At 46.8% G+C, this 57,671-nt stretch carries 51 protein-coding genes and 1 riboswitch (1 of these 52 running past the window's edge); of the genes, 49 read left to right on the top strand and 2 right to left on the bottom strand.

The window, feature by feature from the left end:
- The 19 genes from JET16_RS30980 to JET16_RS24915 all read left to right on the top strand — a co-directional run.
- Positions 1–34: the 3' end of a sugar nucleotide-binding protein gene (locus JET16_RS30980; protein ID WP_199621719.1), read on the top strand. Its footprint begins 206 nt before the window's first position; 34 of the gene's 240 nt are visible here — the last part of the coding sequence; its start codon lies off the left edge, out of view; its stop codon occupies positions 32–34.
- A complete protein-coding gene (locus tag JET16_RS25000; RefSeq protein WP_199621717.1) occupies positions 31–1,194 on the top strand; it encodes a glycosyltransferase family 4 protein in 1,164 nt (387 codons plus the stop codon). Before JET16_RS30980 ends, JET16_RS25000 begins: the two co-directional genes overlap by 4 nt.
- A gap of 86 nt (positions 1,195–1,280) precedes the next feature.
- Positions 1,281–1,997 (top strand): sulfotransferase family protein, encoded by a 717-nt coding sequence (locus tag JET16_RS24995; protein WP_199621715.1) that lies wholly within the window; start codon positions 1,281–1,283, stop codon positions 1,995–1,997.
- 19 nt (positions 1,998–2,016) lie between these two features.
- Positions 2,017–2,487 (top strand): DUF4214 domain-containing protein, encoded by a 471-nt coding sequence (locus JET16_RS24990; RefSeq protein ID WP_199621713.1) that lies wholly within the window; start codon positions 2,017–2,019, stop codon positions 2,485–2,487.
- Positions 2,488–2,571: 84 nt separating this feature from the next.
- Positions 2,572–3,504 carry a GDP-L-fucose synthase family protein gene (locus JET16_RS24985; protein ID WP_199621710.1) on the top strand — a complete coding sequence of 311 codons (933 nt, stop codon included), beginning with the start codon at positions 2,572–2,574 and terminating at the stop codon, positions 3,502–3,504.
- Between the two features lie 47 nt (positions 3,505–3,551).
- A complete protein-coding gene (locus JET16_RS24980; RefSeq protein WP_199621707.1) occupies positions 3,552–4,679 on the top strand; it encodes a glycosyltransferase family 4 protein in 1,128 nt (375 codons plus the stop codon).
- Between the two features lie 77 nt (positions 4,680–4,756).
- Positions 4,757–5,662, top strand: coding sequence for a glycosyltransferase family 2 protein (locus JET16_RS24975; protein ID WP_199621704.1), 906 nt, complete (start codon positions 4,757–4,759; stop codon positions 5,660–5,662).
- Positions 5,653–6,891 carry a glycosyltransferase family 4 protein gene (locus JET16_RS24970; RefSeq protein WP_199621702.1) on the top strand — a complete coding sequence of 413 codons (1,239 nt, stop codon included), beginning with the start codon at positions 5,653–5,655 and terminating at the stop codon, positions 6,889–6,891. Before JET16_RS24975 ends, JET16_RS24970 begins: the two co-directional genes overlap by 10 nt.
- A 228-nt stretch (positions 6,892–7,119) precedes the next feature.
- Positions 7,120–7,983, top strand: coding sequence for a hypothetical protein (locus tag JET16_RS24965; RefSeq protein WP_199621700.1), 864 nt, complete (start codon positions 7,120–7,122; stop codon positions 7,981–7,983).
- Between the two features lie 251 nt (positions 7,984–8,234).
- Complete coding sequence (rfbG, locus tag JET16_RS24960; RefSeq protein WP_199621698.1) at positions 8,235–9,362, top strand: CDP-glucose 4,6-dehydratase; 1,128 nt, start codon at positions 8,235–8,237, stop codon at positions 9,360–9,362.
- 2 nt (positions 9,363–9,364) lie between these two features.
- Positions 9,365–10,135 carry a glucose-1-phosphate cytidylyltransferase gene (gene rfbF, locus JET16_RS24955; RefSeq protein ID WP_199621696.1) on the top strand — a complete coding sequence of 257 codons (771 nt, stop codon included), beginning with the start codon at positions 9,365–9,367 and terminating at the stop codon, positions 10,133–10,135.
- A 43-nt stretch (positions 10,136–10,178) separates the two neighbouring features.
- Positions 10,179–10,769: an FkbM family methyltransferase gene (locus JET16_RS24950; RefSeq protein WP_199621694.1), complete on the top strand. Its 591-nt coding sequence runs from the start codon at positions 10,179–10,181 to the stop codon at positions 10,767–10,769.
- Positions 10,770–10,811: 42 nt separating this feature from the next.
- A complete protein-coding gene (locus JET16_RS24945) occupies positions 10,812–11,705 on the top strand; it encodes an NAD-dependent epimerase/dehydratase family protein (RefSeq protein ID WP_199621692.1) in 894 nt (297 codons plus the stop codon).
- A gap of 623 nt (positions 11,706–12,328) precedes the next feature.
- Complete coding sequence (locus JET16_RS24940) at positions 12,329–12,922, top strand: class I SAM-dependent methyltransferase (RefSeq protein ID WP_199621689.1); 594 nt, start codon at positions 12,329–12,331, stop codon at positions 12,920–12,922.
- Between the two features lie 173 nt (positions 12,923–13,095).
- Entirely contained in the window at positions 13,096–15,090 is a 1,995-nt protein-coding gene (locus JET16_RS24935) for a glycosyltransferase (RefSeq protein ID WP_199621686.1), read from the top strand.
- Complete coding sequence (locus JET16_RS24930; RefSeq protein WP_199621683.1) at positions 15,083–16,096, top strand: glycosyltransferase family 2 protein; 1,014 nt, start codon at positions 15,083–15,085, stop codon at positions 16,094–16,096. Before JET16_RS24935 ends, JET16_RS24930 begins: the two co-directional genes overlap by 8 nt.
- Positions 16,093–17,148, top strand: coding sequence for a glycosyltransferase family 4 protein (locus JET16_RS24925; protein ID WP_199621680.1), 1,056 nt, complete (start codon positions 16,093–16,095; stop codon positions 17,146–17,148). The genes JET16_RS24930 and JET16_RS24925 overlap by 4 nt, the downstream gene beginning before the upstream one ends.
- A gap of 4 nt (positions 17,149–17,152) precedes the next feature.
- Complete coding sequence (locus JET16_RS24920; RefSeq protein ID WP_199621677.1) at positions 17,153–18,592, top strand: glycosyltransferase family 4 protein; 1,440 nt, start codon at positions 17,153–17,155, stop codon at positions 18,590–18,592.
- A 12-nt stretch (positions 18,593–18,604) separates the two neighbouring features.
- The gene (locus JET16_RS24915; RefSeq protein WP_199621674.1) at positions 18,605–19,396 is read left to right on the top strand and encodes a carboxypeptidase-like regulatory domain-containing protein; all 792 of its coding nucleotides are present in this window, start codon (positions 18,605–18,607) and stop codon (positions 19,394–19,396) included.
- A gap of 38 nt (positions 19,397–19,434) precedes the next feature.
- Here the strand turns inward: JET16_RS24915 and JET16_RS24910 are convergent, their stop codons facing one another.
- Positions 19,435–20,646, bottom strand: a complete 1,212-nt coding sequence (locus tag JET16_RS24910; protein ID WP_199621671.1) for a glycosyltransferase family 4 protein — start codon at positions 20,644–20,646, stop codon at positions 19,435–19,437.
- A 244-nt stretch (positions 20,647–20,890) separates the two neighbouring features.
- Between JET16_RS24910 and JET16_RS24905 the strand changes: the two genes are divergently transcribed.
- The 17 genes from JET16_RS24905 to JET16_RS24825 all read left to right on the top strand — a co-directional run bounded on the left by JET16_RS24905 (position 20,891) and on the right by JET16_RS24825 (position 38,806).
- Entirely contained in the window at positions 20,891–21,817 is a 927-nt protein-coding gene (locus JET16_RS24905) for an NAD-dependent epimerase/dehydratase family protein (protein WP_199621668.1), read from the top strand.
- 28 nt (positions 21,818–21,845) lie between these two features.
- A complete protein-coding gene (locus JET16_RS24900) occupies positions 21,846–22,859 on the top strand; it encodes a sugar phosphate nucleotidyltransferase (RefSeq protein WP_199621665.1) in 1,014 nt (337 codons plus the stop codon).
- A 94-nt stretch (positions 22,860–22,953) separates the two neighbouring features.
- The gene (locus JET16_RS24895; protein ID WP_199621662.1) at positions 22,954–24,045 is read left to right on the top strand and encodes a GntR family transcriptional regulator; all 1,092 of its coding nucleotides are present in this window, start codon (positions 22,954–22,956) and stop codon (positions 24,043–24,045) included.
- Positions 24,046–24,487: 442 nt separating this feature from the next.
- Positions 24,488–24,928 (top strand): hypothetical protein, encoded by a 441-nt coding sequence (locus JET16_RS24890; protein ID WP_199621660.1) that lies wholly within the window; start codon positions 24,488–24,490, stop codon positions 24,926–24,928.
- A gap of 281 nt (positions 24,929–25,209) precedes the next feature.
- Entirely contained in the window at positions 25,210–26,898 is a 1,689-nt protein-coding gene (locus tag JET16_RS24885; protein ID WP_199621658.1) for an SWIM zinc finger family protein, read from the top strand.
- Between the two features lie 25 nt (positions 26,899–26,923).
- On the top strand, positions 26,924–27,700 hold the full coding sequence (locus tag JET16_RS24880) for an RQC-minor-1 family DNA-binding protein (RefSeq protein ID WP_199621656.1): 777 nt from the start codon (positions 26,924–26,926) through the stop codon (positions 27,698–27,700).
- Between the two features lie 134 nt (positions 27,701–27,834).
- Positions 27,835–28,530, top strand: a complete 696-nt coding sequence (araD, locus tag JET16_RS24875) for an L-ribulose-5-phosphate 4-epimerase (protein ID WP_199621654.1) — start codon at positions 27,835–27,837, stop codon at positions 28,528–28,530.
- Positions 28,531–28,574: 44 nt separating this feature from the next.
- Entirely contained in the window at positions 28,575–30,053 is a 1,479-nt protein-coding gene (gene araA / locus JET16_RS24870) for an L-arabinose isomerase (RefSeq protein ID WP_199621652.1), read from the top strand.
- 94 nt (positions 30,054–30,147) lie between these two features.
- Positions 30,148–31,140, top strand: coding sequence for an aldose 1-epimerase (locus tag JET16_RS24865; RefSeq protein ID WP_199621650.1), 993 nt, complete (start codon positions 30,148–30,150; stop codon positions 31,138–31,140).
- 26 nt (positions 31,141–31,166) lie between these two features.
- Positions 31,167–32,333 (top strand): sn-glycerol-1-phosphate dehydrogenase, encoded by a 1,167-nt coding sequence (locus tag JET16_RS24860; protein ID WP_325176776.1) that lies wholly within the window; start codon positions 31,167–31,169, stop codon positions 32,331–32,333.
- Between the two features lie 41 nt (positions 32,334–32,374).
- Positions 32,375–33,973, top strand: coding sequence for a xylulokinase (locus JET16_RS24855; RefSeq protein ID WP_199621648.1), 1,599 nt, complete (start codon positions 32,375–32,377; stop codon positions 33,971–33,973).
- Between the two features lie 210 nt (positions 33,974–34,183).
- Positions 34,184–34,366 carry a hypothetical protein gene (locus JET16_RS24850; RefSeq protein WP_199621645.1) on the top strand — a complete coding sequence of 61 codons (183 nt, stop codon included), beginning with the start codon at positions 34,184–34,186 and terminating at the stop codon, positions 34,364–34,366.
- The gene (locus JET16_RS24845) at positions 34,351–34,644 is read left to right on the top strand and encodes a type II toxin-antitoxin system RelE/ParE family toxin (RefSeq protein WP_199621642.1); all 294 of its coding nucleotides are present in this window, start codon (positions 34,351–34,353) and stop codon (positions 34,642–34,644) included. Before JET16_RS24850 ends, JET16_RS24845 begins: the two co-directional genes overlap by 16 nt.
- A gap of 128 nt (positions 34,645–34,772) precedes the next feature.
- Positions 34,773–35,105, top strand: a complete 333-nt coding sequence (locus tag JET16_RS31185) for a VOC family protein (RefSeq protein WP_199621756.1) — start codon at positions 34,773–34,775, stop codon at positions 35,103–35,105.
- A gap of 45 nt (positions 35,106–35,150) precedes the next feature.
- Entirely contained in the window at positions 35,151–35,675 is a 525-nt protein-coding gene (locus JET16_RS24835; protein ID WP_199621638.1) for a YfiT family bacillithiol transferase, read from the top strand.
- Positions 35,676–35,789: 114 nt separating this feature from the next.
- Positions 35,790–35,871: riboswitch (cyclic di-GMP riboswitch) on the top strand.
- Positions 35,872–35,967: 96 nt separating this feature from the next.
- Positions 35,968–37,068 carry an ABC transporter substrate-binding protein gene (locus JET16_RS24830; protein WP_199621636.1) on the top strand — a complete coding sequence of 367 codons (1,101 nt, stop codon included), beginning with the start codon at positions 35,968–35,970 and terminating at the stop codon, positions 37,066–37,068.
- Positions 37,061–38,806 carry a diguanylate cyclase gene (locus tag JET16_RS24825; protein ID WP_199621634.1) on the top strand — a complete coding sequence of 582 codons (1,746 nt, stop codon included), beginning with the start codon at positions 37,061–37,063 and terminating at the stop codon, positions 38,804–38,806. Before JET16_RS24830 ends, JET16_RS24825 begins: the two co-directional genes overlap by 8 nt.
- A 76-nt stretch (positions 38,807–38,882) precedes the next feature.
- Here JET16_RS24825 and JET16_RS24820 read toward each other — a convergent pair whose 3' ends face one another.
- A complete protein-coding gene (locus JET16_RS24820) occupies positions 38,883–40,163 on the bottom strand; it encodes a glycoside hydrolase family 27 protein (protein WP_199621632.1) in 1,281 nt (426 codons plus the stop codon).
- A 255-nt stretch (positions 40,164–40,418) separates the two neighbouring features.
- Between JET16_RS24820 and JET16_RS24815 the strand changes: the two genes are divergently transcribed.
- From JET16_RS24815 to arfA, 13 genes are all read left to right on the top strand, one after another.
- Positions 40,419–41,393, top strand: coding sequence for a glycoside hydrolase family 43 protein (locus tag JET16_RS24815; protein WP_199621630.1), 975 nt, complete (start codon positions 40,419–40,421; stop codon positions 41,391–41,393).
- Between the two features lie 193 nt (positions 41,394–41,586).
- Entirely contained in the window at positions 41,587–43,080 is a 1,494-nt protein-coding gene (locus tag JET16_RS24810) for an alpha-N-arabinofuranosidase (RefSeq protein ID WP_199621628.1), read from the top strand.
- 5 nt (positions 43,081–43,085) lie between these two features.
- On the top strand, positions 43,086–43,355 hold the full coding sequence (locus JET16_RS30325) for a DUF6171 family protein (protein WP_233532223.1): 270 nt from the start codon (positions 43,086–43,088) through the stop codon (positions 43,353–43,355).
- Between the two features lie 108 nt (positions 43,356–43,463).
- Positions 43,464–44,882: an ABC transporter substrate-binding protein gene (locus tag JET16_RS24805; RefSeq protein WP_199621626.1), complete on the top strand. Its 1,419-nt coding sequence runs from the start codon at positions 43,464–43,466 to the stop codon at positions 44,880–44,882.
- A 100-nt stretch (positions 44,883–44,982) separates the two neighbouring features.
- A complete protein-coding gene (locus tag JET16_RS24800; RefSeq protein ID WP_199621623.1) occupies positions 44,983–47,973 on the top strand; it encodes an extracellular solute-binding protein in 2,991 nt (996 codons plus the stop codon).
- Positions 47,966–48,925 (top strand): carbohydrate ABC transporter permease, encoded by a 960-nt coding sequence (locus tag JET16_RS24795; protein WP_199621620.1) that lies wholly within the window; start codon positions 47,966–47,968, stop codon positions 48,923–48,925. Before JET16_RS24800 ends, JET16_RS24795 begins: the two co-directional genes overlap by 8 nt.
- 3 nt (positions 48,926–48,928) lie before the next feature.
- Entirely contained in the window at positions 48,929–49,792 is an 864-nt protein-coding gene (locus JET16_RS24790; RefSeq protein ID WP_199621618.1) for a carbohydrate ABC transporter permease, read from the top strand.
- 12 nt (positions 49,793–49,804) lie between these two features.
- Entirely contained in the window at positions 49,805–51,289 is a 1,485-nt protein-coding gene (locus JET16_RS24785; RefSeq protein WP_199621616.1) for an SMP-30/gluconolactonase/LRE family protein, read from the top strand.
- Entirely contained in the window at positions 51,286–51,900 is a 615-nt protein-coding gene (locus tag JET16_RS24780) for a Yip1 family protein (RefSeq protein ID WP_199621614.1), read from the top strand. Before JET16_RS24785 ends, JET16_RS24780 begins: the two co-directional genes overlap by 4 nt.
- 9 nt (positions 51,901–51,909) lie before the next feature.
- On the top strand, positions 51,910–54,255 hold the full coding sequence (locus JET16_RS24775) for a DUF5696 domain-containing protein (protein WP_199621612.1): 2,346 nt from the start codon (positions 51,910–51,912) through the stop codon (positions 54,253–54,255).
- A gap of 2 nt (positions 54,256–54,257) precedes the next feature.
- Positions 54,258–55,136 (top strand): carbohydrate ABC transporter permease, encoded by an 879-nt coding sequence (locus tag JET16_RS24770; RefSeq protein ID WP_199621611.1) that lies wholly within the window; start codon positions 54,258–54,260, stop codon positions 55,134–55,136.
- A gap of 5 nt (positions 55,137–55,141) precedes the next feature.
- Entirely contained in the window at positions 55,142–56,065 is a 924-nt protein-coding gene (locus tag JET16_RS24765; protein ID WP_199621610.1) for a carbohydrate ABC transporter permease, read from the top strand.
- A 31-nt stretch (positions 56,066–56,096) separates the two neighbouring features.
- Positions 56,097–57,608 (top strand): arabinosylfuranosidase ArfA, encoded by a 1,512-nt coding sequence (arfA, locus tag JET16_RS24760; protein ID WP_199621608.1) that lies wholly within the window; start codon positions 56,097–56,099, stop codon positions 57,606–57,608.
- Positions 57,609–57,671 lie beyond the last annotated feature (63 nt).

Here is a 57,671-nt window from a genome sequence, read left to right as displayed (position 1 = left end):
CTTCATAGGTGAAGTAAGGGGTACTTGTATATGACTAAAAATAAACGGACGGTGATGCTGATTGGTCATCATACACACCCAGAGATCGTAACGGGGGCAGAAAAAGCTTTGTTATTGTTTGGTTCAGCCTGTCTCGATCTGAAGCTCACGGTAATTTGGATAAGTCCCGGCCCCGGCTTGTCTTATAACAGGGCTGCACAAATGGGAATGGATGCCCATATTATCCCGTTCCCGTTATTATGGAGTCTTATTTATGAACCCAATCGGTTGAATGAGGAAATTGATTTACTGAAGGAAAGTGCGGAAGGAAGTTTGCTTGATCAAGCAATAGCCGGATATTCTCCGGATTTGATCGTAACGAATAGCGCAATTAACGGATTGCCCATATTTATTAGACAAATAAGAAATATTCCCGTTTGGTGGTATATTCATGAAACCATACCACAGTATCAAGGGATCGAGTCTTTGCTCACACTGATTCATTCCCACGCCGATCTGATTCTTGTACCGTCCGCAAGTGTCGCCCGCTCTATCTCCCCGGTAAATTTTGAATTGGCCCCAATTGAGCTTCTTCCCTATGGTGTGGATATCCCTGCCCAAAAACTTGTTGCTAAGGAAAGAAAATCAATTCGTATTAATTATGGTTGGTCCGATAAACATATCGTAATCGGTTGGTTTGGCTCTATCTACTACGGCAAAGGCTTAATCGAGTTAATTAAAGCTTGTTCATTTCTTCAAGCAGGCGATAACCCGATTGTTATATTGGCGGCCGGGAATGCAGGGGATTATAGATATTTCCAAATGTGTATGAATGAAGCGAAACAATTGAAATCAGCTGAGTTCCGATATCTCGGGGTACTCTCAAATATTTCGGAAGTGCTTCCTGCAGTAGATTTGGTTGCAGTTACGAGTCTCATTGAAGAAGCGTTGCCTAATGTGGCGCTGGAGGCGATGGCATTTGGAAAATGCATAGTCGCCTATAATTCCGGCGGTTTACAAGAAATCGTTATCGACAGGGAAACAGGTGTGTTAGTAAACAAAGAGGATACTAAATCGCTTGCCAAGATGATCGATCAGCTGGCAAACGATCCAGTGAAACTCAAAAATATGGGGAAGAAGGCTCGAGCGCGAGTGGTACAACAATATCGTTACGATTTATTCAAGAAAAAGATAGAAAAAATGATCAACAAATGAAGATAGAATTTGCCCATACCGTAAGAGACATTTCCACATAGAATAACTTAATCATGCCAAATTAAAACTAGTTTGAGGGTGGGAGTATGAAAGATACAACGTTGGTATATTTGCATGTTCCTAAAACAGCGGGAACAGGTATGCGCATCATTTTAATGAATCAATATCAGGAGAGTATGAAACAAGTTTATACCCTCGAACAGTATGAAAAGTGGCACAGTGCGTCCCAACATCAGAGTTTCAGATGTATTTATATACATCTACCTCTATACAAGCCTTTTTATGGTCGATGTGAATATGCTTCGATCCTAAGAGATCCGGTCGATGCGGTTATATCTTTTTTTTACTATTTACTCTTAGTCCCAAATAATCATCTGAAGATTCATTCTATGTCATTGAGGGAGTTTCTTCTTTCCCACCCGGACACTTTATGTCGTCTAGTGAATTACCAGACTAGGTATATCGCCAATCATTCCAAATCGCATATGGCAATCAAAAATATCGAAAAATATTTTCCAATAATAGGTACATTGGAAAAGCTGCATGAAACAATTTACCTTCTGAGCAAGAGGTATGGATGGAGAAATGTAAGTGTGCTGCCCTATGCAAATAAGAATCTCAAACGCCCCGCAAAAGAAGCTGTACCTGAAGAACTCATTGAACGTCTTGAAATGATCACAGATGAAGATCGGATTCTGTATAAATACGTGCAGCAAAGACTCGATAAAACGTTGGCTTCGTTAACACGCGCTGAACTTAGAAAAATCGATATATTCAAAGAAACCGGCTATCTCGAAGGGTAAGCAGGAAGGGGTTAATCATATGACGTTACGTATTATGGAATTACTCAAGTCTTCATATCATAGACCGATACCGTATTTTGTTTGGGATATTTATAATCTGTTGTTGGATCGGCGTCCTGATTCAGGAGGTTACTTAAACTTCTCAAGATTGATGCATGATGGTAAGTTATCGAAGCAAGCGTTCATTTGTGAGGTTTTGAAAAGCGACGAGTTTAGACAAAAATATCTTGTTAAGAGCACCAATAACATGAAACAAGGCTCTTGCTCTGCAATGATCTTTGCCTTACTTCAACTTTCGGGGGAGCATTATTGCCGGGAGTTATATCGTCAAATTTTATTGAGGGAACCATCCGCTGAAGAAGTGGCAAATCATCTGAACTTCTTAAAAAGCGGTACTACGCGTTTAGCAATGCTGACTATTTTTGTAGGTTCAGAGGAAGCAAGGCGGCTCTTGGATCAAGCTCGTTTTTCTTATGATGAAAGACTATAGGGTTAGCAAACTATCACATTGAATACTTTTCGTGCATAGAATTAATAAAGATATTCAAGATGGAGAATTGGAGGGGACAACCAAATGAATCCAGACCTAAGAATTGTAGTAACAGGTGGAGCGGGATTTTTAGGATCCTTTGTTGTAGCCAAGCTAAAAGAGCGGGGATATAAACAAGTATTTGTTCCAAGAAGTTTTGATTACGATTTGCGAACACTACCAGGGATTGTCGGAATGCTAAATAATACCAGGCCGGATATCGTTATCCATCTGGCGGCTGTAGTTGCAGGAATAGGTGGTAACATGGACAATCCAGGTGTGTATTTTTATGACAATTTGATTATGGGTACTCAATTGATTGAACAATCGCGGCTGTTTAAGGTGAAAAAATTTGTTTCCATCGGTACTATTTGCTCTTATCCAAAGTTCACCCCTGTGCCGTTTAAAGAGCAAGATCTCTGGACGGGGTATCCTGAAGAAACCAATGCCCCATATGGTCTTGCCAAAAAAATGATGATTGTACAATCGATTGCCTATCGAAAGCAATATGGTTTTAATTCAATTAATTTACTCCCCGTAAATTTGTATGGTCCACGAGATAACTTTGATCCCAAAACATCACATGTTATACCGGCTATTATAAAGAAATGTATGCTAGCAATAGATAAAAAGCAAAATACTATTGAAGTTTGGGGTTCAGGAGAGGCAACTCGGGAATTTTTATATGTTGAAGATGCGGCCGAAGGGATAGTATTGGCTACTGAACTTTATGATAAAAGCGAACCCGTGAACTTGGGGACAGGGAAGGAAATATCTATTAAAGATTTGGTACACAAGATTGCGGAGATGACAGGTTTCACCGGTCAAATAATTTGGAACCGAAGCAAACCGGATGGTCAACCAAGACGTTGTGTCGATACAACAAAAGCATATGAAGAATTTGATTTTAATGCGAAAACCAACCTCGACGAAGGATTAAAAAAAACTATTGATTGGTATAAAGCACAGTTTAATTAACAGTTAGGAACCCAGTGCGATACTCTAAATCGGGTGGGGGTTAAAAGATGCGAGTTGCAGTCGATGTAGTTCCGATCAGATCGGATGGCGTGGTTGGGGGAGCCCATCACTTCGTCATGGAACTTCTTAAGGGGCTTTTTAACAAAAATCGTAAGGATCGATTTTATCTATTAACAGCAAGTGGGAATCATGAGTATTTTGCACAATTTGAGAGTCACAGCATAAAGAGAATTTGTGTCGATTCGGTTCCAATAAGAATAAATCGATCCAAATCGATGTTATCGAAATATAATATCGATGTCTTGTTTTGTCCGATGAGTGCCATAACTTACGCTGAACCCGGAATTCCCTCCGTAAGTATCATATATGATATTCAGCACGAATATTATCCTCAGTTTTTTACGTTGTCGGAACTTAGTCATCGTAAACGGTTTTACCAAGAACTGTGTGAAAAAGCGGATGCGGTTATTTGTATATCCAAATTCACAAAAGATTCAATACTTGAGAAGTTTCAAATTTCCCGTGAAAGAATCAATGTTGTTCACATTGGTATTCAAGAAAGATTCAATATTGATTCTCTTGAACATGCTATGTCGATACTTAAGCGACATTCACTTGCTAACAAGGTGTATGGATTTTATCCTGCTAATTTCTGGCCGCATAAAAATCATCGTATGTTGTTAGTTGCCTTTTCAATGTTGCTTGACAAGTTTCCTGACCTGAAATTACATTTGGTATTTACTGGTAGTTTATGGAATGAAAAGTCAGTTATTAATGATGCTATACGTCAAATGAAGCTGCAAGATAGAGTCCATTATCTAGGATATTTATCGGACGCGGAGCTGTCGGTCGTTTTGTCAGGGGCATCATTTGTTATTTTTCCAAGTTTGTTTGAAGGATTTGGAATACCGATTGCTGAGGCCATGACTTTTGGCAAACCGGTATTATGCAGTAATACGACAAGTCTTCCGGAAGTAGCCGGAGAAGCTGCTTTATATTTTGATCCACGGAAACCAGACTCAATCATGCAATCAATTGAAAAGATACTAAATGATAGAGATTTGCAAATAGTAATGGTAGGAAAAGGGTTTAAACAAGTTCAGATTTTTAATCGAGATAAAATGATAGACTCGTATTACGAAGTGTTAGAAAAGGTTGCCAAACGACGCAACTGAATATGTGATACCCGGGAAATACGGAACAGGATACTGGAAAGTTAATATATCACATTTTAATGGTTAGGAGTTCAATAATGGATAACTATAAAATAACTGTTATAACCCCCTCCTATAATCAGGAAAGATTTATCAGAAGAACGATAAACAGTGTGCTTAAACAAGGAGTTGAAAATCTCGAATATTTGGTATTCGACGGGGGGAGTTCCGACGGTACTATTAATATATTAAAAAGTTTCGATGGAGCTATATCATACGAATCGCAAAAAGATGGAGGCCAGGCCAATGCGGTTAACAAGGGTCTGAAACGGTCGAGAGGCGAAATTATTGGTTGGTTAAACTCGGATGATGTGTATTATCCCAATGCGATTCGCTCGGTATTGGAAGTGTTCGATAAATATCCGGAAATTGAAGTGATTTATGGTGAAGCGGATCATATAGATGAACATGACAGGTTCCTAGAAGCATATTATACCGAGGATTGGAATTATGAGAGATTAAAAGAAGTTTGCTTCATTTGTCAGCCTGCTGTTTTTTTTCGGAAATCAGTGATAGAAAAATACGGATTACTGGATGAAACATTAAATTATTGTATGGACTATGAATTTTGGTTGCGGATTGGAAAGTACAATCCATTCTTTTTTTTAAAACAAAAATTAGCCGGATCTCGCCTGCATAGTGAAACAAAAACACTTAAAGATCGCCGATTAGCGCATGAAGAAATTGTTCAGATGCAAAAGAGGAAATTAGGGAAAGTTTACCCGACATGGATTTATGCTCTGGCTCACGTGATTACGGAGGAGTCAGGGTTTACACGAGAAACTCCGAAAAAAAACCGTGCTTTCGTGATACATCTAGTAAAACAATCCGTGAAACTGTTTTTCAAACACGAGAAGAGTATTCCGTTAAAAGAACTTCTGAAAATGATAAGATGGGTAGTTGAATCCTGGAAGTCATTAAGGAGGTCTAAGCGTTGCGAATAGGATTTGATATAAGCCAGACTGCAGAGAAGAAGGCAGGATGTGGTTTTTTCGCCGATCAGATTATCACTAATCTTATTGAGATCGATAAAGAAAATCAATACTTGTTGTACCCTGTGTTTTACGGATATAGGCATCCAAATTTTAAGCAATCATTTCAAAGTAAACAAAAAAATGTTCAGATGTTATTTCATGACCTTTCCTGGGAACAGGCCAACGAGTTATGGAACAACAACAACATACAAAGGGATCATCTTCTGGGTTTTCCCGATATTGTACACTCAAACAATTATAGTTGCCCAAATGATGTAAAAGCGAAGAAAATTGTAACCATCTATGACACGACGTACCTTGACTATCCGGATTTTACCACGGAAGAGAATCGTTTGACTTGTTTTGACGGAGCATTTGAATCGAGTATTTATGCAGACCATATTATCACAATTTCTAATTTTTCGAAAAACTCCATCTTGAAGTATTTCCCTTATTATCCTGAAGAAAGGGTTTCGGTTGTTTATTTGGGGAGTCGGCCAAGTTTATCTATCTCTTTGAATCAACATAAAATCAGAAAAATTAAAAACAAGCTGGGGATTTCTAATGAATTTTGGTTAGGTGTAGGTACTATTGAACCGAGAAAAAACTATCGTTTACTATTAGAAGCATTTGCAAAATTGGTTCATAATGCAGGAGAAACCAGAGACCTTTATATTGCTGGCGATAGAGGCTGGCTGGAGAATGACATTGATCGAATGGTAAATATTTTAGGGTTAGAGAAAAGAGTACGTTTTTTAGGATATGTAACCGACGAGGAGTTGGCGGTTCTTTATTCATCCTGCTATGCATTCATTTATCCTTCTCATTTTGAGGGTTTTGGACTTCCAGTGCTAGAAGCGATAAGTTGTGGGGCGCCTGTAGTTACCAGTCGAACATCCAGTTTACCTGAGATTGCAGGAGAAGGAGCGTTATTTATAAACCCTCGTGAGGTCGACAGCTTAGTTGAGGCGATGACAAGGCTATTATCTCATCCTGGGCTTAGAGAAACGTTAAAAACAGCAGCTTTAAAACAATCTCGGAAATTTTCCTGGAAAAACACTACAGAACAAATTCTTGATATATATCATCAAGTTATGGAAAATAAACCATGGTTTTCAAATGATTACACTGCACGGCCACTGGAACATTCCAATGTTACGGCCAAAGGGAATCAGAAGAACCGTAAGAATTCTTCTTAAGTGATGTCTTTCGAGCCATCGCGCCAATCATCGGGCGGCTACGCTTAGACAAATACCGTTCCTTCTCGTCATAGAGGACATACTGATGGTATAAGACATTGAGATGATAGAAAAATCCGAGGGGTATTTCACATACAGTTTACGGCAAGCGAAGGTTAGCAACCCGAACTCGGATGTTATCTTGATAGGAAAAACCATCAGTTTAATAGAGAGCGAAGGTGAATCCTGATGCACATGCCTATTATTTTCATTCATCGGGGCGATGACGATTATTTGACATACAGTTTACGACAAGCGAAGCAAAGTAATCCGTACTCAGACATTATCTTGATAGGTAAAGCCGTTAATAAAAAGTACTGCTCGGGAACGGCTACCCATGTGATGCTGGATGATTACATGGAAAGTGCCAAGGAATTTTCTAAAGTCTACCAGCATGCTAGTTCCAACTCATATGAATACAACCTGTTTTGTTTTCAAAGGTGGTTTGTGTTACGAGATTATATGAGAAAACAGGGGATACAAAAATGTTGTTATATTGATTCAGATGTAATGCTGTATACCGATGTGAACAAACCGGAATTCAGTCAGTTTACATTTGAATTTTCATGGACAACTATTGTGGGCCTTTGCACACTCGACAATTTTTGTGCGCTAATTACAAACTATTTCGAAAACAATGCGCTATTCAAGCAGCTAGTACAATACACACATCAGATAGGTCAGGTTTACGGAGGGCGACCTCATGTATCGGATATGGTTTTGTGTGCGTTATTTCGCGACCAAACTTCAATCAGTGTTACGAATGGAGGAGTTTTTAACAATTCCTTTTTCGACGGAAACATTAATCAGCCGTTAAGGATCCCGCCCGATTACGTCGAAATCGAAAAATTGGATGGCAAGAAAAAAGTGTTTTTTGATAACGGTGGCTTTTACTGTAAATTTAAGTGCAACTTTATAAAGGTCAATTCCCTACATTTTCAAGGACAAGGAATAAAGAAGTACATGAAGTATTTCTTTATTCCTACTATTGGTTTCGGAAGAGAAAGGTTGTATTTTGATTACTCTAAATCCATGTGGCTCCCTGTCTTATAATTAACTCTGGCATTTTATTCAGGATGATCGAGAGAGTAGACCATTTTCGTTGATTGATAGATCATCTGCTTCTGATAGTTCATATAATGATTCATGCCAATAGAAATCGGACAGAAATTTCATCCGATGGCATTCCGGGCGCCCGGACGGACGGCAGAGGCGATGTTAAGTACTCAAAATACTATGTGGCGGGGGAGTGAAGATGAATTGAATACAAGTCAAGCGAAACCGTCTAATGGAGCATCTGGAACATGATTATGAAATCGTTCTGGGAAAATAAAAAAATATTCATTACAGGACATACCGGTTTTAAAGGTTCTTGGCTCTGTCTGTTTCTTGTTTCTTTGGGAGCGGATGTTACAGGCTATTCCTTGCCGTCTCCTACGAAACCCAGTCTCTATGAACTATGCCAGATTGATTCCATTGTGCACTCCGTCTTAGGAGATGTCCGATCAAAAGAGAAACTGCAACAGGCTTTGATAGACGCCCAACCAGATATCGTGATACACATGGCTGCACAGCCGCTGGTAAGGGTCTCTTATCAGATGCCGGTAGAATCTTATGAAATCAATGTAATGGGCACAGTTCATCTTCTGGAAGCGGTTCGTAATGCGGTATCGAATGGAATACCAATCAAGGCCGTCATAAACGTAACTTCCGATAAATGTTACGAAAATAAAGAATGGGTATGGGGCTATCGCGAGCAGGACGAATTGGGTGGATACGATCCCTATTCCAGCAGCAAGGCGTGCTCGGAATTGGTGATGGCGGCCTATCGCAATTCCTACTTTCACACGAATGAATTCTACAAACATGGAGTGGGACTCGCAACTGCCCGAGCAGGAAACGTAATCGGTGGAGGAGATTGGGCGGCTGATCGTCTGGTTCCCGATTTCATCCGGGCATTGCTCCGGGGTGAGAAATTAATAATTCGCAATCCGGGCTCGATCCGACCTTGGCAGCACGTCCTTGAACCGTTGGGAGGGTACCTTTTGCTCGCTCAAAAACTTTATGAGGACGGGAGACGATTTTCGCAGAGCTGGAACTTTGGTCCAAACGATGATGATGCGAAGTCGGTCGAGTGGATTGTTCGAAGGCTGTGCGAGAAATGGGGTGAAAATGCGGCATACGAGATCGCATCGGAGCAGAGTAGGCATGAGGCTCATTATTTGAAGTTAGATTGTTCAAAAGCAAAAAGTGAGCTCGGCTGGCGGCCAACATGGGATATCGATCAAACATTGGATCGAATTATTGAATGGATCCAGGTATTTCGAAAAAGAGAGGATGTTCGGGCGTTCTGTTTAGCTCAAATCGAACAATACTACCTTGCAGGAGTAAATTGCTCAATGAACGAGAATAGTGAGAGGAGGTGGAATTGAGAATGAAGGTTGTGATTCTTGCAGGAGGGTATGGAACCCGGATCAGTGAAGAGTCGCATCTGAGGCCGAAACCGTTAATCGAGATCGGTGATAAACCGATGATTTGCCACATTATGTCCATATACTCCTATTACGGGTATAACGATTTCATTATTTGCCTGGGTTATAAAGGGTATTTGATCAAAGAATACTTTGCCCATTATTTCCTGTATCAATCCGATGTGACATTTGATTTTCGGGATAATAACAGGATGATCATCCATAATCGTTGCGCAGAACCGTGGAAGGTTACTCTAGTGGATACTGGAATAGACACGATGACGGGAGGAAGAATAAAACGGATACAGCCGTTTATAGGAAAGGAACCGTTTATGCTTACGTACGGCGATGGGGTATCCAGCATCAACATTCAGGAACTGATAGCCTTCCATCGTTCCCATGGAAAATTCTCGACGGTGACGACAACCCAGCCACCAGGCAGATTTGGCTCATTAAAAATTTCTGGTGATAACAAGGTTACCGGGTTTCAGGAAAAACCTAAAGGAGATGGCGGTTGGATTAATGCCGGTTTCTTCGTGATGGAGCCAGAAGTGTTCAACTATATTGACGGTGAGCAAACCGAATTGGAAAAAGAGCCGTTAGAACGACTGGCTGGCGACGATCAACTGATGGCGTACAAACATACCGGCTTCTGGCAACCAATGGATACGTTACGCGATAAGAAATATCTGGAGGAGCTATGGAATTCCGGGAAAGCGGAATGGAAAAAATGATAATTGTGAAAATAAAATACTAGGTATGGGAGGCTCGCTTGAGATGAAGCTTACTCCAGAAAGTAAAGAAGTGTATGAAAATCTTCACCCCGGAGACATTGCCATCGATTGTGGTGCAAATACGGGGTGGGTCACTTTAAGAATGGCAGAGCGGGGTGCAACGGTTTATGCTTTTGAACCCAATCCGCATATGTTTGATTTTTTGAGGATTAGATTTTTTGATAATCCAAAAGTATATTGCAGAAACCAAGGGGTCTGGGACAGAAACGGGAAAATGCGTTTATATCTGTATCCTGGATCAGATACTGATCCAATAAGTCATGCCTATGCCTCCTCGATTTTTGGTAACAACCCAATAATAGATCCTAATCTTTACGTTGATATTGAAGTGATAGATTTAACTGAATTTATCAGTCATCTTAAGAGTAGAATAAAACTGTTAAAAATTGACATTGAAGGGGCGGAATTTGAGCTTCTGGAAAAAATAATCGATCTGGATATGTATAACATTATCGATAAAATCGTTGTGGAGACCCATGAGTGGCTCATTCCAGACTCGCAGCAAAAACTTGACAACATTAAAAGAAAAATTCAGGACAAAGGAATTCATAATATTGATTTGAACTGGATATAGGTTCTGCACTCGAATCGGATTGGTTCGAAAGGTGAAATTTATATGAATGTACTGGTAACCGGCGCGACAGGTTTTCTGGGAAGTCATATGGTGAAAGAGTTAGTAAAGGAAGGTCATCACGTTATTATCTTTAAACGAAGCTCCTCGAACTGCAGGAGGATTGCACAAGTTTTACCATACCTCTGTGTTTATAATCTTGACAAAACCGGCATCGATGTACCATTCCAAGAGATCGGAGAAATTCATGCCGTCATCCATACGGCAACTTGCTACGGACGTGATAACGAGAGTATGGCGGAAATAGCGGCTGCCAACATCTCATTTCCTCTTCAATTGCTGGAAACGGCTGTTGCCTATGGAACAAAGACCTTTTTCAATACCGATACTTTTTCCAATACCGGTTCCTTAATATCCAATTACTTGCCGGGCTACCATTTAAGTAAAAAACATTTCCTTGAATGGGGGAGGTACTTTTCCGAAACGAAAGGCATTCGGTTTATTAACATGAAGCTTGAACACCTGTATGGACCTTTAGATTCAGAGCAAAAATTCATTCCCAAAGTAATTAATAGTTGCTTGAATAACGAGCCGGAACTATTATTGTCGCCCGGCGAGCAAAAACGTGATTTCATATATTTGGACGATGCGATCTCTGCCTATCTAGTGCTGCTTGACAAGACTCCTGAACAAACAAGTTCGTTTTACGAGTACCAGGTGGGCACTGGCGTGTCGACATCAATTCGCGATTTAGTGGAACTTATACATCGAGTAACACGATCCAGAACTTTACTCAAGTTCGGTGCGATTCCATACCGGGACAATGAAATCATGTTTTCACAAGCAGTTATTGATCCATTAGTTGCTTTGGGCTGGGTAAGCAAGGTGGGGCTTGAAGCCGGAATTGAAACACTTATACAAATAGCTAAAGGAAGCTAAAGAAAGTTGGAAATGCTCCCGAGAGTCATCGCCACAGGTTCGGGAGCATTTTCCTTTCTTCAAACAACAATATCCTTAGAAGGAATTAGGCTTATTCTCCGAAGCTTACTTTGTAGCGGAAAACTCTTTGCAGAAAGCGTTGATCAACAATCATATCCTTTACGATAATCGAATCGAATACATACAAAAAGACGAATTTCAAGCCAACGCTCTTAAGAAATTCCGTGATACATTACCATATCCCCTAATGTCATGAATAGAAATGAATCTCCCTTTTGAATCGGATAGTAACTAGTATATAGGACGCAAGTTCGAAAAGGGTTTTGCGAAATCTTGGGCGAGATTCATCCTAACTTCTTTTACTTAGATATTTACTCTATTGTTTGTTTTATATTTTCTTTTCCAAATAATAGGCATTGTTATTATTTCAATCTCTCTATGTTCCGAATACTATAATACTATAATACTATCTCTCAATTATCTTGAAAGTTCGTCAAATAAAGTCCGAAGTATAAATGACATCGACTATACTTCGGAAGGTATGTCGGCAATTGATAGTACACTATGAAGGTAGCGATAATAACAATAGTAGAAATAAAAACATTAAATGGAGGTATAATATTATGAGCATAATAGCAAGGGAACTTTTTTTTCAAATTTTCGAGAGCGGCGAAATCGAGGGTAAACTTCCTTTCTTTATGGGGATCGATATACAACCGCTAGTTGCATTCTCTCGGACTTTCCATCCTAAAACAGTAATTGAAATAGGCATTCAGCGTGGAGAAACGGCAAAATGTATCTTAGAGAATAGTCCTTGGATTGAAAAATATATAGGAATAGATTTATTGCCTGGAGCTCGAACTTCATTACCTTTCCAGCAAGGGGAAATACCTGCGATAGCCGGAGAATATGTTAAGAATGATCCTCGGGTTGAACTTATTTTGAAACCTAATGGTTCAAGGGATTTATCACCGGAAGATCTTCCTGCAGCAGATTTAATTTTAATCGATGGTGATCATTCTTATGAGGGGGTATTATTTGATACTCTTTTAGCCCGAATAATAATACGAAAAGGAGGCATTATTTGTTGGCACGATTATGGGAATTCCCACGTACCTGGTGTGACGAAATTAATTAATGAGTTAAATATAAAAGAGGGTAATCGTATTTGTCTTATCCAACCCGGCTTATTCGGCTTATGTTTTCAATTTGCATAAAAAGTTTTTTTGATAAATTATTTATGAATTCTAACGCTTAGTTTTTTTCAACTAGGCCTCTTTTCATTGTTATCGTTATTTTATTCCTACTGTTCATTTAGTATAAGCCTTAGTGGTTGGAGTTGCATATGCTATAAAGGTATTCAACAGAAAGGTACGACGGGGTGAGAATCATGGATACCAGAGAACGGCTAAATGAGCAAATGAAATCATTTATGAAATTAAAATTAAACATATTTCTTCAAAATCATGCCGCAATGATTCGATTACCTATATTTGACAAGCCCGACGTCTCCATCATATTGGTGCTTTATAATAAAGCGGAATATACGTTGCTGTGTCTTGAAACTATCAAAGCATATGCGGATGTTCCATATGAAATAATTATAGTGGATAACGCGTCAGCCGATGAAACATCCAGCTTGCTTTCGAAAATACAAAATGCCGTAATCGTGCGGAACAATGAAAATTCAGGTTACTTAGAAGGCTGCAACCAAGGAGCAGAACTTGCTCGCGGGAAATGGCTGTTGTTTTTAAATAATGATACCCAGATTACTCCCTCTCTGTTGTCGATACTCAAACATACCGCTGAAAATACGGCAAATTGCGCGGCAGTCGGAGGGAAGTTGATCTATCCCGACGGGAAATTGCAGGAGGCCGGAAGCATAATCTGGAACGATGGTACATCCATCGGATACGGAAGAGGAGATGATCCGTTTAAACCGGAATTTTCATATCGGAGGGAAGCGGATTATTGTTCCGGCGCTTGTTTACTGGTCAATAAAGAGATTTTTTATAATGTCGGCATGTTTGATCAAATGTATCACCCGGGCTATTATGAAGAAACCGATTTAAGTATGAAAATACGTGAACAGGGCTATAAAGTGATTTATCAACCTGCAGCGGTTGTCATTCACTATGAATTCGGAAGCAGTTCGGTAATTGAAGCTCTTACCTATCAGAACAGAAATAGAGAGTTATTTTTTAGGCGGTGGGAAAACCGCATGAATGATTTTAACTCGCCCTCTTCGGGCATTCAAGCTAGAGTACCAAGACGCCAGGAAGTATGCAAAATCCTCGTTATTGATGACCGGATTCCGATTCCGCAAATGGGTTGCGGCTATCCGAGAAGTTTCAAGTTATTGGAAGGGCTGGCCAAGTCCGGTTGTGCCGTTACGTTATTTCCTCTGCAATTTCCGGAGAAAGCAGAACCGTATACTTATCTCTTGCAACAACAAGGGATTGAGGTGCTGTACAGCGTAGACAATGAAAAATTGAATTTACACAAGCACCTGTCGGAACGAAACAATTATTACGATTTGGTTATGATTAGCCGGTTGCACAATATCAGGGAAGCTGCGCATATTGTAAAGAACACGACTATCAACCAAAAAATTATTTATGATGCGGAAGCGGTATTTTCTTACAGGGACATCCTGAAACAGGAAATTATCGGCAATCCGCTTCCGGAACAAACTGTACAAGACATGATTCGGCAAGAGATCGATTTGATGAAACAGGCTGACAAGGTCGTTACCGTATCCGAACGGGAAAAAAGGTTTATTGAAAGCTATGGAATACAGAACGTCAATATTGTAAGTCACCATCTGGGGGTTCGATCCACTCCCAAAACATTCGAACGTCGTCGGGATTTGCTGTATGTCGGAAGCTTTACTCCAAATTCCCCCAATGAGGATGCGGCGATTTATTTTACGAGAGAAGTCTATCCGTTGGTTTTCAAAGAATTAGGGATAAAGCTGTGGATTGTCGGAATAAATATGCTGGAGTCGGTTAAATCATTGGCAACGGATCATATCAATGTGACCGGAATCGTTCCGGATCTATGGAATTATTATAATGATTGCAGAGTATTTGTTGTGCCGACACGATACGCTTCCGGAATTCCGTTAAAGCTGTTGGAATGTATGTCTCATGGGGTACCCTCCGTTGTGACCCCATTAATAGCCGAGCAATTGGGATTGGACGAGGAAACGGTACTCGTTGGCAACGATCCGCGGGATATGGCGGAAAAAATCATAAGATGCTACACGGACAAAACAACTTGGCAGCGGCTTAGAAGAAATGGGCTAAAATTTGTCGAAAAAGAATATAATTCCAAAGTGTTTCAGCAACAGATTCTGCAGTTGAAAGAGTTCCCGAGTGACTGACGAATTGTGCAAAAAGGGGGTGTCTTTTATCAAAGCGGCGGATGTATCCATTATTCTGCCGACCTACAACGGCATAACGTATATCGGAGAAGTGCTGCATGCAGTATTCAGTCAAAAAACAAGCTTTTCCTATGAAATGATTGTCATTGATTCTGGCTCAACAGATGGAACGGTTGAGGTGATCAAACAATATCCCGTACGGCTGTATCATATTGATAAGAAACAATTCGGCCACGGTAAAACGCGGAATTTTGGAGCGGAATTGGCACAGGGGCAATACCTTGTATATATTACACAGGATGCCACACCTGCGGATGATTGTTGGTTGGAGGAATTGATCGAAGGTTTTCAACTCGATCCCATGGTCGGCTGCGTATACGGGAAACAAATTGCGAGACCTGAATGCGACCCGATCACAAGAAGGCACTTGGTACAACATTTTGAAGCTTTCTCCAAAACAGACGCCCCCCTTGTACAATATTTAGAAAATACGCCTGACGGATGGGAAAAATTTCGTGAAAAGCCGTATTGGTACGGTTTTAACTCGAATGTCAATTCCGCATTGAAGAAAGAGGTTTGGCAAAAGATCAAATTCAGAGAGGCACTGTACACAGAGGATCAACTGATCGGGAGAGACATCATCGTCAACGGATGGAAAAAGGTGTACGCGCCAAAAGCGGCGGTCATCCACTCCCATCATTACCCTTCGATGATACAATACTTCAGACGATTCTTTGATGAATTGCGGGGCATGGAAATGGCATTCGGTTATAAAGAAGAAGTATCGCTGCTGACATTGATTCCTGAATGTTTGGCAATGACGGTAAATGATGCACGCTACATTTTCAAAGAAACGGACGATCCGTTGCGGAAAAAAATATACTGGGTATATTTTCGCTGGTGGTTCAATTTCTATCGGAAATTAGGCGCCTATTTCGGTCGAAGACATAGAAGAATACCATATTTTATCCGGAAATTGTTTTCCTTGGAGAGGAATCCGGGATGAGAATCGCAATCGCCACTGTCCGGGTTCCGTTCGAATACGGAGGCGCTGAATTTCTAGCGGAAAATTTGAAAAACCAGCTGATCGAGAGAGGCCATGAACCGGATATTGTGACCATACCGTTTAAATGGAACACCGCTGAAAGTTTGACGAACAGCATTCGAATGGCAAAAATGGTTGAATTATCAGAATCCAAGGGGAAGCGAATTGAACTGGTGATTGCCTTAAAATTTCCGATGTATTACGCAAATCATGAAAATAAAGTGCTGTGGCTGCTGCATCAGCATCGGGAAGCTTACGAATTATGGGGGACCGGATTTCATGGGATGGATACGCTGAAGAATGGCGGCCGTTTACGGAAATTGATCATGAACGATGACTCGAAATACATTCCCGAGTGCAGAAAGGTCTATACAATTTCAAAGACGGTCTCGGGAAGGTTGAAAAAATACAATGGGATCGATTCGACGCCTCTATATCATCCTCCATTTGGAAAGGAACGCTTCCATCATGCGGAGACCGGAGACTATATTTTTTGCCCCTCCAGATTGGAACAATTAAAGCGGCAACAAATTTTGATCGAGTCTTTGCGTTATACCAAAACCCCTGTGAAAGTGCTGCTTGCAGGAACCGGGAAAAAGGAATATATCGAACAAATCGCAATTTTAGTCGAAACTCATGGGTTGTCCGACAGAGTGCATTTGTTGGGCTGGGTTCCCGAAACGCAGAAAATAAGCTTATATGCGAATGCATTAGCCGTTTATTATGGGCCGTTTCAAGAGGATTACGGTTATGTGACGTTGGAAGCGTTCCTCGCTGGTAAGCCTGTGATCACGCTTATTGACTCCGGGGGGCCGCTTGAATTTGTGAGGGATGGTGAAAATGGGTTTGTGTTGGAGTCCGATCCTCAGGTTGTAGCAGAAAAACTCGATTATTTATATGAAAATAAGCCAAAGGCGGAATCGATGGGGATGAACGGAATGAGCTTGATCAAGAGTATCGATCTGAACTGGGATTGCGTGATTGATCGATTACTCGGGAACGGAAGGAGGTAACATCTTGAGGATATTGCTAGCGACTTATTTTGAAATTCCAAAAGCGACAGGAATAAACACATATATGAATATCTTGAAAACAGTGCTTGAAGATCAAGGTCACGAAGTGGATATACTGGCCCATCATCCGAATAACTTTCAATCGATATATATGGTCAATACTGAGAAATACATTGATAAAACCGATATCAAGAGAGTGATTCATGATGAAGTATTGCGCTATTATGAAAGATACTTTCCAAACACCGATCCCTGCATTGTAACTATGGAAATCGAAAGGTATACGTACGAACTGGCGGCGGCATTATTTAATTTGAGTCATTATGACGTCATTCATGCACAAGAAATCATATCCGCGCGTGCATTTTATCGAATAAAACCAAAGCACGTGCTTCTTGTTGCTTCAATTCATGGTTTATATTCCAAGGAGCTCATCTATAACGGATGGGTCTCAGACAAAGCAAGTGTTTGGAATTATATGAAACAACAAGAGTATTATGGATCGTTATCGCCGCATCGCACAATCGTGCCTACAAAATGGTTGAAATACGAGCTTCATGAGAATTTTCAAATCCCTTTCTACAGACTTAAGATAGTCCCTTACGGAATGAATGTCACTAGCTTTCTAAATAGGATGAACGATGAGCCTAGTCCTGAACTTGAAGCTCCGGTTGAGAAATTCATCATTCTCTGTTTGGCGAGAATTGACAAGGTAAAGGGTCATAAAACGTTAATAGAAGCTCTTGGAGTTGTCAAAGAAAAGCGGGATGACTTCATATGCTGGTTTGCTGGAGGCAGTATCAATCATGAATTTAAAAATGATCTCGAAAAATACAGAAATGAGTTGAATTTGGAAAAACATATTGTTTTCTTGGGTGATCGGTTGGATATACCTGCGCTTCTGAAACGAGCGAATGTCTTGGTTCTCCCGTCTTTACAGGATAATCATCCGTTTGCGATTATGGAAGCTCAAGTAACAGGAACTGCGATAGTTGCATCCGATGTCGGGGGAATACCCGAGATGTTGAAGCATGGAGAAACAGGGTTGCTATTCGAAAAACAAAATGCTGTTCAGCTTGCCGATCGTTTGCTAGAGCTCATGAACAACCCGAAGTTGAGTCAACAGCTGGCAGCGAATGCTCTGAAAATAGGAATGAAGATCTGGTCCGATACAAACTTGTTTAAACATATCATGAATATATATAACAATGGGATTGCTGCAATGAAGGTATCCAAAAGAAGTACAGTATCAGAACCGTTAATCAAGGGCCGGTACGGATTAACGAATAATGAGGGAGTTCAACTCAACCGGATTTCCAGCTTGTTTCGATTTCACTCGGATAGAGTAGTCGATAGCGGGCCATGGTATGGCATTACCGGCAATCTTCCTCTAACCTATTCGATTCCGGACAATATTTCCATCAAATCTTTGATCGATACTTGATAGGAGGGGATTATGTTGACAAAATGGGAGTTTACAAGCCGTCATCAGGACGGATGGATTTCCAGACGATTTGTGATGCCGCTAAGACATATCAAAACCGAGTCTCCCTTGACGATTCGAGGCCGCCACTACGAATTCCCGGAAAAACTAACGATATTTTTTTATGTAAACGAAAAATTGATCCACGAAGAAATCAATCCCTTCGGAGAATTTTCCATTACTTTGATGATTCCGCCGACGATCAGAGGGAAACTTGAGATTGTCTCAAGCGATGTGTTTGTTCCAAAGGAAAAAGGCATCAACGAAGACCCGAGGGAATTATCGTTTCTGTTGGATGATGTAGTTATTCCAGGACTGCCTGATTTAATGGAGCCTTATACCCGCTTGTTCGAGTTTAAACCGTCCCGAGAGGTCTACTTTCTTGACGATGAAATATGGGATCAAATCGCATTTTTGCTTGACGACAGCTATAAAGTTCCTGATAAGGTGATGCTGGACTCGCTGAAACAAGCGCAATGGTGGAAGAATATGCAACCTCCCGAATCGTCCTATGTACGCGGAATTTTGTACGATAAATTTTCAGGTGCGCCGGTGCGCAACGCGTCCGTCCGACTTTTCGGCTTGAACAAGCAGCTTATAGCGGAAACCTCTGTCCATGGAACGGGTCAATATGAATTTGCCGGTGTCGTTTCCGGCCAATATGTGCTTGCGGGGAAATCGGACGAATACGGGGAGCAGAAAGTACCTGTCCGAATTGACGGGAGCGGGATGAAGATAAACATTCCGATGCTGCCGCTGCCATAAAGCCCCCGCCCAGGAAGAATGAGGTGCCTGAGCGCACCTCATTTATTTTTTTCAATTACTCGCTCATATATTTCCAGCGTCCGGTCAATCATATGATCCGGATGCCAATATTTCCTTCCCCACCTTTTACCGTTGGCGGAAAGCTTGTTTCGAAGCTTCTCGTCGTTCATGAGCATTAACATCGCTTGGAACAGATCGTCGCTGTTTCGCGGTTCCACCAACACCCCCGTCTGCAGATGGCTGACCAATTCACCGTTTCCGCCGGTATTTGTCGAGATGACCGGCAGTCCGATAATTTGCGCCTCCATTATTGCTATAGAATGATTCTCAACCAGTGACGGCAGAACGAACAGATCCGCAGCTCTAAGCAAGGCATAAATATCGTCTCTGTTTCCAAGGAACTGAATGTGATCCTGCAGATTCAAATGCTGCGCCATTAACTCTAATCCCGCTCTTTCGACTCCTTCCCCGGCAAACTGGCAAATAAAGTCATCCCGCACTTTTGCGAGCTTTGCCAGCGCTTCTATCAGATACTTTTGCCCTTTATACGGTTGCAATCGTCCCGGGCAGATAATGACCAGCTTTCCGTCCGGCCGCGGGCTTCGTTCTAAAGCATCCGTCTGTTGAGCGATCCGTTCAATGTCCAATCCGTAGGGAATAACGGCGAACTGCTCTTCCGGCACGAAAAAGCGGTTCACATATTCTCTGCGAAGCCACTCAGTAGGGACGATGGTGGTGTGCGCGGACGAAGCTCCCAAATATTCTTCCACAAAACAATATTTCCAGCGTAACGATTCGTGACGATCGATTTCTCCGGTAGTCATGAATTCATCGAATAATAATCCGTGTATGGTTGCGACGCGAGCGGCAGTGGCAGGAGCAATGCGTGCAAAGGCTCTCGTCGATATGACGTCCTGAGTGTGGATGATGTCGTATTGATTGATACCGATTAAGGCGGAAGCCATCTCATAAACTTGCCGTTCAATATAACGGTAGCGGGTCCAGTCATCCAATTCGGGATGTTCCTCGTTGAAGTAATCCATCAACATGTCGTGCAGCGGGTAGAGGATTGGGGCTTTCTCGATCATTCGATTGCCGGTAAGCAAGTATACATGATTGTTGTCCGGATGATGGCCAAGAATGTCGACCTGATGGCCACGAGCCTCCAACCTTTGCTTCAATAGCTGCAAATAGGAATGGACTCCTCCCACATGCGGCAAATACCAATAGGTGGCCAACAATATTTTCATATACATTCCTCCACAAGTGCGATTATTCTGTTTTGGCCGATTCTATTTTCATAATGGAACTTTATCTAGTACATTTTATGTTTTGCCTGTGTTACCGGTAACGGATGAAGGAGCGGAAATTGCGGAATCTATTAATAGCTATATGAAATCAGGTATTTCGCCGGGTCAAGCCTCAAGAAGCTAGAATAATATATTCATATCCGGAATACTAGTAAACTTCAAATACGGATAGAGGTGGCAATGGATGATAAACAACGGCAAATCTTCATCTCTTACAGCACTTGTTTCCGGGGCGACCGGGTATGTCGGCTCGCATCTGGCCAGACGGCTTTCGGCGAACGGATGGAAGGTGCATGTGATAGCAAGGAACGGCTCGAATCTCACAATGCTTCATCAGGCTCGCGATTCAATAACAGTCCACAGGCATGACGGTTCGACGGAAAGCATGTTCGCCATTATGGAGCAAGCTGCTCCCGACGTCGTATTCCATCTCGCATCCTTCGCCCCGATCCCTCATACACCTGCACATATTGTACCCATGCTGCACAGCAACATCGTTTTCGGAACCCAGCTTGTCGAGGCTATGATTGCGACAGGCGTGCACCGCTTCATCAACACCGGAACCTTCTCGCAGCATTATGACAATGTATTCTACAGCCCGGCAAGTCTATACGATGCCACAAAACAAGCGTTCAAAGATATTCTCACGTTTTACACGGAAACGACTGCGCTCCAGGCTATTACTTTGGAGCTTCATGATATATACGGTCCGGGAGATTCGAGACCCGCCATTATTCCTATATTGCAAAAAGCGGCCAGCGAGCAAAAACCAGTCGCGATGACGCTCGGCGAACAATTGGTCGACATGGTTTACATTGACGACATCGCGGATGCGTATGAATTGGCTGCGGTAAGGTTGTTCACGAGACAGGAAGTCAAAGACGAGGTGTATTCCGTCTCGTCCCAAAATCCGATTCGCCTGAAGGACCTGGTTGAAGTATTCGAGAACGTTACAGGATGCCGCTTAACCGTTCAATGGGGAGCGCAGTCATACCTATCCCGCGAAATCATTGTTCCCTGGACCAAGGGGAAAAACCTCCCGGGTTGGAGGGCTAAGGTTTCCTTGGAGGAAGGAATTAAGAAAGCGACCGCCGCCGCACCGGAATATTGAGAAACGTGCTATGAAAGGGTGTTACCGCATGAAATTGATGCTGCTTTCCGGCGGAGCCGGAAAACGATTATGGCCATTGTCTAAAAACCCGCGATCGAAACAGTTCCTGAAGATTTTGAGGAACCGGCGGAATGAACGAGAGTCGATGGTGCAGAGAGTCTGGAATCAACTAATATCCGCAAATCTTGCCGGTTCGACATTCGTAACCACTTGCGAAACGCAAGTGGACATGATCCGAAGCCAGCTGGGAGATTCCGCTCCCGTCATCATCGAACCGGAGCGGCGCGACACTTTCGCCGCTGTCGCGCTTGCATGCACGTATTTGCATTCGATAGCCGGCACCGATGCTAACGAAACGGTTTGTTTCTGTCCGGTCGATCCGTATGTGGAAGAAACATTTTTCGGTCATATCAAACAACTGGACGGAATCGTTGCGGATTCGGGCGCGGATATCGTACTGATGGGTGTAACCCCTTCCTACCCTTCCGAAAAATACGGATATATTGTGCCTGAACCGGCTGATGCGCACGGATCGGCGGCGGCAAATAGATATCGGAAAGTAAACCGGTTTGTCGAGAAGCCGAAGGAAGCCGATGCCAAGAAGCTGATTGAAGAACACGCGCTCTGGAATTGCGGGGTGTTTGCGTTCAAGCTTGGCTTCATGCTTACTACATTGGAAAAAAAGGGTTTCCCCATCGAGTACGAGGAGATGCTTGACGTATACTCCAGTTTGCCTAAAAACAGCTTCGACCATGAAGTTGTTGAGAAAGCCGGTCATCTGATCGTTTCGCCGTATAATGGCAGCTGGAAGGACTTGGGTACGTGGAGGACGCTTACGGAGGAGCTGGAGCCTTTGACAGGAAAAGGCGTTATCAGCGAAAATTCCGAAAACACGCATGTCATCAATGAGCTGGACATACCAGTGGCGGTTATGGATGTGTCGAACATCATCGTAGCCGTAAGCAGACATGGGATTCTAATATCCGATAAAAAGGCCAGCTCCAAAATCAAGGAGTTGTACAATGACATTGAACATGAATAATCCAATACAAATTTCAACCGGCCAATAATTTGTACGTACAAGATGAGACTATGATATAATCTTTACAATTATGGAAGCATCACTGGGGTGTACAATGAGCGACAAGCAAATGCCGAAATATATGCAGCTTAAACAGGAGATTTTGACTTGGCTTGATTCCGGACGAATGAAGCCGAATGAACGGATGCCGACGGAGCATGAAATCGCGGCCCTGTTTCAAATCAGCAGGCAAACCGTACGGCAAACGCTCGGTGAGCTGGAGAAGGAAGGGCGGTTGTACCGGCTTCAAGGCAAAGGCACATTCGTGTCGCAGCCGAAAACGAGACCGTTTCAGGAAACGCAGACGATCGGCATGATTACAACGTATATATCCGATTATATTTTTCCGCATATCGTACGCGGCACGGAAGGCGCTCTGCGCAGCAGGGGGTACAGCCTCACTCTCTCAAGCACCGACAACGACAAGAACAAGGAGCGGGAGAACCTCGAATCTTTGCTTGCGCAGCCGGTCCGGGGATTGATTATCGAGCCGACGAAAAGCGCGCAAGGCAATCCGAATTTGGATTTGTACTTATCGCTGCAGGTGCACGATATCCCGTTCATCATGATTAACGAGCGCTATCCCGAGCTTCATTGTCCTTGCTTGAAGGTGGACGACGAATCCGGAGGCTATGCGGCGGCGAAACATTTGATCGATTTGGGACACAGAAACATCGCAGGATTTTTCAAGACGGACGATCTACAGGGCGCGAACCGGTTGAAAGGATTTATCCGCGCTCTCCGCGAGCATCAATTGCCGCTGCAGCAATATACGGTTACACATTACACTACGGAAACGAAATCGACGGTTCCATATGATGCGGCATTGTCCATGCTCAGGCAGCAGGAGCGGCCGACCGCGTTCGTATGCTATAACGACGAGCTGGCGGTCCGGTTGCTGGAGGCCGCAAGGCAAACGGGCTTGAGCGTGCCGGACGACTTGTCCGTCACCGGCTTTGATGATTCGTGGCTGTCGACCGCCACCGAGGTGAAGCTCACCACGCTCACCCATCCGAAGACGGACATGGGCGTGCGCGCGGCGGAATTGCTGCTGGACCTAATACAAGGCAGGGTCGAGGATGCCGCGAAGGATATCGTATATGCGCCGGAGCTGATCATCCGGGATTCTACGAGATCGTTGTTATAGGAGTTGGCGGTAGGTGTTCCTGGTGCGGAGCATGATCGCGGATTGACCGTCCGCCATGCAGCGTCACAACGGGCGAGGGGATTATCGGTCAAAGTGATCGTTATTAACGCCTTTGCATGCAGATCGGGTAATGTAGAGGTAAAATGGACCGTTAGTAACGCCGATTCTCCGCCTTTTGCCGCAAATACCCGCCACAGGACCTTAATAGCATCCTTTTTGACCGATAGTATTCGCGATTATCCTAAATTTTAACAAATTAACGGTGGTTTCAACCGCTAACGTGCCCTAGCCGCCTCTCTCACATATCAATGTAAGTGAAATCATTGACACCGAAGTGCGATTGATGTAATTTAATGGTAAATGTTGTGACGAAGAACGTCTGTACTACACCCGGAAAACGGGTGCGCGTACAGGCGTTTTTTTACTTTGGGAGGGTGACTCGATGCTTGCAAAGAATGAAAGATTCATTCATCCGAACGTGGACCGATGGATCAAATCGAACGTCAGAAGAAAGCTGGCCAATACTTATCGCGAAGAATTGCAGTTATTTTTGCAAGAATGGTTGGGACCCATCGTCAATTATGACTTTCAAGGATTGAAAGCCGGGTATCCGTATTTGCATTTTCCGTTCAATGACTCGCTATATCTTAATGATTTGCGGCTCGGGTTGGCATTCGAGATTGTTGGAGATACGATCGTCGAAGGGAAGGCAACTCAGGAACAATACAACAAGTTTTTAATGAGGCAAAATGTGCTGAGAATCAAGGGTTGGCAAGTAGTTACATTTTGTAAAGGCAATCTTGAGGACGAGGAACACACGAAATTGTTTAGAAAGCTTCTTGAGAAACTTTATAATAACTCTTATAAGCTATCGGCGAAGTAAACAGCAATTCTAGAGTTATGCAGAGGAAAAGTATGTAGCGGAAATTTTTTGCCGCTGTATGGTTTTTTCGAAATAATGACATATGTAGCGGAAGAAAATTTCCGTTAAAATAGAATAGAAGCTGTTACGGAGCATCCGAAAACAACGCAGCGGAATTTATTTTCCGTTACAGCGGTGAGATCGAAGCAGTTATTACTCTAGCGGAAGTATTTTTCCGCTGCGCGGGTCTCTGCTATGCTGATATAACTAAAGAGAGAAAGGCTAAAAGGAAGTGAAAACCGATGAATCTTAATAATCTGAGCGAATATGTTGATCCGGTTATTTTGGAAAGAGGCAGACAGTATTTGTCAGGCGGCCATGTGCATGAGATCGAGGAAATCGATACGTTGGTTTTCCAGGCTGAGGTTGAAGGCAGCGAACTTTATGAGGTTACTGTGGAACTGGACGAAGACGGCGGCGTTGTTTCGTCGGAATGCGATTGTCCTTATGTTTACGGTCCGGTTTGCAAACACCAGGCTGCAGTATTGCTTAAGCTTAGCCGTCATATGAAAGCGGACATGCCGTCCAGGACCGGTATTGTTGCACCTGATTCTCTAAAGCTTCCGACGCTTAAAGAACTCTTGGAATCGGAAAGCAAAGAAAAATTGATTGATTTGCTGTTATTGTTGGCGGCCGATTCCGATGTTGCCGAACAGCTAATCAAGCTGCATGTTTCCAAAGCCGGCGGGTCAGAAGAATTGGAGGAGTGCAGAAAGCTCATTCGTTCTTACATTGACGCCAATAGCGACGGTTACGGCTTTGTCAATTGGCGAAATGTCGACGATGCCGTTGAAGGCGCGTTGATGGCAGCCGGGAAAGCGCGGGAAGCTCACGAAGCCGCAGAATGGACCCGGGCTGTTACACTCAACCTTTGCATTCTCGAAGAGATGGTCGATTTGCTTCAGGGAGCGGACGATTCGAGCGGAACGATCGGCGGCGTCATTGACGAATGTTTGGAACGCATTCATGAGGTGACGCTTGAGTGCGAACATATACCGGAGGCGGAGCAAGAACATTTGTTCAAACTACTGCTGGAAGCGTCCGAGGATCCCCGATATGAAGGATGGTCCGATTGGCAATTGGATTTACTCGGGAACGCATCGCGTTTGGCGGTAACTCCTGATTTGCGTAAAGAATGGGACGAGCACGTCTCCCGATTGAGCTCCGGTGAAGATGCGGGCACATGGAGCGGGGGTTATTTTGCCGGGCGTGTTGCAGGTATGCGGCTCCAACTCCTGGCGAATGAGGGGGAAGATCGCGCAAGAGATTACCTTTACAGTCATCTGCATTTTTCGGACTTCAGGAAGAAAGCCATAGAGGAAGCCTTGGAAAACGAGCGATATGATGAAGCCGTCCGACTGGCCGAAGAAGGAGAAAGCCAGGATCAAGCCGAAGGCTTGCCGGGTCTGGTCAAACACTGGAAGCAGCTCCGGTATGAAGCTTATCGCCGTTCAGGTAAACTGGATTTACAGCGTGAGCTTGGGGTGGAGCTTGCGCTTGACGGCGATTATTCGTACTACAAACAAGTAAAAGATACGTACCCCGCTTCGGAGTGGCCGCCGGTTTATAAACAGATGCTTCAACAGTTGGAAATGGACAGATGGCCAAAGGACATTTACACGCGAATCCTAGTGGAAGAGCAGGAAACCGAGCGTCTCTTGGTATACGTGCAAAAGCAGCCCTCCCAAATCGAAAGATTTTATCCGAATTTAAATGAGCAGTTTCCAAAAGAAGTCAAAGAGTTGTTTCAAGCGCATATTGAAGCGACAGCGAAACAAGCCAGCACGAGAAATCATTATCGGGATGTTTGCCGGATCGTTCGAATGCTGCAGAAAGCCGCAGGGAAAGAAGAGGCAGCGCAAACCGTTCGCAGGCTGCTTGCCATGTATCCTAATAAACCTGCTTTTAGAGACGAATTGAGCAAAGTTTGATGTCACATAGAGGAGGGAGCCGAGAATGGCAAGAGAGCGGTCATTGAAGAAGTCCAGGAGTAAAGAAAGCAACCGGATCATGCCGCTTCCGGAACACGAGGTGTTGGCTATACTGCGTGCCGCCGACGATATTATTGCGGAAGGGGGCCGCACGCTTCTTTCGAAAATTTTGAAAGGCTCTAAAGAGAAGAAGCTGCTAGAACTAGGCCTGGACCGCAATCCTGCATATGGTTGCTTTAAAGAGCTAAAACCGGAGCAGATTATGGAAAAAGTGGACAGGATGATTGACGGCGGCTTTTTGAAGACAGAGATGTCGGGCAAGCTTCCAATGATTGTATTCACTCCGCTGGGTTGGGCGATCGAGCGCGAAAGACGCGCCGAAGAGTTTTTGCGGGAATGGGACGATTGGATTGAGAACAAGATTGTGCCGATCAGCATGGAATATTTGAAGGAACGCAACCGGGGCATGATTTTGTTATTCCTGTATAAGATTTTATGCAGAGGGGACAAGAAGTACATACCCTTCTTATCGTTGTGGGAACAAGTGGACTTCAAGAAGGTTCGCGCGGAAATCCGCAACGTGATGGACGCGCTGGAGCGGAGGGAACACCTCGAAGAATCGGCTTGGGAACAGTTGAAGCGGGAAAGGGCTCAAACGTTGCTGGTACGCGGTTCCGATCCGGTTCTCGCGGTATGCCAGGAATGCGACGGAATCTATTTGATTGACGAGACGAACCCGGACTGCTATGCGGGCGGAGCTTTTCGGTTCCCGGACATATGCCGTTATTGCGTAGAACAATAAAATCAGTGCGATCGTTGTCTGTACATTTGTATGTACAGGCTTTTTATTTTGCAAAAAGTTATAGCCAAGTTGTACGTACAATTATATAATTGGGATAGTTGAACATACAGTTACGTAAAGGAGGCGGATCGTCTTTGCTTGAGCGGTTAAAGCAAGAGGTGTATGAAGCGAATGCAGACTTGCCGAAGTACAAGCTGGTTACGTTTACTTGGGGCAACGTGAGCGGCATCGACCGTAAGGAAGGGCTTGTGGTCATTAAACCGAGCGGAGTTCCTTACGAAGAGCTCAAACCGGACGATATGGTCGTGGTCGATTTGGACGGCAATGTCGTCGAAGGGAAATACAAGCCGTCTTCCGACACTCCCACGCATGTGGTGCTATATAAAGCTTTCGACAATATTGGCGGCATCGTTCATACCCATTCGCCTTGGGCTACGAGCTGGGCGCAAGCGGGAATGGGCATTCCGGCACTCGGCACGACGCATGCGGATTACTTCTACGGAGAAATCCCCTGCACAAGGCCGATGACGGAAGCGGAAATAAATGGGGCTTACGAGAAGGAGACCGGCAATGTCATCGTGGAAACGTTCGGCGATTTGGATCCTTCCGCCGTTCCCGGCGTGCTCGTCAACTGCCATGCGCCGTTCGCGTGGGGCAAGGATGCGCACGATGCGGTTCATAACGCGGTCGTGCTGGAAGAGGTGGCGAAAATCGCGCACCGCACGCTTAGCTTGAATCCGGATGTCCGGCCGATGGACCAGGCATTGTTGGATCGCCACTTCTTGCGTAAACACGGTGCGAACGCTTACTACGGTCAAATTAAGAAATAAGAAGATGGAAGCTCATGCACGGCTATTATAAGGAGGATTATTCGATGTTACAGGTAAAACCTTATCAATTTTGGTTCGTAACCGGCAGCCAGCATTTGTACGGTCCGGAAACGCTGAAGCAAGTGGAAGAGCATTCGAGAAGAATTACCGAGGGTTTGGACGCGGATAACGCGATTCCGTTCAAGGTCGTGTTCCAGCCGGTGCTGACGACGCCGGACGCGATCCGCAGACTGATCATCGAGGCGAATGCCGATGACAATTGCGCGGGCATCATCACATGGATGCACACGTTCTCTCCTGCGAAAATGTGGATTGCCGGCTTGAAGCAGCTGAATAAGCCGCTGCTTCACTTTGCAACCCAGTACAACCGCGACATTCCTTGGGATACGATCGACATGGATTTCATGAACTTGAACCAGGCGGCGCACGGAGACCGGGAATATGGCTTCATCGGAGCGCGCATGGGCATTTCCCGCAAAGTCGTTGTCGGTTACTGGGAAGATCCGGCGGTTCGCCGCCGCTTAGGGGAATGGATGCGTACGGCGGTTGCGGCTGCTGAAAGCAAGCAGCTGAAGGTGGCGCGTTTCGGAGACAACATGCGTCAGGTGGCCGTTACGGAAGGGGATAAGGTCGAAGCGCAAATTAAGTTCGGATGGTCCGTGAACGGTTATGGCGTCGGCGACTTGGTGCAGCGAGTTAACGAGGTAACTGACGCCGAACTGAACCGGTTGATGGACGAGTACGCCCAGCTCTATGACATTGTGGGCGACGAAGCGGCGCGTGAATCGATCCGTTATCAAGCGCGCATCGAGCTAGGCCTCAAGTCTTTCCTGGAGGAAGGCGGATTTACGGCGTTCACGACGACGTTCGAGGATCTGCACGGCTTGAAGCAGTTGCCTGGTCTTGCAGTTCAGCGCCTGATGGCTCAAGGCTACGGCTTCGGCGGCGAAGGGGACTGGAAAACGGCGGCTCTCGTCCGGTTGATGAAAATCATGGCCGGCAACGAAGGCACTTCCTTCATGGAGGATTACACTTATCACCTTGATCCGGCGAACGAGCTGGTGCTTGGCGCGCATATGCTTGAGATTTGCCCGACCATTGCGGCCGATAAGCCAAGACTCGAGGTGCATCCTCTCGGAATCGGCGGCAAGGAGGATCCGGCCCGCATGGTATTCAACGGCCGTTCCGGCGCGGCGATCAACGCCTCCATCATCGATATGGGCAATCGTTTCCGCCTCCTTGTGAACGAAGTGGAAGCGGTGCAGCCGGACAAAGCGATGCCGAAGCTTCCGGTTGCGCGCGTGCTTTGGAAGGTACTTCCGAACCTGAAGGACGGCGTCGAGTCGTGGATTTTGGCGGGCGGCGCGCACCACACCGGCTTCTCCTATATGGTGACGGCGGAGCATATGGCCGACTTCGCGGAAATGACCGGCATCGAATGCGTCGTTATCGGCAAGGATACGACTCCGTATGCGTTCCGCAACGAGTTAAGATTGAACGATATGGCATGGCGTCTCCGGTAGTGCTAAAGCTAATCTAAACTGAGAAAAAGGACTCCGCATATTGCAAAGATACGCGCTTGAGTCCTTTTTCAAATTGAAGAGGAGTGGAAACTGCATGCAATGCAGCGCATTCGAAGGTAATTATTTCGACGAGAAAGCCGTATGGTTAAAGGCAGGTCCCTATGAAGCGGCGATCCTTCCGGGTGTGGGAGGTAATTTAATCGCATTTCGCGACGTGGAGAAAGGTTATCGCATCCTCCGCGAACCCGAGCAGCATGAAATGAACGAATTCCGGGCGCTTCCGTATGTCCACGGCATTCCCGTCCTAGTCCCGCCTAATCGATTCCAAGACGGCAAGTTTCGCTGGAATGGCAAGACATACCAACTCCCCGTCAATGAGACTTCGCGGGGCAACCACTTACACGGGTTTCTATATAATGTCCCATGGTCGGTCGATGACTACGGCTCGACTCCGAATGAAAGCTTCGTGACGGTATCGTTGACCGTTGACGAGCAGCACCCGGTGTTCAAATATTTTCCGTTCAAGTTTACGATTCGCCTGCGTTACGCATTAAGCGTCGACGGATTGTTCCAGCATACTTACATGCGCAACTCGGGTGAGGAGGATCTGCCTTGCCTCGTCGCATTCCACACGGCCGTCAACGCGCCGTTCGCTGCGGGCAGCAGCGCGAAAGATTATCGCGTGAGGCTGACGATCGGGAACCGCTGGGAAATGAACGAGCGGATGCTTCCGACCGGTAAATTCCAGCCGTTATCGAGCGTGGAAGAACAGCTTCGCGGAGAAGGCGTGTACCCGTTCACCGAATCATGGGATAACCATTATACGGCGGTTCCACAGAACGGCAGCAACCGGATGGAGCTGACCGACACGAAGCTTGGCGTGACTCTCGTGTATGATGTCGGCACTTCCTATAAACAATGGATGATTTGGAACAACAACGCGACGGAAGGCTTCTTCTGCCCGGAACCGCAAATGAACCTGGTGAACGGACCGAATACGGATCTGCCTCCGGAAGAGATCGGCGTGTTTTCGCTTAAGCCGGGCGAGATTTGGGAAGAAACAAGCCGGATTTATATTAAGGGTTAAAATGTCCCCGGAAGGAGGCGGCGGTTGTGAGTCGCATTTTGGAACGGATAACAAGAATGGCGGAAGAAATGAATGAACCGATCGGCGGAGTCCCGTTTCCTGAGCAAATCGTTTTGGAGCCGGGAGCCGTCGTCAGCGCGGCGGTTTATCTGGAAGAAGGCGGGTATCGGCGGATTTTGCTCGTTGCGGACTCCCACACGTTCGAAGAGGCTGGGAAGCTATTGTCTGACCGCTTGTCTTCACGCGGATTGACAGCGAACCTGACTCTTGTGAAGCCGAATCCGTTAGGAGACGTTGTGGCTGACGAAGCCTCCGTCATCCAGGTGCTTCTGGACATCCAGAGGACGCAGGCCGATATCGTCGTTGTTGCCGGCGCCGGAACGCTTCATGACATTGCCCGGTATGCTGCGTTTACTTCCGGTCTTCCTTTTGTTTCGGTGCCTGCCGCTCCTTCGGTCGACGGTTTTACCTCTAGAGGCGCCCCCCTCTTGATCCGGGGAGACAAGATCACGGTGCAGGCAAGCGGACCTATTGCGATATTTGCAGATACCGACATTTTGCGGAAGGCGCCCGTCCGGATGGTCGCCGCGGGCTTCGGAGATATGCTTGGCAAGAGCACGTCCTTGTTCGATTGGAAATTCGGCAGGTTGAGCGCAGGAGAGCCTTACTCTCCGCTGGTCGCCCGGATTACGGAGGAGGCGCTGCAGGCTTGCATCGACAATGCCGCCGCCATCGGCAGAGCAAGCGAAGAAGGCATAACGAAGCTTACCGCTGCGCTCATCGAATCCGGACTCGCTATGCTTATTTTCGGGCAATCCCACCCGGCGTCGGGAGCGGAGCACCATTTGTCCCACTATTGGGAAATGGATTTTATCCGGACGGGAAAGAGACAGCTGCTGCACGGCGCCAAAGTCGGCGTCGCCTGCACGGTTGTGGCGGCCTTATACCGGCGGATTGCGGATGAAGGCTTGATCGAATGGAATGGTGCCGGCAGAGATGAGGTCGGCAGTCTTCTGCGGGAGATCCCGGACGAAGCGATGCTTAAGGAGCTTCTTGCGAAAGTCCGGGGTCCTTCCACGCTGGAGGAGCTGGGAATCGACAGCGAGCTTGCGGCTCGCGGCCTGAAAGAGGCCCATCGTGTGCGTCCGAATCGGGGCACGCTGTTGAGGTATTATAACGAGCGGATCGGGTAACCGGTTGAGAATATTATTTCTTTAATTTGGAGGAGAGTAACATGGCTTATGACGTAAAAAATGCCATTCTGAGCGGCAAGACAGCACTTGGTATTGAATTTGGCTCAACCCGAATAAAAGCGGTTCTCATTGGTGAAGATAATGCACCTATCGCATCCGGCAGCCACGACTGGGAAAACAGCTATGTGAACAATATCTGGACTTACAGCTTAGAGGATATTTGGAAGGGTTTACAGGACAGTTATCAAAAGATGGCGAGCGATGTGAAACAACAATATGGAGTCACTTTACAAACAATAGGAGCAATCGGCTTTAGCGGTATGATGCATGGCTATATGGCTTTTGACAAAAACGGAGAGCTGTTAGTACCGTTCCGTACCTGGCGTAACAATTTTACCGGACAAGCTTCTGAAGCACTGACAACATTGTTTGACTACCACATTCCTCAGAGATGGAGTACCGCTCATCTTTATCAAGCGATCTTAAATCAGGAGGAGCATGTAGCCGACATTAGCTTCCTAACAACCTTAGCGGGTTACATTCATTGGAAACTGACAGGACAGAAGGTTCTGGGCGTTGGTGAAGCTTCCGGTGTACTCCCTATTGACTTGAATACGAAAAATTATAATGAAACGATGATAAAGCAGTTCAATGAATTGATTGCTTCCAAGAATCTTCCATGGAAACTTGAGGATATCTTGCCGAAGGTTTTGGCAGCCGGTGAAAATGCCGGTGTTCTCACGGAAGAAGGAGCGAAGCTGTTGGATGTTACAGGAGAATTGCAGTCCGGTATTCCGCTTTGCCCGCCGGAAGGTGATGCAGGAACCGGTATGGTAGCGACAAATAGCATAGCGAAGCGTACGGGTAATGTTTCTGCCGGAACTTCAGTATTTGCTATGGTTGTACTCGAAAAGGAATTGTCAAAAGTATATTCCGAGATCGACCTCGTAACAACGCCTACCGGTAACCTGGTAGCGATGGCTCATTCCAATAACTGTTCCTCGGATTTGAACGCTTGGGTCGGACTGTTTGACGAATTTGCAAAAGCGATGGGTCTGGAAGTTGACATGAATAAGTTATATGGAACTTTATATAATTTGGCGCTTCAAGGAGATCCGGACTGCGGCGGTTTATTGGCTTACGGCTATCTTTCCGGTGAGCACATTACACATTTTGAAGAAGGCCGCCCATTGTTTGTGCGTTCCTCAGAAAGTAAATTCAACCTGGCTAATTTTATGCGCGTACATTTATTTACAGCATTGGGCGCTCTGAAGATCGGTATGGATATTCTTCTCAAACAAGAAGAAGTTAAATTGGATCGAATCTTAGGTCACGGCGGCTTATTTAAGACCAAAGGCGTAGGACAGAGGATTATGGCTGCTGCGATTGATGTACCTGTTTCCGTAATGGAAACTGCAGGTGAAGGCGGAGCGTGGGGTATCGCTCTTCTTGCATCCTATATGATCAACAAGGCGGATAATGAAACCTTAGAACATTATCTAAATGAGAAAGTATTTGCAGGGAAAATGGGTACGAGTATAGATCCTGATCCTAATGATGTAGCAGGTTTTAATGAATTTATGAAACGTTACATCAAGGGACTTGCTATCGAAAGAGCGGCAGTAGATTATCTGAATTAACTATAAAAAGAAGTTTATGGGGGGTGGGATATTAGAAAATGGACCATTTGCGCTACTCTATCGGCCAATTTGAACCCACCCCATATCTGAAATATATTCAAGGAAGCCGGACCGCGAATTGAGGGAGGTTTGGTGTCAACATTGAAATTATCCAGTTCTGCATGAACTTCATGAATTTCAATGTTATAATTTTGATGAGGTGATAACTAAATGGAGAAAGAAGAACTAAAACAAATGATCGATAGTCTTCCCGAAAACTTTTCAATTGAAGACCTTCAATACAAGTTGTATGTTCGATCCAAGATTGAGAAAGGGTTGAAGGACTTGGACGAGGGGAATGTATTAACGCATGAAGAAGTGAAAACGAGGATGGCTCAATGGCTAAAGAAGTAATCTGGACAATATCCGCATTTAAAGATCTCCAAAACATCGTCGCTTATATTTCTGAAGACTCCCCTTATTATGCGATGTCTTTTTATGAAGATGTGATGGACAAAGCGAAGACACTAATGAATTTCCCGCATAGAGGACGTATTGTTCCGGAATTGGACGATCCTAATATGCGGGAACTTTTTGTACATAGGTATAGAATTATTTACCGAGTCAGTAATGATAATGTAATCATTACAACAATCATACACGGGGCAAGGGATTATAGGGGTGAAGAATGACAATTAGGAAAATATGGTAAGCGAAACCATCAGAGGATACAATTATTCGGTGAACAAGAGGAGATGGAATAAATGAATCCGCCAAAATTATATCGTGTAATTATGCCGGTCAATGATATAGAAAAAGCATCATTGTTTTATCAAGAGGTACTGCAGATAAAGGGAGAACGAGTCTCCTTGGGACCCATTATTTCAAATGTAACGGTACAATATTAGCTTGTTACGATCCTGTAAAGGAAGGAGACAAACAGGAAAAATGGAATTTTCATAGTAATCAATATATTTATTTTGCTGTCGAGGATCTGGAGACGACTTATAGTTTAGTGAGAGTATCAGGAGGCGAACTTGAAGGAGATATCCAGATTATGCCGTGGGGGGAGCGAATTTTCTATTGCAAAGACCCATTCGGAAACCCTGTTTCTTTTGTGGATCAAAACACAATATTTATTGGGGAAAATTAGTTTTTAACTATAGAACGAAGTTTATAAGCAGGGGGATTTTAATCAATGGATGATTTGCGTTACCCGATCGGCCAATTTGAACCGATTCCAAATCCTACTTCCGAACAGCGCAAAGGGTACATAAATCAAATCCCCGATATTTCGAAGAACCTTACAAATATGTTGAACCGCCTTAAACCTGAACAACTGCAAGTACCTTTTCGCCCCGGCGGGTGGACCATTCAACAAATAGTGCATCATATGGCCGATAACGATATGAACGCTTACTTGCGATTCAAGAGGGCGCTAACCGAAGACGACCCCCTATCGGATTCTTACCGTGAAGATTTGTGGGCAGAACTTAACGATTACAAGAACGTCCCCATTGAAACCTCTCTTACGCTCCTCGAAGCGCTTCACAGCCGATTTCTTATATTGCTTAATGGTCTCAACCCCGAAGAATTTATCAGAAAATTAAGAACGAAAGTACTAGGTTCGATCACTGTCGACATTGCACTTCAAAGATTTGTTTGGCATAACCGGCACCATACCGCCCAAATAAAATCATTAGTAGACAAGAGCGGATGGTAAACCGCTGCCGGATCATGTGCTGGCCGGACCAGTTCGCTTGGCGAGAATCTGCAATACTAATTGACATTATTCGACATAGGTCGTTATAATTAGTGCAATATAACTATAAACAATGCACGAACAATGCAAACCTGATGAAAATCAGGGACGCAAAGCCACGGGCCTAACGTTGAACTATGGCAGCCGGGTTGCCGAACGCATTCGTTTCACTGAATGAAGTGGCCGCATTGGTATGCGGCTTTTATTTTTTTTATCTGATGAACGATAAGGATGACCGGAAGGGGAAGTACATATGGGGAAATATAAAATACGTAGTTTAGTCACCTTCCTCGTTATTTTGGCCTGCGTTGTCATCACATCCGGTTGTTTAGGGATCCAGCAGGCGCAGCGTGATCTGTCTGCGGCGAAACAGTCTCAAGACACAAATAAGCCGGATAGCGGCAAAGCTTTCAAGATTTTACACGTTATGAGCTACCATACCCCGTGGGAATGGACGGAAACCCAGTTGCAAGGATTTAAGGACGCTCTGGGGAGCGCAAATATAGAGTACAAAGTGTTCGAGATGGATACGAAAAATTTCAGCGCCGAAGAACAAAAGCGGGAAAAAGCGAAACAGGCGAGAGAATTGATAGAGTCATGGAAGCCTGATTTACTGTACGCCAGCGATGACGATGCTCAAGAATATGTCGCGCGGCACTATGCCGGCACCTCCTTGCCGATTGTGTTTAGCGCGGTAAATAAAGAACCGGAAACGTACGATTATACGACAGCCCCTAACGTTACGGGAGTGGTAGAACACGAACATTTCGCCGAGAGCGTTCGGTTGTTGAAAGAATTCGTTCCGGATGTGCGTAAAATCGCCGTAATATTCGATGAGGACCCTATGTGGGTATCCGTCGAGAAGAGAATGAATGAGACAATTCCGCAGCTCGAAGATGTGGAATTTGTTTCATGGGATCGTCTCAACTCGTTTGAAGCCTATCAAAACCGCATCAAACAACTTCAAACCGAAGTGGATGCGATAGCGCTGATAGGCATATTTACGTTTAAAGACGAAGCCGGCGAAAATGTCCATTACCGCGAAGTATTGAAGTGGACCGCCGAAAACAGCAATATTCCCGACTTCAGCTTTTGGAAAGACCGGGTTTCTTTCGGCACGCTTGCAGTTGTAAGCGTATCCGGTTACGAGCAAGGCTATGAGGCCGGACTGTTGGCAAGGCGCATTTTGATAGACGGGAAAACTCCGGGCAGCCTCCCGATTCGTTCTTCGATGAAGGGAGAGCCGTTAATCAACAAGGCGCGTGCGGACGATTTAGGAATTCGGATCAACAGCAAAACGTTGTTAAGCTCAAAAATTGCAACGAAGTACGAATGGGAGTCAACGAATGAATAGGCTAAAGTATAAAATAATATTGCTGCTTGTAACAATATTATTGATAACGATCGGGACAAACAACTTCATTAGCGGTTATATTTTTAAACAAGAATACGGGAAAGCGGTAGAGAAGGAAATGTTCCAACTCGGCGGAGTCGTAAAGCAACAGCTGGAACGGATTTTGTCGCTGGGATTGGATATCAAGGATATATATCAGTTCGACGAAATATGCCGCGAGGTCGCCGCCAAAAATCCGGAAGTGTCTTATGTATTCGTGTTCGATAATACAGGAGATCTGCTGTTCCGAAGCGGTTCCGAGAAACCCGACTCCATTACGTTCGATAACGCCCTGTATAAGGAAGCTTTGGAGAGCGGCAAAGAAACTCATATCGGCATATCCGTAGAAAATAAAAATTACTATGCCGCGTTGATGCCTGTTGCGGACGATGCGAATGCCGTGCAGGGCGCGGTCCTAATCGCCGTTTCAAGTGAATATATTGCAGATAAAACGAAAAAGCTTATTTATTATTCCGTGCTGCAGTCTTTTCTTTTCTTTATGGTGTCCTTGATTTTGTTAATAACGATATTAACCAATTGGGTAACCAAGCCGCTGCAGGCGATTACAGCAATTATGGCGGATGCGGGCGCGGGCAATTTAAACGCTCGCGTGAAAATTCGATCGAACGATGAATTCGGGGCGCTTGGCGAAACGTTAAATCAAATGCTTTCAAAGATAAAAGAGCTTATGCAATCGCAGGAGAGAGCGACCCAGCTCCAGATGGAGAACGTGTTCGAAAGGGAGAGAAGCCGGTTATCCGAATCGCTCAGACAAGCGCTGTATTCGCTGAGCTCTACATTGGATGAGCATAAAGTTCAACGGCTTGCAATGGAACATTTAAAAGATTTTGTCAGATTCAGCCGTGCAAGCTTGTGGATTTATGATAATGGAAGCCCGGAACTTAAAGCTTTGCACGTATGCGATGGGAATATGCCGGAAATGGACTTGGATATCATACATGCATGCTATCGGCAATTGGTGAAACGCGGGCAGCCGGTCGTTTCCCATCTCAATGGTGAAAACGATTCCATCATGGCCGTTCCTATTCGCTTGCACAGCAAGTTGATAGGTATGGCGATATTGGAAAGAGAAGATCGCGATTTTGAACAAAGTGAAGTCGAGCTCGCATTGACTTATACGAGCCAGGCCGGCATTGCCATTGATAACGCCATGATGTACCGGCAAATGGAAAAAATGGCGGTGACCGACGAATTGACGGGCATGTATAACCGCCGGCATTTTTATCAACTGGCACAGCAGGAAATTGAATTGGCGCGGGAGCATCGCAAACCGTTGTCGGTTATCTTATTCGATATCGATTACTTTAAGCAAATCAATGACCGATACGGACATTTGATTGGCGATGAAGTTCTCCGCCGATTGGCTTCGACCATTGCGGACGTACTCCCTGCAAAGCAAATTATTGCTCGTTTCGGCGGTGAGGAGTTCGTGGTGCTTCTGCCCGAAACGGACGGACAAGCGGGGCACCGAGTGGCTGAACGCATGTGCAGGAAAGTGTTTGAATATGTATTCCAGACCGATAAGGGACCGCTGCAGATTTCAATAAGCTTGGGAGTTGCGGAACTATTGGGCGAAGATAGTATTGAAATGCTCCTCCACAGAGCCGATGAAGCTTTATATGCCGCCAAAGCACAAGGCAGAAACCGTGCGGTGATTATAGACTCTTCCTACTCTTGAATCAAAGGCGATCAATCAAATAAACGGGCGGCCAAGCGCGTCATTGTTGACATCACTTGGCCGCCTGCATCTTTGGCTACACCAACTTATAAAGCGAAGCGCTGTGAGGAGGAAGGGCGGCCGAGAGCGACTGCGAGATGGCGCCGATATTTTTCCGGTTCCATAAATCTCTCGCTTCCTTCGGCGAATCGGTTCCTAATTGCTCGAGTGAAACGGCGACTTCAGCGGGATCGTCCCCGATGTTGAACAATGCGGCATAAACGCTTCCGTCGTTCCCCTTCGCCGTCCATACGACCCGATCGTTCTCTCTGTATACTTGCCGCGCGCCGAAGCTGTTTCTATGCATATCCAACACTTCTTCGTTAGTAAGCAGTGAAAGCGTCCAGTCGTCGTTATCGCGAAGCTCTCCCCCGAACATGAGCGGTGAACGGAAGATACACCATAACGTCATCATGGTCAATTGTTCGTCCCGGGTAAATCGCGTCCAACGGTCGGAGCCGCCGCCGTCGACCGAACGGATGCCGAGATGGCCTAGAGGCAGCATGTCGCAATCCGGCCAATGCCCCGGACCGGCAAAGTCCGCCCACTTCTCGCAGCGTTCGAACATGCCGAGAAGCAGCGGCCACAAATCCCAGAAATCGTCGGTCATCCGCCACATGTTCGCATTCTTTAGAAAATGGTCGGCATGCTCGAGCGGGGCGGGTCCCGGAGACAGGCTCAATACCATGGGACGGCCGCAGCGGTCGATCGCTTTGCGGATCAGTTCGATTTCATCCAAGTGAATATGATACAGCTTCGACGCTGCGATATCGTCGACCTTGACGAAGTCGACACCCCACTCCGCATACATCCTGAACAGCGAATCGTAATATTCCTGCGCTCCTTCTTTAGAAGCGTCCACTCCGTACATATCCGTATTCCATGGGCATATGGAATTCGGGTGCGCGATATCTCTCGCCGTGGCGTCTGTCCCCAGGATCGGCGTCGCTGCATGGACCGCCTGGCGCGGAATGCCGCGCATGATGTGAATGCCGAACTTCAAGGAAAGGCTGTGCACATAATCGGCAAGCGGCTTGAAGCCTTGACCGCCCGCGGCGGAAGGAAATCGGTTGACGGCCGGAACAAGACGCGAATACGCATCCATCTCCAACGGGACGAACGGCCTGTACTGGGATGAAACCGCACCGGGCTCGTACCATTGGATGTCGACAACGACATATTCCCAACCGTACGGCTTCAAGTGTTTTGCAATATACTCCGCATTTCCGCGAATTTCTTCTTCCCGGACGGCCGCTCCGTAACAATCCCAACTGTTCCAACCCATCGGCGGAACTGGAGCAAAACGGTGATGATTCATGCTGTTTCCTCCCAAAATAGTTAATAGATATATAACTACATTTATATGAATAAATATTACACGCAATATGTCGATTTTTCATTATAATTTTCAATTTTTCTTGATAAAACGCAAATATATTGTATTTTTCCGATTGACAAATATAAAAACTCGCATCTACAATGTTTATGTAAATCGATTAATAAAACTATAAATCATGCAGTTAGCTTTGTACAGAGAAAAACGAAAATCGGATGAGCAGAGGAAGGTGCAGAAATGAACACAGCAGATCGGGAGTATGAAAATCCGTTAATTCTTCAACGAGCGGACCCATGGATTTACCGGCACACGGACGGATATTACTATTTCACGGCATCTGTGCCCGAATACGACCGTATCGAATTGCGAAGATCGGCAACGATCCGGGGACTCGCAGAGGCCGAGCCCGTTATTGTGTGGAGAAAACATGAGAGCGGAATCATGGGCGCAAACATCTGGGCTCCGGAAATTCATTTCATCGACGGCAAATGGTACATCTACTTCGCAGCCGGAAGATCGGATGATTCGTTCGCTCACAGAATGTATGTATTGGAAAACGAATCGGCTAATCCACTGTCAGGCGAGTGGACGGAGAAAGGGCAAATCAAGACGAATTGGGAATCGTTCTCTCTGGACGCCACCACTTTCGAGCATGGAGGAAAACGCTATCTTGTATGGGCGCAAAGAGATCCGGCAATCGAAAACAATACCGACCTTTATATTGCGCAGATGGCGAATCCATGGACGATTGAAGGCGTGCAAGCGATGATCGCCCGTCCTGAATGCGACTGGGAAAAGGTCGGCTTTCTGGTCAATGAAGGCCCGGCGGTCTTAATACGTAACGGGAAGGTTTTTATCGCATATTCCGCAAGCGCTACGGACCATAATTATTGCATGGGATTGTTAACCGCCTCTGATTCCAGCGACCTCATGGATCCGAAATCATGGAGCAAAAGCCCGGTTCCCGTGTTCCAAAGCAGTGCCGAAACAGGGCAATACGGACCGGGGCACAACAGTTTTACAGTGTCCGAAGACGGCGAAGAAGTCATTCTTGTCTATCACGCGAGAAATTATAAAGAAATTGCCGGGGACCCGTTATTTGACCCGAATCGTCACACCCGGGTGCAAAAACTCGATTGGAGCGGCGACGGTTATCCGATATTCGGGGTGCCGGTCCCCGACAGCAGGAAGAAAGCAAACATAAGAACTTAAGTAAGTAAAAATGGAAATATTAACCGAGTAACTGATTTGAAAATGATGATATATTGGTGATGTAAGCGTTTTAAAATTATTGTTGACGATAAAAGCTGAACTAAGATATTATTGATAATATAAACATTATAAATTAACAATTTTATTAACAGCATTTCATATTTTCTACTTTGAAAGCGGGGATTCGTACGACATGGCAAACAGAGTGACTATTAACGCAGATATAGCGAAGGGCACAATCAACCGGAATATTTACGGTCATTTTTCAGAGCATCTTGGCCGCTGCATATACGAGGGGATTTGGGTGGGAGAGCAATCCCCGATCCCCAATACATACGGGATCCGCAACGATGTGGCGGAAGCTTTGAAGAAAATGAAAATTCCCGTTCTCAGATGGCCCGGCGGCTGCTTCGCCGACGAGTACCATTGGAAGGACGGTGTCGGTCCGACAGAGGCGAGAAAGACGATGATCAACACGCACTGGGGCGGGGTCGTCGAGAATAACCAGTTCGGCACTCACGAATTTTTGCGGCTGTGCGAAATGCTTGAGTGCGAGCCGTATATTTCCGGCAACGTCGGGAGCGGCACCGTGCAGGAAATGTCCGAGTGGGTCGAATATATCACTTTCGACGGCAAGTCGCCGATGGCCGATTGGCGCAAAGAGAACGGAAGAGAACGTCCGTGGAAGTTGAAGTATTTTGGCGTCGGCAATGAAAACTGGGGCTGCGGCGGCAACATGCGCCCGGAATATTATGCGGATCTTTATAGAAGATACCAAACCTATGTGCGTAACTACGGTGAAAACGGGATTTACAAAATCGCCTGCGGACCCAACGACTTCAATTATCAGTGGATGGATGTCGTTATGCGGGAAGCGCATTGGTTGATGGACGGAATCAGCGTGCATTATTATACGATTCCCACGGGCGTGTGGAGCGCGAAAGGCTCGGCGACCGAATTTGGCGAAGACGAATGGTTTGCAACGTTGAAGAAATCGCTTCTCATGGATGAGCTGCTCGCTAAGCATTCCGCGATTATGGACCGTTACGATCCGAAAAAGCGGGTCGGTCTTATCGTCGACGAGTGGGGTACTTGGTACGATGTGGAGCCGGGAACGAATCCGGGATTCCTGTACCAGCAAAACACGATTCGCGACGCGCTCGTTGCCGGACTCACGCTGAACGTCTTCCACGAGCACTGCGACCGTGTACACATGGCGAATCTCGCGCAAGTGGTGAACGTCCTGCAGTCCGTCATATTGACGGAAGGCGAGAAGATGATACTTACTCCCACTTACCACGTGATGGATATGTATAAAGTTCATCAGGATGCGACGCTTTTGGAAGCGAGCGTATCGGCAGCTGACTATGTGCACAACGGCGAGAAGCTTCAGCAAGTATCCGTATCCGCATCGAAGAACGAGCAAGGCGTACTCCATATCAGCTTATGCAACCTCGATCATCAATCGAGCGCGCCGGTGCAAATCGATTTGCGCGGCTTAAACGACCGCAACGTGAAGGTGAAAGGGACGGAATTGACCGCTCGAGACATGCGCGACCATAACAGTTTCGACCGGCCCGATGCGGTGAAGCCTTCGGCGTTCGGCGGCATTGAGACGAGCGGGAATGAAATCCGCGTTACGCTTGCTCCGATGTCTGTAACCGTGCTCGAAGTCGTTGTGGCATAGAAGCTATGTCTTGTAAAGGATGTTCGGAGACGTATAAAGTCACCGATAGCCAAATATCCCGCATCCTTTCGTCATCGATGTTCCAGTCGGAACAACATTGCGTGCCGGATGACATCTACGATCAACGGTTGCAGGCATGCATGACCTGTCCTTCGCTGCAGTTCGGAACGACTTGCTCGGTGTGCGGCTGTATAGTTCAAATTCGAGCAAAGCTGAAAGACCGGGATTGTCCGAAACCGGGCGAAAATCGTTGGCTGCACCATATGGAAAGGTAAGTTTGCATGCGAGAGGGGGGATGCCGGAGTTTTACCGGTAGTTGCGGCTGGCCGCCGCTTTTCTTCAAAGTTTTTGTAAGGGGTTACATTCATTGAGGAGGGGTTTGTATGAGAAAATTATTCAGCACTTCGTTGATTCTGCTCATTGCTTTTGCACTGATTATTTCCGGTTGCGGATCGGGTGGCAACCTTCCGGCCGCAGGGGATGCGACGAAGACGGATAGCACGGATACTTCGACGGAAACTACTGCCGAAGGCGATGGTGCCGAAGCGGAACAACCGGCGGAAGAAACGGAAAACATCAACGATCTTATGAGCGGCAAAGACATCTCCGGTGAAATAACGGTTTGGACTTTCGTTAATGAAGTGGAAGAAGTCGCAAAAGCGTTCATGCAAGAATACCCCAACATTAAAGTGAAGGTTGTCAAAGTCGGTTGGGAAGTGCACGACAAATTGGCGACAACGCTTGCGGCGGGCACCGGCGCTCCGGACATCGCGGTCGTCGAGCAAGGCCAATTTCCGAGATACGTGACCGGCGACGTGCTCGAGGATCTTCTGCAGCCGCCGTTCGATGCGGCAAAATATGAGGAATATGTATCTGAATATAACTGGAACCGTTGGAAGTCGGTTGACGGCACGAAGCTGCTCGGAATGCCATGGGATGTAACGCCAGGGGTGCTTTACTACCGCGCCGATATTTACGAGCAGTTGGGACTCCCCAGCGATCCTGTAGAGTTGTCCGAATATATGCAAGATCCTGAAAACGTATTCACGATCGCCCAAACGCTTAAAGCGGACGGCAAATACTTTATGGAATGGGGCGACGGCCCGATTCACTGGGGCGGCGACGAGGTCGGTTACTTCGACACTTCGATGAACTGGACGCGCAACAACGATCGTCTTGTTGAACTGCTCGACATTACGAAGCGCGGCGAACAAATTCAGTGGGCGCCATACAAAGCGGCTTTGTGGAGCGACGAAGGCAAGGCGATGGTTAAGAAAGGCGAGCTTACAGGTATGGTTCTCGGTTCCTGGGGCGCGCGCGAAATCGAAAGAACGTTCCCGGATCAGAAGGGCAAATGGAGAGCGACGACGATACCGTTCGGAGTTAACGCAGGCCTTGGCGGATCGGCCTTCGTCATCACGAAGCAGAGCAAAAACAAAGAAGCGGCTTGGGCATTCGTAGAGTGGATCAACGTATCGGAAAAGGCTTGGCAAATTTGGACGAAGTATTCGATCCAACCGGGTTGGAAGCATATCCAAGAATTGGATTGGTATAGCAGCCACGTTAACGAATATCTCGGCGGTCAAGAAGACTACAAGTTCTACATGGAAATCGAGAAGCAAATTCCGGCAAGAACGCTCAACCCGCTTGACGGCAAGGCTTGGCCGATTTGGCTCGAGGGCATTCAAGAAGCGATTAAGAAAAACCTCGACTCCAAAGCGATCATTCAGCAAATCGACGAGAATATCCAGAAGAAGTTGAAACCAGATATTGACAAGTTGAAGCAAGAGTCCGGAATGTAATTCTCCGGCCGCATTCCATGATTCGCCCCCTTGGCTGGGGGCGAATCGAATTTATTCAGATTACCTTATGTACCCGCAAAGAGATGGGGGGAATTCGCTCGTGATACGGTTGCTGCGAAAATACACGGTCAGCATCATTGTGGTGCTTGTCCTGGCAGTATCGCTAATACTGTGGAACAAATCGAGAACGTTCGACGATACGGCAATGGCGAGTATCCCGGAGTATTCGGATGCCGATCTATCATCGATTTTAGCCGACTATGACATCAAAAATAAATTGGAGCCCTCTTTCCTCAAGTATTATAAAGCCCATAACGATGAAGGGGCTAAAGATACCGAAGGATTCCGTCTTTCGATTCCTTCCGCCGAGTATTTCGCCTTCAGCAGCGAAGGGACGCGAATCGAAACCGGTTTGGGAGACAAGCAGGGTGCCGTATTGGCATTGATTGACGAAAACAGTTGGGTGGACTACACCATTGAAGTGCCGCAGGACGGATACTATCAGATGGGCATGACTTACTATGCATTACCCGGTAAAAGATCTTCCATTGTAAGAAGCGTGCAAATTGACGGTGAATATCCCTTCTTCCAAGCAAAGAAGATTGAATTCCAACGGATGTGGCAAGAAGCGGGCGAAACTTGGTTCGACAACCAAGGCAATGAATTCAATCCAAGCAGGGAAGAAGTTAGCGGTTGGCAATATAGAGATTTTCGGGACGCGGAAGGAAAAGTCGGCGAACCGTTGCGTTTCTTCATGAAGAAAGGCAAGCATACGATACGGATCAGCACGATTCGCGAACCGGCGGCGATCGGCGAGCTGCACGTGTTTTCTCCCGTTCATCTGCCGTCGTATGAAGAAGTTTTGAAAGAATATGAAGCTAAAGGATATAAAGAAGCAAAAAATCAAGTTATTAAAATTCAGGCGGAAACTTCCTATCTTCGTTCGAGCCCGACGCTCAAGAGAATCGAGGACCGCGAGCCGATTACGGAGCCGTTCAACAAAGACGCGGTAATCTTGAACGTATTCGGCGGCGACGGCTGGCGCAACGGCGGCCAATGGGCGGAGTGGAAATTCGAAGTTCCGGAAAGCGGCTTGTACAATATCGGGATGCGCTTCGGACAGTGGTGGTTGAACGGCATACCGGTACAGCGGACGATTACGATAGACGGAAAAGTACCGTTTAAAGAAATGAACGAGGTGCTGTTCCATTACGTGCCCGAGTGGCAAATCAAGAAGCTCGGCGACGATAAGCCGTTCTTATTCTACTTAGAGAAGGGCGAGCATACGATTCGCATGGAAGTGCAGGTCGGCGCGCTTGGCCCGATTATGGAATCGATAATCGATACGACTCATAACATGTCTTTGCTTAGCCGCGAAGTCATTCATATTACAGGAACGAACCCCGACCCGAACGCGGATTGGGAGCTGGAGAAGAACATTCCGAATTTGGTGCCGCGGCTGCACGTCATGGCCCGCGACATGGATAACGCGATCAAGAAGCTTTACGCTCTCGGAGTTCCGCAAGGAAGCTCCGAAGTAAGCACGTTGTATCAAGCGCGCGACCAAATACTGGACATGGCGGAAGATACGACAACGATCCCCGCAAGGCTTCAAGCGATAACGGATCTTCAATCGGCTTTAGGGTTATGGGTGAACGGATTAAGCAAGCAGAATCTCGTGCTCGACTACTTGATCGTCCAGTCTTCGGACAAACCGTGGCCGCAAGCCGCCGCGCCTTGGTACGTACGCACCGGAACGAGCGTGTACGATCTGTTCAAGTCGTTTACGAAAAATTACGGCGGCGTCGGAAACGTATACGAGGATGAGAAAGTATTGGAAGTTTGGGTCGCCCGCGGCCGAGATTGGGTGCAAATCATTAAGCAGATGATCGATGAAGACTTCACGCCGGAAACGGGAATCAAAGTGAACGTCAACGTCATCCCTGCTCAACAGATGCAGCTTCTGCTGCTTGCGAACACTTCGGGTCTCGCTCCGGACGTCGCATTAGGCGTGGAAGCGGAAGTGCCGATTGATTTCGCGGTTCGAAACGCGCTTGTAAACTTAAACGAGTTTCCCGACTACAAGGAAGTGGCATCCAGGTTCAGGCCGGGAGCGCTCATACCGTATAAATACAACGGCGGAGACTTTGCATTGCCCGAAAATCAAAACTTCAATATGCTTTTCTACCGGAAAGACATCATGGATCAGCTCGGGATAACGGAGGATAAAATTCCGCAGACGTGGCAGGAAGTCATGGACTTGATTCCGCTCCTGCAGCAAAACGGTATGGATTTCTATTATCCGCACGCACCGAACAACCCGAATTTGGCGATTAATGAATTCGCGCCGTTCTTGTTCCAACACGGTGGCACGTTCTACCGGGATAACGGCAAAAAGTCCGACTTGGATTCGCCGGAATCGCTGGAAGCGATGGATATGTGGACGGGATTATTTACGAACTATAAGCTCCAGAAGCAAGCGGATTTCTATAACAGGTTCCGTTCCGGAGAAATGCCGATCGGCGTGGCCGATTATTCCACTTACATCTTATTGTCGACCGCCGCTCCCGAATTGACCGGGTGGTGGGGCATGAAGCCGATGCCGGGCATTAAGCAGGCGGACGGGAAAATCAACCGTTCCACCGGAGGTTTGGCGCAAACGGCAGTTATCTTTAAGAGCACCGACATGAAAGATGAAGCGTGGACGTTCCTCAAGTGGTGGACAGGAGCCGATGCGCAAGAAAGATTCGGATCCGAGCTGGAGTCGTTATTAGGCGTCGAAGCGCGCTGGAATACCGCGAACGTCGACGCTCTCAAGCGTCTGCCGTGGAATCAATCGGATATCGATGCGATTATGGAACAATGGGAATGGTTCCAGGAACGCGAAATCGTACTCGGCGGCTACTACACGACGCGCCACATTGCGAATATGTGGAACCAAATCGTGCTCAACGGTAAAATTCCTCGCGAAGCAATCGAGGAAGGCGTGAAAGAAATCAACAAAGAACTGCGGAAAAAGAGGGAAGAGTTCGGCTTGGATGAGCCGGCGAGAACGGCAAACAACGAAGAGGAGGCGGCGAACGATGAGTGAACAAGCGAATGTGATCGTTACGAAACAGCACCCGGTTCGCCCCCTCGAACCGGGGAAGCTGGCCGTACTGTGGAGCGAAATTAAACGGAACAGGGTGTCCTACTATTTCCTTGCCCCGTTCCTCATTCTGTTTACGTTCTTTACGATTATCCCGATTTTCACATCTATTGCTCTCAGTTTCACGTATTACAACATTTTGGAACCGCCGCGTTTTATCGGATTGTCGAACTATAGATTGTTGTTTGTCGACGACGATATATTCCTTAAAGCAGTCGGCATCACGTTGAAGTTTGCATTCGTTACCGGACCTATCGGGTATGTGCTTGCATTCCTGCTGGCATGGCTGATCAGCCAAATTCCGATTAAATACAGGTTCTTCTATACGCTGTGCTTCTATACGCCTTCGATCACGAGCGCAGTAGCGATGTCGGTCGTATGGCTGTATCTGTTCGCGGGCGACCGCAAAGGGCTGCTCAACTATTTCTTGATCGAGCTCGGCATATTCGACGAACCGTATTTGTTTTTGCAGAAAGTCGAGACGATCATCCCGATCATTATCATTGTTTCCTTGTGGATGAGTATGGGCGTCGGATTTCTCGCCTTCTTGGCAGGGCTGCAGAACGTTCCGAAGGATCTGTATGAAGCGGGAGCGATCGACGGGGTGAAATACCGTTGGCAGCAGCTGATCTATATCACGATCCCGGCGGTGAAGCCGCAGCTGTTGTTCGGCGCGGTGCTGCAGGTCGTCGCTTCTTTGCAGGTGTTCGACGTGAGCGTGCAGCTCGTCGGGTTGCCGAGTCCGTTGTACGCCGGACATACGATACTCGCTCATCTGTTTGACTACGCGTTCATACGATTCGAGATGGGATACGCTTCCGCGATCGCGGTCGTATTGTTTGCCCTAATGCTCGGATTAAACCGCCTAATTTTCAAATGGCTGGGGAGGGATTAATGCATGGATGGCATGGTTAAAGGCAGAAGGATAGACTGGGGAGGCGTGTTCCTTTACACGTTTCTGACCGTGTTCGGGCTGCTCATGCTCGCTCCCTTGGTTTATATGGCTTCCACCGCGCTCAAGCCGGTCAGCGAACTGTTTTTGTTCCCGCCGCGGTTTTTCGTGGTCAATCCGACACTGATCAATTTTCGCGATCTGCTCTTAATAACCGGAACGTCTTTCGTTCCTTTCTCCAGATATATTTTCAACAGCATCGTCGTCACCGCCGGAATCGTCGTGCTGGGCGTGTTTATTTCCGCAATGGCGGCGTATCCGTTGGCGAAGCACGATATGCCGTTTCGGAAAACGATATTCAGCATGATCGTAACGGCTCTCATGTTTTCGCCGATGGTATTGCAAATTCCGCAATATTTGCTCGTCAGCAAAATCGGTTTGATGAACTCGTATTTTGCGTTGATTTTGCCTTATTTGGCCGCGCCGGTCGGCATGTTTTTGATGACGCAGTTTCTCCGGCAAATACCGGACGCGTTGCTTGAAGCCGCGAGAATCGACGGTGCGTCCGAATGGAGATTGTTTTTCACGATCGTCATGCCGATGCTGAAGCCGGCGATCGCCACGTTCGCCTTGTTCAGCTTCATCCAGGCATGGAACGATCCTTATCCCGCAATGGTGTATACGACGCATGAGGATATGAAATCGCTGCCGCTCGCCATTCAGACGATCAGCGGCGGCGCCGGAGTCATTGCGAGGGTCGGCACGTTCGGAGCCGCGAGCTTCTTGATGATTATTCCGACGCTTATCGTCTTTGTCATTACACAGCGGATGGTGCTGCAAACGATGGCCCACTCGGGACTGAAAGAGTAGGGGTGAACCGATTTGAGACGATTATCTTTCAAAGCTCGTGTCTTCGTTTGTTTGTTGGCGCTCGTCTTGCCCATCTTGCCGGCGCAGGCGTGGGCGGAAACCCCTTATGAAGGGTATGTGTGGAACAACCTCGGAGAAGACGTGCATTCGATTAACGGATACGTCTTTCTCGATACGATCGACGGGACGGATATGCCGACGGGAGTGTTGAATACACCCGAAGACATCTTCATCGCGGATGACGATACGCTTTATATCGTCGATACCGGCAACAGCCGGATCATCCATATGGACGGCGGCAGCCATAAGCTCATTAAAGTGATCGGCGCAGAGGAAGGGCCGGGCAAACTGTCGGAGCCCAAAGGCGTATACGTTAAAGCCGACGGCACCGTATACGCTGCCGACACGAAAAATCAGAGAATCGCCGTATTTAACAAAGACGGGAAGTTCGTCAAGGAGTTCAAGGCGCCGAGCAGCCCGCTGCTCGGCAAAGATTTTCAGTACTCGCCTTCCAAAGTCGTTCTCGATAAACGGGATTATATGTTCGTCGTCAGCGACGGCAATACGCAAGGTCTTATGCAAATCGACCCGAATGGAGAATTTAAAGGGTTTTACGGCGCGAACCATGTCGGGTTCAGCTGGCAGCGGTTATTTATAAAACTCGTCGCGACAAAAGAGCAAAAGCAGCGGTTGTCGACCGTGAAGCCGCTCGCTTTCTCGAACGTCGACCAAGACGAGGACGGATTCATCTATACGACGACGTTCGGGGAAATAACGAACCAAGTGAAGCGGCTGTCGCCGGTCGGGGTGGATACGTTAAACCCGACGCCTAAAAAATATGGCGACCGGTTCGATGTCGGTCCGTTCTTTACGCCGCAATTTGCCGACGTCACCGTGAATAAAGACGGTCTGATCAGTGCGTTGGATTTACAGACAAGCAAAGTGTTCCAGTACGACAAGCTTGGCAACCTGCTATTTGCATTCGGCGGCGTCGGAGACCAGAACGGCTTGTTCATCACTCCTTCGAGCATCGATCAAACGTCCGACGGCATCATCTATGTCGCGGACAAGGGACGCAACCGGGTCGACCGGTTCCGCACGACCCCGTTCGCCGATTTGGTGCATAAAGCATCCAAGTTGTACGTTGACGGACGCTATGAGGAATCGGAGGAATTGTGGAACCAAGTGCTTGAACAGAGCGCGAACTTCGATATGGCGTATCTGGCCATCGGAAAGTCGTTGTACAAGTCGGAACGGTATAAAGAAGCGATGGAATATTTCCAATTGGCGAATTCCAAAACCGAGTATTCGAATGCTTTCCGCGAATACCGGAAGGAGTTTACAAGGGAGCACTTCGCAGAAATATCGGGCGGAATCATACTGCTCATCCTCGCCATCAGGTTCGCGATCCCTTGGGGGGTTCGGACGATTAAGCGAAACCTGAAGGGCCGGAAAATCGGGAAGCCGCGGGTTGCCAGTGGAGGGGATGCGAAATGAATACGGTACGGATGATGAAGCAAGTGTTATTACATCCCTATGATTTCTATCACGACATTCAAGAGCCCGGGCGCTTGAAATGGCACCAGGGAATCGTGTTAATACTGCTCGTGTTTGTTGCGAGAATGCTCTCCATAGTGTTAACGAGCTTTACATTTCAAACAAGAGAACCTTATGAAATTTCGTATGTTTACGAATTTGTTTGGATCGTCGTTCCTTGGTTGTCGTGGAGCATCTCCAATTGGGGCGTCAGCGCGATTCTTGACGGCGAAGGGAAATTCAAGGAGGTGCTCGTCGGAAGCGCGTTCGCGGCGGTGCCCTACATCTTGTTCATCGTTCCGATTTCGATATTGACGAATCTGTTATCGCTTAGCGAACAATCGATGTACACGACCCTTACCGTTTTGACGTTTGTGTGGGTCGCATGGCTTCTTCTCGCCAAAGTTAAAATCGTTCACGATTTTGAATTGGGCAAGCTGCTGTTCATTACGCTCATCAGCTTGTTGGGCATAGCGATCATTTGGTTTATCGGAATTCTCATGTACGGTTTGATCAATCAGTTTATCAATTTCATCGTCGACTTGGTTAAAGAGATAAGATTCCGAATGTAGGAGGTAAACATGAAAAAACAACACAAGTGGATTTCGTTGATAAGCGTTGTTTTAGCGCTGGCCGTCAGCACCGTGTACCCTTACGTCGGAGTTGCCGAGGAAAACGATCGGACGGAGACCAAGCAAGAGGATCAAAGCCAGGAAGCGGATTCCGCGGCGGCGGCCGAACCGTCGAATACGGAAACGGCGGCAAGCGGCGCGAATGACGCGAAAAATACGGCGCAGGATGCAACGAAGGTGCAAATGTACCCGATTACCGCGACGAAGAAAGTCGCCGAGAACAGTCGTTATGAGCTATATATCGATCCGAAGACCGCAAATATACGCGTGGTGAATAAACAAACGAAGAAAGAATGGCTAGGTTCGCCGCTGGTAAGCCGCAAAACGCTTCCGAACAACAAAAAATTCATGGACTCTCCCGTACACGTTAAATATACGGTGGGCGCGGACGTCACGGAAACATACACATTAAAGAAAGAAACGGAAACGAAATTATCGGTAAAAAATATCGATCGAGGCGTTCGGGCCGAATTCGATCTATCCGCCATAAACATATCGTTCGCGGTCGAATATACACTGCGCGATGACGGGCTGGAAGTGACGATTCCGGACGAGTCGATTAAAGAAAAAGGCGCGGAGAAGTTGGTAGCCATAGACGTGCTGCCGTTCTTCAACGCAGCGAACGAGACGGACGACGGTGCCGTATTTCTTCCAGACGGATCCGGCGTGTTAATGGTTTTCCGGAAAAACCATCCGAAGTATTTCAGCGGTTATTCCGAACCCGTTTACGGTCCGGATCAGGCGTTCAAATCGGAGTTGTTCAGCGATATCGATCAGATGTGGCGCCGTGCGAAGCCTCCGAAGGAACTCATAGCGCTTCCGGTGTTCGGGATTTACCGGAACGGAACCGGATTTTTGGGCATCATTACCGACGGCGACGAGGAAGCGATGATCAACGGCGACCCCGCCGGCATTCGAAACATTCCGTTATATCGGGCGTCGGCGGAATTTGTGTTCCGGAATACGGATGTCATCTTCATCGGCAACTCGGGTCAAATTCCGTTGTTCCAAGGCGCCAGAATCGAGGGCGACAGGCAGCTCCGCTTCGTGCTGCTGGAGGGCGACGATGCGAATTATGTCGGGATGGCCGCGGCATATCGGGAATATTTGGTCGAGGAGCGGGGCGTCAAGCCGGTCGTTCCGGAACAGATGCCGTTGAATGTGCGCTTGCTCGGCGGAATATTGCGCGACGAGATTATCGGTTCGACCTTCATCAAGATGACGACGTTCGAGCAGGCACGCTCCATCATTGACGCATATGCGGCTAAAGGGATCAACAGTTTGCAGCTTACGTTCTCAGGCTGGTCGAAAGGCGGTTTGTACGGAAACCAACCGAATCATTTTCCTGTAGAAAAGCAGCTCGGAGGGTCGAAAGACTTGAAGGAACTCGTGAGCTACGCGAAGGAAAAAGGAGTTTCCATCTTCCTGCAGGCCAACTATGTCAGGCCGTATGAAGAGAGCGACGGTTTTAACGAACGGAGAGACGCCATACGCGGCATCGACCGCGAGGTGATGGTGAGCTTCAATCACTGGATTGCGAGCCGGTATAACACGCCTTGGAAAAGGTTTTACCTAATGAAGCCGGAAAAGGTGTTAAACGACCGGGTGAAGCATGAGCTTGACGACTTCGCCGAACTCGGCATAGCCGGAGTTTCCTTGAAATATATCGGGAATATGGTTTATTCCGATTACGATCCGAAACAACCGCGCGACCGCGAACAAACGGTGGACGCTTGGGTCGGTTCGCTTGCCGCCTTCAGGGAAAAAGTGGGTCAAACGGCGGTCGATTACGGTTTTGCATATACATTGGGGCATGTGGACCGGATCGATAACATCCCGATGGATTCGAGCCATTTCGTCTATACCGATGAAACGGTGCCGTTTTACCAGATCGCTCTTCACGGATTGTTGCCGTATTCGGCGGAGCCGACAAACTTGCGCGACGATTCGCGTGTGGAGTTGTTGCGGGCGGTCGAGTACGGCGCAGCGCCAAGCTTCGAATTGACGTTCGATAGTCCCAGCAAGCTGCAAAGAACGTTGGAGGACCGGTTGTTCAGCTCCAGCTTCAGCTACTGGCTTGACCCGTCGGTTGAGGAATACAACCGATTTGCCGAAATGTATAAAAATATCGGTAATCAGCACATCGTCAACCATGAACGGTTGGATCGGCATGTTTACCGCACGACTTACGCGAACGGAACGCAAGTCATCGTAAATTACGGCGAACAAGCCGCGTCGATTGACGGCCATACCGTCGAAAGCCTTGACTATAAAGTAGTGGGAGGAGGAAGTTAGAGGTGAAGAATCGAATTCGCACGTCTATGAGAATACAACACATCTTAGAAGGATATTCTTTTATCTCGATTTGGATTATCGGTTTCCTCCTGTTCATGGCCATACCGCTTGGAAGATCGTTTTACTATTCATTGAATGTATTGAAGCCTTCGCAGAACGGATTGGTTGCTACGTATGTCGGATTAACGCATTACCGCGGCGCATTTACGACGGATATCAATTTCTTGCCGCTGCTGCAAAAGACGATAACGACGATGTTGACGCAAGTGCCCCTCATTCTGATCTTTGCGATGTTCAGCGCAATCTTGTTAAATCGCAAATCTTTCGGTAGAGTGTTTTTCAGGGGCATATTTTTCCTTCCCGTCATTATCGCTTCGGGCGCTATTTTGCGAGAACTGCTGCAGCAAGGCGCGGCGAATTTGCCGATTTTCTATCAGTATGATTTGTTCGGTCAATTGGTTGTATTCATCCCGGAAGATATTTTGGAGCCGCTGCTTGAATATGCCGACAGGTTAACTCTTGTCATGTGGGATGCGGGAGTGCAAATTTTGATTTTTCTTGCCGGACTCCAAACGATATCCCCCCAGCTCTATGAGGCTGCCAAGTGCGACGGCGCCACCGGATGGGAGAGCTTCTGGAAGATTACATTTCCGATGATTTTGCCGATGATTTTCGTAAACACGTTGTTCAGCATCGTCAACTCGTTCACGAAGGCGGACAACGACGTGATGAATCATCTCATGAACGTCGTATTCCGGGCGAACGATTACGGGTACGGCTCGGCCATCGGATGGATTTACTTCATCGTTATCTTCATCATTCTCGGTTTCGTCTTTCTTGTTTTCCGGAAAGGCTTGGCCGCCACGGATGGGAGGTTGTAAGCGGGATGAACTCGATCACAATTAAAAGACAAGCGAAACGAATTACAGGGAACGTGCTCTATTACTTGGTATTATTCAGCTTGTCTTTCGTCTTTCTGTACCCGTTGCTGTACATGATTTCGCAGTCGCTGATGAGGGTTCAAGACGTCGCCGACGCCACCGTTCAGTGGATACCGAAGCACTTTGATTTTTTCAACTATGTTATCGCATTTAATGAAATCCGTTATTGGAACGGATTTGTAAACAGCGTCATCATTTCGGTCGGCAGCGCCGTTCTTCAAATATTGAGCTGCTCGATTATCGGTTACGGGTTTGCCAGGTACCGGTTCCCGGGCCAAGCGTTTTGGCTGGCGCTCGTCGTGTTTACGTTCCTGGTTCCGCCGCAAACGATCGTAGTGCCGCTGTACATCTTCTTCAGCGATTTGGGGTGGATAAACACCCATATGCCGTTTATTTTTCCGGCGTTGTTCGGTCACGGATTGAAAGGCGCACTGTTCGTTCTTATTTTCATCCAGTTTTATCGCAGGCTGCCGGCCGTATTGGAGGAAGCCGCCAGAATTGACGGTGCGGGACCGTTTCGGACATACTGGACGATCATGTTTCCGCTGGCGAAACCGGCGATGCTCGTCGTCTTCCTGTTCTCCGTCGTTTGGCATTGGAATGATTTGTTCGAACCGAGTACGTATTTGATGGTTCCGGAATTTTTCAACCTTGCGCAAAACATGGCGGTATTTAACGGTAACGCGAATGCCGAAATGGGCCAAATGGCGCAGCAGACGACAGCAGACACGTTCGGCATGGCGCCGACGATACAGAATCAAATCATGGCGGCGGTTCTTTTAACGATATTACCTGTATTAATTTTATATTTGTTCGTTCAACGCCATTTCGTCGAAAGCGTCGAACGGGCGGGAATTGCCGGGGAGTAATAATTTTTACTATAGAAAGGGAGAAACCACAATGACACAGCAGTTGAAAGCAAAGATGATTTTGGACAAAGAGTTTCGGATCTCGGAGGTTGATAAGCGGATTTACGGATCGTTTATCGAACACCTCGGCAGAGCGGTGTACGGAGGCATTTACGAACCCGGACATCATACGGCGGACGAGAACGGCTTCCGCCGCGACGTTTTGGATTTGGTCACAGAGCTGCAGGTGCCGATCATACGTTATCCGGGCGGTAACTTCGTTTCCGGTTACAACTGGGAAGACGGCGTGGGGCCGAAAGAGCAGCGGAAGCGCAGACTGGAACTCGCATGGAGAACGATCGAAACGAACGAAGTGGGCACGAACGAGTTCGTGCAGTGGGCTAAGGAAGCGAACGCGGAGGTCATGATGGCTGTAAACCTCGGGACCCGGGGAATTGACGATGCGCGCAACCTCATCGAATACTGCAACCATCCGGGCGGCACGTATTGGAGCGATCTGCGGAAGCAGCACGGCTTCGAGCAGCCCCACAAGATTAAAACCTGGTGCTTGGGCAACGAGATGGACGGTCCGTGGCAGATCGGTCACAAGACGCCTGTTGAATACGGGCGGTTAGCGATCGAAACGGCGAAAGTGATGCGGTGGGTCGATCCGGACATCGAGCTGGTCGCATGCGGCAGCTCCTCGGCGAACATGCCGCTGTTCCCCGAATGGGAAGCGACTGTGCTTGACCATACGTATGATTCGGTAGACTATATTTCGCTTCACCAGTATTATGGAAACCGTGACAACGATACGCCGAACTATTTGGCGTTGTCCATGAACATGGACCACTTTATCAAGACGGTCATCTCGACGTGCGACTACGTCAAAGCGAAGAAGCGCAGCAAGAAGACTTTAAACTTAAGCTTTGACGAATGGAACGTATGGTATCACTCGAATGATGCGGACCGTAAAATCGAACCGTGGTCGATCGCGCCTCCGCAATTGGAGGACATTTACAACTTCGAAGACGCGTTATTGGTAGGCAGCATGCTGATTACGTTCTTGAAGCATGCGGATCGGGTGAAGATGGCCTGCATGGCGCAGCTTGTCAACGTTATCGCGCCGATTATGACGGAGAACGGCGGGAAGTCTTGGAGACAGACGATATTTTATCCGTATCTGCACGCTTCCGTATACGGAAGGGGAGTGTCCCTGCAGCCGGTAGTATCGTCGCCGAAGTACGACAGCAAGCAGTTCACGGATGTGCCGTATTTGGACACGGCATCGGTGTACAACGAGGAGAAAGAGGAAGTTACGATCTTTGCGGTCAACCGCCACTTAGAGGAGCCTCTCCAGCTCGCCTGCGACGTCCGCAGCTTCGAGGGGTACCGTGTTGCCGAGCATATCGTACTGGAGCATGACGATTTGAAAGCCGTGAACACGGCGGAATCCGAGACTGTGAAGCCGCATAACGGCGGCAACGCGCGGTTGAACGACGGAATCATTGAGGCAGCTTTGCCGAAAGCGTCCTGGAACGTCATTCGTTTGGTGAAAGCTTAAAAAATAACCGCCGCCTGAGCACTGAACTGTGACCCGTAAGATGGACACTTTGAAAAAAGTGAC

The sequence above is a fragment of the Paenibacillus alkalitolerans genome (assembly GCF_016482785.1).
Classification (GTDB): Bacteria; Bacillota; Bacilli; order Paenibacillales; family YIM-B00363; genus Paenibacillus_AE; species Paenibacillus_AE alkalitolerans.
The sequence above is the reverse complement of the archived record's forward strand: the minus strand, read 5'-3'. Positions and strand labels throughout refer to the sequence as shown.

What these genes read in the sequence shown, in the direction of transcription:
- JET16_RS25000 (WP_199621717.1), top strand. Translation starts at nt 31, where the DNA reads ATGACTAAAAATAAACGGACGGTGATGCTGATTGGTCATCATACACAC.
- JET16_RS24995 (WP_199621715.1), top strand. Translation starts at nt 1,281, where the DNA reads ATGAAAGATACAACGTTGGTATATTTGCATGTTCCTAAAACAGCGGGA.
- JET16_RS24990 (WP_199621713.1), top strand. Translation starts at nt 2,017, where the DNA reads ATGACGTTACGTATTATGGAATTACTCAAGTCTTCATATCATAGACCG.
- JET16_RS24985 (WP_199621710.1), top strand. Translation starts at nt 2,572, where the DNA reads ATGAATCCAGACCTAAGAATTGTAGTAACAGGTGGAGCGGGATTTTTA.
- JET16_RS24980 (WP_199621707.1), top strand. Translation starts at nt 3,552, where the DNA reads ATGCGAGTTGCAGTCGATGTAGTTCCGATCAGATCGGATGGCGTGGTT.
- JET16_RS24975 (WP_199621704.1), top strand. Translation starts at nt 4,757, where the DNA reads ATGGATAACTATAAAATAACTGTTATAACCCCCTCCTATAATCAGGAA.
- JET16_RS24965 (WP_199621700.1), top strand. Translation starts at nt 7,120, where the DNA reads ATGCACATGCCTATTATTTTCATTCATCGGGGCGATGACGATTATTTG.
- rfbG (WP_199621698.1), top strand. Translation starts at nt 8,235, where the DNA reads ATGATTATGAAATCGTTCTGGGAAAATAAAAAAATATTCATTACAGGA.
- rfbF (WP_199621696.1), top strand. Translation starts at nt 9,365, where the DNA reads ATGAAGGTTGTGATTCTTGCAGGAGGGTATGGAACCCGGATCAGTGAA.
- JET16_RS24950 (WP_199621694.1), top strand. Translation starts at nt 10,179, where the DNA reads ATGAAGCTTACTCCAGAAAGTAAAGAAGTGTATGAAAATCTTCACCCC.
- JET16_RS24945 (WP_199621692.1), top strand. Translation starts at nt 10,812, where the DNA reads ATGAATGTACTGGTAACCGGCGCGACAGGTTTTCTGGGAAGTCATATG.
- JET16_RS24940 (WP_199621689.1), top strand. Translation starts at nt 12,329, where the DNA reads ATGAGCATAATAGCAAGGGAACTTTTTTTTCAAATTTTCGAGAGCGGC.
- JET16_RS24935 (WP_199621686.1), top strand. Translation starts at nt 13,096, where the DNA reads ATGGATACCAGAGAACGGCTAAATGAGCAAATGAAATCATTTATGAAA.
- JET16_RS24925 (WP_199621680.1), top strand. Translation starts at nt 16,093, where the DNA reads ATGAGAATCGCAATCGCCACTGTCCGGGTTCCGTTCGAATACGGAGGC.
- JET16_RS24915 (WP_199621674.1), top strand. Translation starts at nt 18,605, where the DNA reads ATGTTGACAAAATGGGAGTTTACAAGCCGTCATCAGGACGGATGGATT.
- JET16_RS24910 (WP_199621671.1), bottom strand. Translation starts at nt 20,646, where the DNA reads ATGAAAATATTGTTGGCCACCTATTGGTATTTGCCGCATGTGGGAGGA.
- JET16_RS24905 (WP_199621668.1), top strand. Translation starts at nt 20,891, where the DNA reads ATGATAAACAACGGCAAATCTTCATCTCTTACAGCACTTGTTTCCGGG.
- JET16_RS24900 (WP_199621665.1), top strand. Translation starts at nt 21,846, where the DNA reads ATGAAATTGATGCTGCTTTCCGGCGGAGCCGGAAAACGATTATGGCCA.
- JET16_RS24895 (WP_199621662.1), top strand. Translation starts at nt 22,954, where the DNA reads ATGAGCGACAAGCAAATGCCGAAATATATGCAGCTTAAACAGGAGATT.
- JET16_RS24890 (WP_199621660.1), top strand. Translation starts at nt 24,488, where the DNA reads ATGCTTGCAAAGAATGAAAGATTCATTCATCCGAACGTGGACCGATGG.
- JET16_RS24885 (WP_199621658.1), top strand. Translation starts at nt 25,210, where the DNA reads ATGAATCTTAATAATCTGAGCGAATATGTTGATCCGGTTATTTTGGAA.
- JET16_RS24880 (WP_199621656.1), top strand. Translation starts at nt 26,924, where the DNA reads ATGGCAAGAGAGCGGTCATTGAAGAAGTCCAGGAGTAAAGAAAGCAAC.
- araA (WP_199621652.1), top strand. Translation starts at nt 28,575, where the DNA reads ATGTTACAGGTAAAACCTTATCAATTTTGGTTCGTAACCGGCAGCCAG.
- JET16_RS24865 (WP_199621650.1), top strand. Translation starts at nt 30,148, where the DNA reads ATGCAATGCAGCGCATTCGAAGGTAATTATTTCGACGAGAAAGCCGTA.
- JET16_RS24855 (WP_199621648.1), top strand. Translation starts at nt 32,375, where the DNA reads ATGGCTTATGACGTAAAAAATGCCATTCTGAGCGGCAAGACAGCACTT.
- JET16_RS24850 (WP_199621645.1), top strand. Translation starts at nt 34,184, where the DNA reads ATGGAGAAAGAAGAACTAAAACAAATGATCGATAGTCTTCCCGAAAAC.
- JET16_RS24845 (WP_199621642.1), top strand. Translation starts at nt 34,351, where the DNA reads ATGGCTAAAGAAGTAATCTGGACAATATCCGCATTTAAAGATCTCCAA.
- JET16_RS24835 (WP_199621638.1), top strand. Translation starts at nt 35,151, where the DNA reads ATGGATGATTTGCGTTACCCGATCGGCCAATTTGAACCGATTCCAAAT.
- JET16_RS24830 (WP_199621636.1), top strand. Translation starts at nt 35,968, where the DNA reads ATGGGGAAATATAAAATACGTAGTTTAGTCACCTTCCTCGTTATTTTG.
- JET16_RS24825 (WP_199621634.1), top strand. Translation starts at nt 37,061, where the DNA reads ATGAATAGGCTAAAGTATAAAATAATATTGCTGCTTGTAACAATATTA.
- JET16_RS24820 (WP_199621632.1), bottom strand. Translation starts at nt 40,163, where the DNA reads ATGAATCATCACCGTTTTGCTCCAGTTCCGCCGATGGGTTGGAACAGT.
- JET16_RS24815 (WP_199621630.1), top strand. Translation starts at nt 40,419, where the DNA reads ATGAACACAGCAGATCGGGAGTATGAAAATCCGTTAATTCTTCAACGA.
- JET16_RS24810 (WP_199621628.1), top strand. Translation starts at nt 41,587, where the DNA reads ATGGCAAACAGAGTGACTATTAACGCAGATATAGCGAAGGGCACAATC.
- JET16_RS30325 (WP_233532223.1), top strand. Translation starts at nt 43,086, where the DNA reads ATGTCTTGTAAAGGATGTTCGGAGACGTATAAAGTCACCGATAGCCAA.
- JET16_RS24805 (WP_199621626.1), top strand. Translation starts at nt 43,464, where the DNA reads ATGAGAAAATTATTCAGCACTTCGTTGATTCTGCTCATTGCTTTTGCA.
- JET16_RS24795 (WP_199621620.1), top strand. Translation starts at nt 47,966, where the DNA reads ATGAGTGAACAAGCGAATGTGATCGTTACGAAACAGCACCCGGTTCGC.
- JET16_RS24790 (WP_199621618.1), top strand. Translation starts at nt 48,929, where the DNA reads ATGGATGGCATGGTTAAAGGCAGAAGGATAGACTGGGGAGGCGTGTTC.
- JET16_RS24780 (WP_199621614.1), top strand. Translation starts at nt 51,286, where the DNA reads ATGAATACGGTACGGATGATGAAGCAAGTGTTATTACATCCCTATGAT.
- JET16_RS24775 (WP_199621612.1), top strand. Translation starts at nt 51,910, where the DNA reads ATGAAAAAACAACACAAGTGGATTTCGTTGATAAGCGTTGTTTTAGCG.
- JET16_RS24765 (WP_199621610.1), top strand. Translation starts at nt 55,142, where the DNA reads ATGAACTCGATCACAATTAAAAGACAAGCGAAACGAATTACAGGGAAC.
- arfA (WP_199621608.1), top strand. Translation starts at nt 56,097, where the DNA reads ATGACACAGCAGTTGAAAGCAAAGATGATTTTGGACAAAGAGTTTCGG.